This is a genomic window from Lelliottia sp. 489 (genome assembly GCF_050435885.1).
Taxonomy (GTDB): Bacteria; Pseudomonadota; Gammaproteobacteria; order Enterobacterales; family Enterobacteriaceae; genus Enterobacter; species Enterobacter nimipressuralis.
This window is the reverse complement of the sequence record NZ_JBNDLC010000010.1, coordinates 57672-108820: the sequence shown is the minus strand read 5'-3', so window position 1 is coordinate 108820 and position 51149 is coordinate 57672. Positions and strand designations below refer to the sequence as shown.

The 51149-nt window shown below is 55.5% G+C and carries 46 protein-coding genes (1 of these 46 only partly in view); 21 read left to right on the top strand and 25 right to left on the bottom strand.

Annotated elements, in window-relative coordinates; translation table 11 throughout:
- Window positions 1-144 precede the first annotated feature (144 nt).
- Both mobB and mobA read right to left on the bottom strand, forming a co-directional pair.
- Window positions 145-651, bottom strand: coding sequence for a molybdopterin-guanine dinucleotide biosynthesis protein MobB (gene mobB, locus ABIE11_RS20975; protein WP_429185332.1), 507 nt, complete (start codon window positions 649-651; stop codon window positions 145-147).
- Window positions 648-1232, bottom strand: coding sequence for a molybdenum cofactor guanylyltransferase MobA (mobA, locus tag ABIE11_RS20970; protein ID WP_429185331.1), 585 nt, complete (start codon window positions 1230-1232; stop codon window positions 648-650). Before mobA ends, mobB begins: the two co-directional genes overlap by 4 nt.
- Window positions 1233-1300: 68 nt before the next feature.
- Between mobA and ABIE11_RS20965 the strand changes: the two genes are divergently transcribed.
- The 3 genes from ABIE11_RS20965 to dsbA all read left to right on the top strand — a co-directional run bounded on the left by ABIE11_RS20965 (window position 1301) and on the right by dsbA (window position 3282).
- On the top strand, window positions 1301-1570 hold the full coding sequence (locus tag ABIE11_RS20965) for a YihD family protein (RefSeq protein ID WP_102105708.1): 270 nt from the start codon (window positions 1301-1303) through the stop codon (window positions 1568-1570).
- A gap of 75 nt (window positions 1571-1645) precedes the next feature.
- Window positions 1646-2632, top strand: coding sequence for a serine/threonine protein kinase (locus tag ABIE11_RS20960; protein WP_129035600.1), 987 nt, complete (start codon window positions 1646-1648; stop codon window positions 2630-2632).
- 26 nt (window positions 2633-2658) lie between these two features.
- Window positions 2659-3282, top strand: coding sequence for a thiol:disulfide interchange protein DsbA (gene dsbA / locus ABIE11_RS20955; RefSeq protein ID WP_102105706.1), 624 nt, complete (start codon window positions 2659-2661; stop codon window positions 3280-3282).
- A 15-nt stretch (window positions 3283-3297) separates the two neighbouring features.
- Here the strand turns inward: dsbA and ABIE11_RS20950 are convergent, their stop codons facing one another.
- Entirely contained in the window at window positions 3298-4206 is a 909-nt protein-coding gene (locus ABIE11_RS20950) for an acyltransferase (protein ID WP_181827056.1), read from the bottom strand.
- A gap of 437 nt (window positions 4207-4643) precedes the next feature.
- Between ABIE11_RS20950 and polA the strand changes: the two genes are divergently transcribed.
- Window positions 4644-7436 carry a DNA polymerase I gene (gene polA, locus ABIE11_RS20945; protein WP_429185330.1) on the top strand — a complete coding sequence of 931 codons (2793 nt, stop codon included), beginning with the start codon at window positions 4644-4646 and terminating at the stop codon, window positions 7434-7436.
- A gap of 313 nt (window positions 7437-7749) precedes the next feature.
- Here polA and yihA read toward each other — a convergent pair whose 3' ends face one another.
- Window positions 7750-8376 (bottom strand): ribosome biogenesis GTP-binding protein YihA/YsxC, encoded by a 627-nt coding sequence (gene yihA, locus ABIE11_RS20940; protein WP_102105704.1) that lies wholly within the window; start codon window positions 8374-8376, stop codon window positions 7750-7752.
- A 582-nt stretch (window positions 8377-8958) separates the two neighbouring features.
- On the opposite strand from yihA, the gene yihI reads away from it, so the two are divergent.
- A complete protein-coding gene (gene yihI / locus ABIE11_RS20935; RefSeq protein WP_100778324.1) occupies window positions 8959-9474 on the top strand; it encodes a Der GTPase-activating protein YihI in 516 nt (171 codons plus the stop codon).
- Window positions 9475-9662: 188 nt separating this feature from the next.
- Window positions 9663-11036: an oxygen-independent coproporphyrinogen III oxidase gene (gene hemN / locus ABIE11_RS20930; protein ID WP_429185328.1), complete on the top strand. Its 1374-nt coding sequence runs from the start codon at window positions 9663-9665 to the stop codon at window positions 11034-11036.
- 77 nt (window positions 11037-11113) lie between these two features.
- Here hemN and glnG read toward each other — a convergent pair whose 3' ends face one another.
- The 3 genes from glnG to glnA form a co-directional block, all read right to left on the bottom strand.
- Window positions 11114-12526 carry a nitrogen regulation protein NR(I) gene (glnG, locus tag ABIE11_RS20925; RefSeq protein ID WP_102105701.1) on the bottom strand — a complete coding sequence of 471 codons (1413 nt, stop codon included), beginning with the start codon at window positions 12524-12526 and terminating at the stop codon, window positions 11114-11116.
- 11 nt (window positions 12527-12537) lie between these two features.
- Complete coding sequence (gene glnL, locus ABIE11_RS20920; protein ID WP_100778328.1) at window positions 12538-13587, bottom strand: nitrogen regulation protein NR(II); 1050 nt, start codon at window positions 13585-13587, stop codon at window positions 12538-12540.
- A 196-nt stretch (window positions 13588-13783) separates the two neighbouring features.
- Window positions 13784-15193 carry a glutamate--ammonia ligase gene (gene glnA, locus ABIE11_RS20915; RefSeq protein WP_095284040.1) on the bottom strand — a complete coding sequence of 470 codons (1410 nt, stop codon included), beginning with the start codon at window positions 15191-15193 and terminating at the stop codon, window positions 13784-13786.
- A gap of 389 nt (window positions 15194-15582) precedes the next feature.
- On the opposite strand from glnA, the gene typA reads away from it, so the two are divergent.
- The 5 genes from typA (at window position 15583) to fabY (ending at window position 20458) form a co-directional block, all read left to right on the top strand.
- The gene (gene typA / locus ABIE11_RS20910) at window positions 15583-17406 is read left to right on the top strand and encodes a ribosome-dependent GTPase TypA (protein WP_100778329.1); all 1824 of its coding nucleotides are present in this window, start codon (window positions 15583-15585) and stop codon (window positions 17404-17406) included.
- 166 nt (window positions 17407-17572) lie between these two features.
- Entirely contained in the window at window positions 17573-18172 is a 600-nt protein-coding gene (yihX, locus tag ABIE11_RS20905; RefSeq protein WP_371973832.1) for a glucose-1-phosphatase, read from the top strand.
- Complete coding sequence (locus tag ABIE11_RS20900) at window positions 18166-19038, top strand: virulence factor BrkB family protein (RefSeq protein ID WP_100778331.1); 873 nt, start codon at window positions 18166-18168, stop codon at window positions 19036-19038. The genes yihX and ABIE11_RS20900 overlap by 7 nt, the downstream gene beginning before the upstream one ends.
- Window positions 19035-19472: a D-aminoacyl-tRNA deacylase gene (dtd, locus tag ABIE11_RS20895; RefSeq protein WP_100778332.1), complete on the top strand. Its 438-nt coding sequence runs from the start codon at window positions 19035-19037 to the stop codon at window positions 19470-19472. Before ABIE11_RS20900 ends, dtd begins: the two co-directional genes overlap by 4 nt.
- Window positions 19473-19516: 44 nt before the next feature.
- On the top strand, window positions 19517-20458 hold the full coding sequence (gene fabY, locus ABIE11_RS20890; RefSeq protein WP_429185326.1) for a fatty acid biosynthesis protein FabY: 942 nt from the start codon (window positions 19517-19519) through the stop codon (window positions 20456-20458).
- Between the two features lie 12 nt (window positions 20459-20470).
- Here fabY and ABIE11_RS20885 read toward each other — a convergent pair whose 3' ends face one another.
- The 5 genes from ABIE11_RS20885 to fdnG all read right to left on the bottom strand — a co-directional run bounded on the left by ABIE11_RS20885 (window position 20471) and on the right by fdnG (window position 27087).
- On the bottom strand, window positions 20471-21394 hold the full coding sequence (locus ABIE11_RS20885) for an alpha/beta hydrolase (RefSeq protein ID WP_429185325.1): 924 nt from the start codon (window positions 21392-21394) through the stop codon (window positions 20471-20473).
- A gap of 169 nt (window positions 21395-21563) precedes the next feature.
- Entirely contained in the window at window positions 21564-22493 is a 930-nt protein-coding gene (fdhE, locus tag ABIE11_RS20880; protein WP_100778335.1) for a formate dehydrogenase accessory protein FdhE, read from the bottom strand.
- A complete protein-coding gene (gene fdoI, locus ABIE11_RS20875; protein ID WP_100778336.1) occupies window positions 22490-23125 on the bottom strand; it encodes a formate dehydrogenase cytochrome b556 subunit in 636 nt (211 codons plus the stop codon). The genes fdhE and fdoI overlap by 4 nt, the downstream gene beginning before the upstream one ends.
- The gene (gene fdxH, locus ABIE11_RS20870; protein WP_100778337.1) at window positions 23122-24024 is read right to left on the bottom strand and encodes a formate dehydrogenase subunit beta; all 903 of its coding nucleotides are present in this window, start codon (window positions 24022-24024) and stop codon (window positions 23122-23124) included. The genes fdoI and fdxH overlap by 4 nt, the downstream gene beginning before the upstream one ends.
- Before the next feature lie 12 nt (window positions 24025-24036).
- Window positions 24037-27087, bottom strand: a complete 3051-nt coding sequence (gene fdnG, locus ABIE11_RS20865) for a formate dehydrogenase-N subunit alpha (protein WP_429185324.1) — start codon at window positions 27085-27087, stop codon at window positions 24037-24039.
- A 502-nt stretch (window positions 27088-27589) separates the two neighbouring features.
- Here fdnG and fdhD point away from each other — a divergent pair.
- Entirely contained in the window at window positions 27590-28426 is an 837-nt protein-coding gene (gene fdhD, locus ABIE11_RS20860) for a formate dehydrogenase accessory sulfurtransferase FdhD (protein ID WP_123429929.1), read from the top strand.
- A gap of 112 nt (window positions 28427-28538) precedes the next feature.
- A complete protein-coding gene (locus tag ABIE11_RS20855) occupies window positions 28539-28751 on the top strand; it encodes a YdgH/BhsA/McbA-like domain containing protein (RefSeq protein WP_100778340.1) in 213 nt (70 codons plus the stop codon).
- A 158-nt stretch (window positions 28752-28909) separates the two neighbouring features.
- Here ABIE11_RS20855 and ABIE11_RS20850 read toward each other — a convergent pair whose 3' ends face one another.
- Both ABIE11_RS20850 and ABIE11_RS20845 read right to left on the bottom strand, forming a co-directional pair.
- Window positions 28910-29233: an AzlD domain-containing protein gene (locus ABIE11_RS20850; protein WP_129035607.1), complete on the bottom strand. Its 324-nt coding sequence runs from the start codon at window positions 29231-29233 to the stop codon at window positions 28910-28912.
- The gene (locus ABIE11_RS20845; RefSeq protein ID WP_107702601.1) at window positions 29233-29892 is read right to left on the bottom strand and encodes an AzlC family ABC transporter permease; all 660 of its coding nucleotides are present in this window, start codon (window positions 29890-29892) and stop codon (window positions 29233-29235) included. The genes ABIE11_RS20850 and ABIE11_RS20845 overlap by 1 nt, the downstream gene beginning before the upstream one ends.
- Window positions 29893-29994: 102 nt before the next feature.
- On the opposite strand from ABIE11_RS20845, the gene ABIE11_RS20840 reads away from it, so the two are divergent.
- From ABIE11_RS20840 to ABIE11_RS20825, 4 genes are all read left to right on the top strand, one after another.
- The gene (locus ABIE11_RS20840) at window positions 29995-30543 is read left to right on the top strand and encodes a helix-turn-helix domain-containing protein (protein ID WP_100778343.1); all 549 of its coding nucleotides are present in this window, start codon (window positions 29995-29997) and stop codon (window positions 30541-30543) included.
- Window positions 30544-30563: 20 nt separating this feature from the next.
- Window positions 30564-31559 carry a LacI family DNA-binding transcriptional regulator gene (locus tag ABIE11_RS20835; protein ID WP_102105693.1) on the top strand — a complete coding sequence of 332 codons (996 nt, stop codon included), beginning with the start codon at window positions 30564-30566 and terminating at the stop codon, window positions 31557-31559.
- 104 nt (window positions 31560-31663) lie between these two features.
- Entirely contained in the window at window positions 31664-33787 is a 2124-nt protein-coding gene (locus tag ABIE11_RS20830) for an alpha-galactosidase (RefSeq protein ID WP_429185322.1), read from the top strand.
- A gap of 44 nt (window positions 33788-33831) precedes the next feature.
- On the top strand, window positions 33832-35097 hold the full coding sequence (locus ABIE11_RS20825) for an MFS transporter (protein ID WP_129035609.1): 1266 nt from the start codon (window positions 33832-33834) through the stop codon (window positions 35095-35097).
- Between the two features lie 48 nt (window positions 35098-35145).
- On the opposite strand, the gene rhaM is transcribed toward ABIE11_RS20825, so the two are convergent.
- The 9 genes from rhaM to rhaB all read right to left on the bottom strand — a co-directional run bounded on the left by rhaM (window position 35146) and on the right by rhaB (window position 45012).
- Complete coding sequence (gene rhaM / locus ABIE11_RS20820) at window positions 35146-35460, bottom strand: L-rhamnose mutarotase (RefSeq protein WP_100778347.1); 315 nt, start codon at window positions 35458-35460, stop codon at window positions 35146-35148.
- Window positions 35457-36605, bottom strand: coding sequence for a lactaldehyde reductase (gene fucO / locus ABIE11_RS20815; protein WP_107702607.1), 1149 nt, complete (start codon window positions 36603-36605; stop codon window positions 35457-35459). Before fucO ends, rhaM begins: the two co-directional genes overlap by 4 nt.
- Before the next feature lie 98 nt (window positions 36606-36703).
- On the bottom strand, window positions 36704-37708 hold the full coding sequence (locus tag ABIE11_RS20810; RefSeq protein ID WP_107702608.1) for an ABC transporter permease: 1005 nt from the start codon (window positions 37706-37708) through the stop codon (window positions 36704-36706).
- Complete coding sequence (locus ABIE11_RS20805; protein WP_102105689.1) at window positions 37705-38709, bottom strand: ABC transporter permease; 1005 nt, start codon at window positions 38707-38709, stop codon at window positions 37705-37707. The genes ABIE11_RS20810 and ABIE11_RS20805 overlap by 4 nt, the downstream gene beginning before the upstream one ends.
- Complete coding sequence (locus ABIE11_RS20800) at window positions 38709-40220, bottom strand: sugar ABC transporter ATP-binding protein (protein ID WP_100778351.1); 1512 nt, start codon at window positions 40218-40220, stop codon at window positions 38709-38711. The genes ABIE11_RS20805 and ABIE11_RS20800 overlap by 1 nt, the downstream gene beginning before the upstream one ends.
- Before the next feature lie 68 nt (window positions 40221-40288).
- Window positions 40289-41275: a rhamnose ABC transporter substrate-binding protein gene (rhaS, locus tag ABIE11_RS20795; protein ID WP_100778352.1), complete on the bottom strand. Its 987-nt coding sequence runs from the start codon at window positions 41273-41275 to the stop codon at window positions 40289-40291.
- Window positions 41276-41358: 83 nt separating this feature from the next.
- Window positions 41359-42189: a rhamnulose-1-phosphate aldolase gene (gene rhaD, locus ABIE11_RS20790; protein ID WP_100778353.1), complete on the bottom strand. Its 831-nt coding sequence runs from the start codon at window positions 42187-42189 to the stop codon at window positions 41359-41361.
- A gap of 97 nt (window positions 42190-42286) precedes the next feature.
- Window positions 42287-43546, bottom strand: coding sequence for an L-rhamnose isomerase (gene rhaA, locus ABIE11_RS20785; protein WP_100778354.1), 1260 nt, complete (start codon window positions 43544-43546; stop codon window positions 42287-42289).
- Window positions 43543-45012, bottom strand: coding sequence for a rhamnulokinase (rhaB, locus tag ABIE11_RS20780; protein WP_429185320.1), 1470 nt, complete (start codon window positions 45010-45012; stop codon window positions 43543-43545). Before rhaB ends, rhaA begins: the two co-directional genes overlap by 4 nt.
- A 301-nt stretch (window positions 45013-45313) precedes the next feature.
- Between rhaB and rhaS (ABIE11_RS20775) the strand changes: the two genes are divergently transcribed.
- Together rhaS (ABIE11_RS20775) and rhaR are read left to right on the top strand one after the other, a co-directional pair.
- Window positions 45314-46150, top strand: coding sequence for an HTH-type transcriptional activator RhaS (gene rhaS / locus ABIE11_RS20775; protein ID WP_429185319.1), 837 nt, complete (start codon window positions 45314-45316; stop codon window positions 46148-46150).
- 72 nt (window positions 46151-46222) lie between these two features.
- On the top strand, window positions 46223-47071 hold the full coding sequence (rhaR, locus tag ABIE11_RS20770) for an HTH-type transcriptional activator RhaR (protein WP_100778357.1): 849 nt from the start codon (window positions 46223-46225) through the stop codon (window positions 47069-47071).
- Here the strand turns inward: rhaR and rhaT are convergent, their stop codons facing one another.
- The gene (gene rhaT / locus ABIE11_RS20765) at window positions 47072-48106 is read right to left on the bottom strand and encodes an L-rhamnose/proton symporter RhaT (RefSeq protein ID WP_102105684.1); all 1035 of its coding nucleotides are present in this window, start codon (window positions 48104-48106) and stop codon (window positions 47072-47074) included.
- 289 nt (window positions 48107-48395) lie between these two features.
- Between rhaT and sodA the strand changes: the two genes are divergently transcribed.
- A complete protein-coding gene (sodA, locus tag ABIE11_RS20760) occupies window positions 48396-49016 on the top strand; it encodes a superoxide dismutase [Mn] (protein WP_010436906.1) in 621 nt (206 codons plus the stop codon).
- Window positions 49017-49090: 74 nt separating this feature from the next.
- Entirely contained in the window at window positions 49091-49765 is a 675-nt protein-coding gene (gene yiiM / locus ABIE11_RS20755; protein ID WP_429185318.1) for a 6-hydroxyaminopurine reductase, read from the top strand.
- An 86-nt stretch (window positions 49766-49851) separates the two neighbouring features.
- Here the strand turns inward: yiiM and cpxA are convergent, their stop codons facing one another.
- On the bottom strand, window positions 49852-51149 hold the 3' portion of the coding sequence (cpxA, locus tag ABIE11_RS20750) for an envelope stress sensor histidine kinase CpxA (protein WP_100778360.1). The gene runs 76 nt beyond the window's last position; 1298 of the gene's 1374 nt are visible here — the last part of the coding sequence; its start codon lies beyond the right edge, outside the window — the gene reads right to left on this strand; the stop codon is at window positions 49852-49854.

Below are 51149 nucleotides of genomic sequence, written 5' to 3'. Positions count from 1 at the left end.
AGCGCCGATGGTAGTGTGGGGTCTCCCCATGTGAGAGTAGGGAACTGCCAGGCATCAAACAAGTGAAGAGGCCATCCGCAAGGATGGCCTTTTTGTGTTTTTGTCTGTATACAAAAATAGTCCCAGACCGGCACAACAGCCCGGTTATTGCTCTGCCATCCAGTCCTGAATAAACGCAACAACACCAGCAACATCATTTAAATCCAGAATCGGCACGGGAAGTGAAAGCGGAATATCACTGGCGACAGCAATCACATGCTGATCTACGGTCAATTCAGCGATTTCATGCCCTGCATCGCTTCTGAAAAGCAAAATCTTCGCTACTGACTCCTGCTTAAATCCCTCAACCAGCACCAGATCCAACGTCGAATGATCCATTCGGCTCACCAAATAATCTAAATCCAGCGCCTCTTCTCCCGGTGTCTCCGTCATCAATGCCCATCGTTGCGCGCTGGCTACCATGGTTTGAGCCGCACCCGCTTTTCGCAGCTCGTAGCTGTCTTTGCCGGGCTTATCAATATCCATATTGTGGTGAGTATGCTTAATCAATCCTGGACGAATACCCTGCGCGCACAGGGCCGGGATCAGCTTTTTCAGAAGTGATGTTTTTCCCGTCCCACTCCAGGCGGCAATCGCTAAAACAGGTTTCATACTTTCCCCTGCAGTGTTTGCAAATCTTCCGTGGTATTCACGTTAGCAAAAGCCTCTTTCAGATCGCTGAAATCAACGGAATGACCGCCTGACTGGCGCATAAATACCATAACGCGTCTCTCCCCTGAGGCCAGGTAAGCGCGTAAATCCGGACAAAGTTTTCTGCTAACCAACGTAATCGCAGGGTGATCGCGCTCTCCGTCATGTACCCAGACGACGGGTGCGTCTTTCCGGTGTTCTATCATGCGCTCAGCAAGCACAGAGGGGATAAACGGCGTATCACATGGGCAGAAAAGAAACCATTCATCATCTGCCTGCTGCATCACGCTCAGCATGCCAGCCAGAGGCCCTGGATAGTTAGCTAACACATCCTGATAGACGGGATATCCGCGTTGCTGATAGATATTAATGTGACGATTAGCGCTAACGGCGATTGCTCCCACCTGGACTCTCAGCGCATCGGCGACGTGCAGCCATAATGGCTTTCCATTAAGCTCCTGTAAGCCCTTATCTTTTCCGCCCATCCGCGTCGCTCTTCCCCCTGCAAGCACGACGCCGAGCACTCCCCGGCACTGATTCACGAATGTCGCCTCTTTTATTGTGGGATTGACCCTGCTAACGTGTTCCTATCAATGAAAGGAGCACTACGATGAAATGTAAACGTCTGAACGAAGTTATCGAACTTCTCCAGCCTGCCTGGCAAAAAGAGCCAGAGCTTAACCTGATGCAATTTTTACAGAAACTGGCGAAAGAGTCAGGTTATGACGGCGAACTGGCCGACCTTTCTGATGACATCCTGATCTACCATCTTAAAATGCGTGATTCTGATAAAGATGCCGCGATTCCAGGTATTAAGAAAGATTACGAGGAAGATTTTAAAACCGCGCTGCTGCGCGCCCGTGGCGTAATTAAAGAGTAAAACCTTGTAAGCGGCGCCACCGAAATCGCTGTGAAATGATATCCTGAATCATTCGTATAATTTCCGGATGATCGGATGAACGACAAGGCTTTTACTTTCCAGACATTAAACCCGGATACCATTATGGATGCTCTGTTTGAACAGGGCATTCGAGTGGATTCCGGGCTAACCCCTTTAAACAGCTATGAAAACCGCGTCTATCAATTCCAGGACGAGGATCGCCAGCGCTTTGTCGTTAAATTCTACCGTCCCCAACGCTGGTCGGCGGAGCAAATTCAGGAAGAGCACCAGTTCGCTCTCGATCTGGTTAATGACGACGTTCCGGTCGCTGCACCCATTCAGTTTAATCACCAGTCGCTGCTCACGCATCAGGGATATTTCTTTGCTGTTTTCCCGAGCCTGGGTGGCCGCCAGTTTGAGTCTGATAATATCGATCAAATGGAGTGGGTCGCTCGTTACCTGGGGCGCATGCATCAGACGGGGCGCAAAAAAGCATTCAGCGCACGACCTGTTATTGGGCTTGAGGAATATTTAACGGAGCCGCGCCAGGTGTTCGAAACGTCTACGCTGATTCCGAAAGCGTTGAAAGCGAATTTCCTGAAAGCCACCGATGCTCTTATTGCTGCCGTAACTGAGCGCTGGGATGATCAAACCGATATCCTGCGTTTACATGGCGACTGCCACGCGGGGAATATTCTCTGGCGCGACGGCCCGCTATTTGTTGATCTCGATGATGCCCGCATGGGGCCAGCGATTCAGGATCTGTGGATGCTGCTGAATGGTGATAAAGCCGAACAGCGGATGCAGCTTGAAACCATCATCGAAGCCTACGAAGAATTTAGTCCCTTTAATTCAGACGAAATTGCCCTGATTGAGCCTTTACGCGCCATGCGTTTTGTATATTATCTCGCATGGTTAATCAGGCGTTGGGACGATCCCGCGTTTCCTAAAAACTTCCCGTGGCTTACCGGGGAAGATTACTGGCGCAGCCAGACAACCACCTTTATTCAGCAAGTTAAGGTTCTGCAGGAACCGCCACTTCAATTAACGCCAATGTATTAATCGGACACATCAGGAGAAAGTTGATCATGAAAAAAATATGGCTGGCGCTGGCAGGTATGATTCTGGCATTTAGCGCATCTGCTGCTCAATTCAGCGATGGCAAGCAGTTCACTACCCTTGAAAAGCCGGTTGCCGGTGAGCCGCAGGTGCTTGAGTTCTTCTCATTCTATTGCCCGCACTGCTACCAGTTTGAAGAAGTTCTGCACGTTTCTGATAACGTGAAGAAAAAGCTGCCTGAAGGCACCAAAATGACCAAGTATCATGTCGAATTCCTGGGTCCTTTGGGTAAAGATCTGACGCAAGCCTGGGCTGTTGCGCTGGCGCTGGGCGTGGAAGATCAAGTCACAGCACCTATGTTTGAAGCTGTACAGAAAACTCAAACTGTTCAGACCGTTGCTGATATCCGTAAAGTCTTTGTTGATGCGGGCGTGAAAGGCGAAGATTACGACGCAGCATGGAACAGCTTTGTGGTGAAATCTCTGGTCGCGCAGCAGGAAAAAGCGGCCGCAGACCTTCAGCTGCAGGGCGTTCCGGCGATGTTCGTCAATGGTAAATACCAGGTGAATCCGCAGGGTATGGATACCAGCAATATGGATATCTTCGTGCAGCAGTATGCTGACACCGTGAAATATCTGGTAGAGAAGAAATAAAAGTGAAAACGCCGGTCACAGACCGGCGTTTTTGTTTGCATACTTAAGATCGTTTATCAGCACATCTTTATCATTCCACAGCGTGTTCAGCCACAGCTGGAAACGACGTTTGAAATTCTTATCATTGATGTAATCGCCGTGCAGCTCTTCATTCACCGGCACCAGGTTTATCCTCACCACAATACGCGTCAGTTTACCGCTTAACATATCGTAAAAAGGTGTCTCGTCATTTTCTGGATAGCACAGCGTCACATTCAGCAATTTATCGAACTGCGATCCCAGTACATTAAGGGCCATTGCAATTCCCGCCGCTTTTGGCGGCAATAGATTCTTATAAGGTGAGCGAGTTTGCTGACGTTTCAGTTCCGTAAAACGTGAGCCTTCAACGAAGTTAACGATTGTCGTTGGGTGAGCCCGAAATTTCTCACAGGAGCGACGTGTCGTTTCAACATCACGCCCACGGCGTTCGGGATGACGAATAAGATAGCTGCGTGAATAGCGTTTCATAAACGGCATATCCAGCGCCCAGCAGGCCAGCCCGATAAACGGCACCCAAGCCAGTTGCTGCTTGAGAAAGTATTTGTTCATCGGAATATGTTTGCGAAACAGCACGCATAACACCACGATATCTGCCCAGCTGTGGTGATTACAGAGCAGTAAATACCAGTTTTTCTTGTTCAGGCCTTCCAGCCCTTCGATATCCCATTGCAGATGCGGGTTCAGGCGTAGCAGCCATGCCAGCCCTTCACACCAGCAGTACATCATAAAATTGCAGAAGACTGATACCGCGCGCCAGACAGCAGGGACAGGCAGTAATAGTTTAATGATTCCGGCGACGATGATCGGCACAGAACAGGCGATGGTAACCAGGATCGTTAAAAAGATGCTTAACAGTAATGTTACTGCAGCGAGTAATCTCGACATGATGAGCTTTTTCAGGTAGTTAGCTGTAATCTGGCAGCCAAACCGGTGCCGCAGGGCGCTGATTTTACCAGAAAACAAATAAAGCAGGGGCTTTCACTCCACGATACCGCAGGATCTGCACCTTAACAGATTATTTGTCTGTCATACCTTATTAGGCTCTTCTTATATCCACATAGAGCAAATAGTCATCAAATGGAAATATACCGATCGGATCTATTTATAACTAACTGATAATATTCTATAAAAAAATCATACGCGATCTGGAAATGACAATATTCTTCATATGAATTAAAAGTATGCACAAACTTATCCACAGTTTGATTTTGCGAGCGATCCCGACGATCGCAAAATCTTTTCCTGTATTCGGTGCTAAAAACTGATGTTTTCATCCTTCTGTGGCATCCTTTAGCCATAAATTGATTAAAGGCACGGACATTATGGTTCAGATTCCAGAAAACCCTCTTATTCTCGTCGACGGCTCTTCATACCTGTATCGGGCGTATCATGCGTTTCCTCCTCTGACCAATAGCGCAGGGGAGCCAACCGGCGCGATGTATGGCGTGCTGAATATGCTGCGCAGTCTGATCCTGCAATACCAGCCGTCACATGCGGCGGTGGTATTCGATGCGAAGGGTAAAACCTTCCGCGATGAGCTTTTTGAGGATTACAAATCCCATCGCCCGCCGATGCCAGACGATCTGCGCGCGCAAATCGAGCCGTTGCACACGATGGTAAAAGCGATGGGCCTGCCGCTGCTGGCAGTTTCTGGGGTAGAAGCGGACGACGTCATCGGTACGCTGGCTCGTGAAGCAGAGAAAATGGGCCGTCCGGTGCTGATCAGTACGGGTGATAAAGATATGGCGCAGCTGGTTACGCCTGGGATCACCCTCATCAATACCATGACCAATACCATTCTTGGGCCGGAAGAAGTCGTCACTAAATATGGCGTGCCGCCAGAGCTCATCATTGATTTTCTCGCCTTAATGGGCGACTCCTCGGATAACATTCCAGGTGTGCCTGGTGTCGGCGAAAAAACCGCGCAGGCCCTGCTGCAAGGCCTGGGTGGGCTGGATACGCTGTATGCTGAATCTGACAAAATCGCCGGTCTGACATTCCGTGGTGCAAAAACCATGGCGGCGAAGCTGGAGCAGAACAAAGAGGTGGCCTACCTCTCCTATAAGCTGGCCACCATCAAAACCGACGTCGAGCTGGAACTTACCTGTGAGCAGCTCGAAGTTCAGCAGCCGGTGGCGGAAGAGCTTCTCGGCCTGTTTAAGCATTATGAGTTCAAACGCTGGATAACAGACCTCGAAGCCGGGAAATGGATGCAGGCGAAGGGCGCAAAACCTGCCGCGAAGCCAAAAGAGACAATCGTTGTTGATGCCGATGAGGACGTCGAAGAGGCCGCCAGTACGCTCTCCTTCGAAAACTACGAAACGGTGCTGGAAGAAGCGCAGCTTATCGCCTGGATTGAGAAACTGAAAAAAGCGCCGGTTTTTGCCTTTGACACCGAAACCGACAGTCTGGATAACATCTCCGCCAATATGGTGGGCCTTTCCTTTGCCACAGAACCAGGCATCGCCGCCTATGTCCCGGTCGCGCATGATTATCTGGATGCTCCGGATCAAATCTCCCGTGACCGCGTGCTTGAGCTACTCAAACCGCTGCTGGAAGATGACAAAGCGCTTAAGGTCGGGCAAAACCTGAAGTATGACCGCGGTATTTTGCAGAACTACGGCATCGAGCTACGCGGTATTGCCTTCGACACCATGCTGGAATCTTACATCCTGAACAGCGTGGCGGGCCGTCATGATATGGATTCATTGTCCGATCGCTGGCTCAAGCATAAAACCGTCACCTTTGAAGAGATTGCCGGGAAGGGCAAAAACCAGTTGACCTTCAACCAGATCGCCCTGGAAGAGGCGGGCCGCTATGCGGCGGAAGATGCGGACGTAACTCTGCAACTGCACCTGAAGATGTACCCGAAACTGCAAAAGCAGGAAGGGCCGCTGAATATTTTCGAAAATGTCGAAATGCCGCTGGTGCCGGTGTTGTCTCGTATTGAGCGTAACGGCGTTAAAATTGATCCTGCGGTACTGCACAAACATTCGGAAGAGATCAGCCTGCGTCTGAATGAACTTGAACTGAAAGCGCATGACATTGCCGGCGAGCCTTTTAACCTCGCGTCCACCAAACAGCTGCAGACTATTCTTTTTGAAAAACAGGGCATTAAACCGCTGAAGAAAACACCTGGCGGCGCGCCGTCCACCTCGGAAGAGGTGCTGGAAGAGCTGGCGCTAGATTACCCGCTGCCGAAAGTGATTCTGGAATACCGCGGCCTCGCGAAGCTAAAATCGACTTACACCGATAAGCTCCCGCTGATGATCAATCCAAAAACCGGCCGCGTTCATACCTCCTACCACCAGGCGGTTGCGGCGACCGGGCGTTTATCATCGACCGATCCTAACCTGCAAAACATTCCAGTTCGTAACGAAGAAGGGCGACGCATTCGTCAGGCATTTATTGCCCCGGAAGATTATCTGATCGTCTCTGCCGACTACTCGCAAATCGAGCTGCGCATCATGGCGCACCTGTCGCGTGATAAAGGATTGCTGACGGCGTTTGCGGAAGGCAAAGATATCCACCGCGCCACGGCGGCAGAAGTGTTCGGTCTGCCACTGGACAGCGTGACCGGGGAGCAGCGCCGCAGCGCGAAGGCGATCAACTTCGGTCTGATCTACGGCATGAGCGCTTTTGGTCTCTCCCGCCAGCTCAATATTCCGCGCAAAGAGTCGCAGAAATACATGGATCTCTACTTTGAGCGCTATCCGGGCGTGCTGGAATACATGGAGCGAACTCGCGCTCAGGCGAAGGAAAAGGGCTATGTGGAAACTCTCGATGGCCGTCGTCTCTATCTGCCGGATATCACCTCCAGTAACGCTGCGCGCCGCGCCGGCGCTGAACGTGCAGCAATCAACGCACCGATGCAGGGGACCGCAGCAGACATCATCAAACGCGCGATGATTGCGGTTGATGCCTGGCTGGAAAAGGACAAACCCCGCGTGAAAATGATCATGCAGGTACACGATGAACTGGTGTTTGAAGTGCACAAGGATGATCTGGAAGCGGTCACGAAAAAGATCCACGAACTGATGGAAAGCAGCATGAAATTAGATGTGCCACTGCTGGTGGAAGTTGGGAGCGGAGACAACTGGGATCAAGCTCACTAAGGGTCCAATGACTAAGACGCTGTTTATGTAAGTAAGCAACATAACAGCGTGGTTTTTGTGACAATCATTAGATTTACCTATGTAAAGAGTGAAAAAAAACTACAAAAAGTGCTTTGTCCAGCGATAAAAAAAGAGTAGAGTTAACGACGTAGGGTACAGAGGTAAGATGTTCTATCTTTCAGACCTTTTACTTCACGTAATCGGATTTGGCTGAATATTTTAGCCGCCCCAGTCAGTAATGACTGGGGCGTTTTTTATTGCGGCAAAGAAAATATTTGGACTAAAAAAAACGCGGACATCGCCGCGCTTTTTATCACTCTTCCGCTTCTGTAGCGGGTTCCAGATCGTTAAACCAGCTATCAAGCTTATGACGTAAAACGTCCACACCTTGCTTTTTCAGCGATGAAAACGTCTCAATTTGCACGTCACCGCCAAATTCTACCGCGGCTTCGCGCACCAGTTTTAACTGCGCTTTACGCGCACCGCTCGCCAGTTTATCGGCTTTGGTCAGCAGCACCAGAACAGGGATTTCGCTGGCGACGCCCCAGTGGATCATCTGCTGATCGAGATCTTTAAGCGGATGGCGGATATCCATCAGCACAACCAACCCTTTCAGGCACTGGCGTTTTTCCAGGTATTCACCCAGCGCGCGCTGCCATTTGATTTTGATCTCTTCCGGCACTTCTGCGTAGCCGTAACCGGGTAAATCCACCAGGCGCTTACCATCAGCGACTTCAAACAGGTTAATCAGCTGGGTACGACCTGGGGTTTTAGAGGTACGCGCCAGGCTTTTCTGGTTCGTCAGTGTATTCAGGGCGCTGGATTTTCCCGCGTTGGAGCGGCCAGCAAATGCCACTTCGATACCTGTATCAGGCGGCAAGTGGCGAATATCAGGCGCACTGGTGACAAAATGCGTCTGTTGGTAGTTCCAGGTAGTCACGTGGTCGTCTCCAAAAATCTTAATCTGAAGGGGAGTATACCTGAATGCAGGCAAAAGGCTTTTCACTTCGCTTCCGGGATGTAGATTAAACCCATTAGGTTTGTGAGACATTGCCCATAATCTCTATGGGACATTTAAGAGAATCCTCATGCGGTAAAAATAACATATCATTTAAAATCATAATGTTGAGGATTTGGAATTATCTGAAAATACCATTTTGGCCAGTTTGATGGCTTGTCAGAAGTACTGAAAAAGGTAAAGTAGCACCCAAGGCGAGGATGCCAACAGGATAACGACTTAGGGATAAGGGTCAGGAGCGCCAGGAGGCGAAGACTCAGGAAGACGACCAGGATGGTTAGCGCCAGGAGGCGTTCAAAAAAGGAAATGGACCCTATTAAGGATGATATTCGCTAAGGGATAAACAGGGTTAGTTGTTAGCAAACAGGGATTGAATAACCCGTTAAGGGTTGAGAGTCAGGAAAAAAGGCGACAGATTGCTCTGTCGCCTTTTTTCTTTGCTTGCTTTCTGCTAGATTTCGCCGCAATTCTATACTGAAGAAAATGGCTTAAAGACAAGGCATCATGAAAAAACCGACATCCACAGCGGGCGCTAAACGCCCGGCAAAAGCGCACCGCAAAACCCGTGAAGAACTGAATCAGGAAGCTCGCGATCGCAAACGTGCGAAAAAGCATAGTGGTCATGCTTCGGGTAGCCGTGCGAACGGCAGCAGTGCTTCAGGTTCCGCTGCGCAACAATCCAAACAGAAAGATCCGCGCATCGGGAGCAAAACGCCCATTCCCCTGGGCGTGACGGACGCCCCGGTTATCAAGCAGCAAAAACCTAAAAAGAGCGAGAAACCTATGCTTTCACCGCAGGCTGAGCTGGATATGCTGGAGAACGATGAGCGCCTGGACGCGCTGCTGGAACGTCTTGAGGGCGGTGAAGCCCTGAACGCTGAAGAGCAGAAATGGGTCGATGCCAAACTGGATCGTATCGATGAACTGATGCAGCAGCTCGGTCTCTCTTACGACGATGAAGAAGACGAAGAAGAAGAAAAGCAGGACGACATGATGCGTCTGCTGAAAGGTGGAAACTAACATTTGCACCCAGCGGGCTCTATAGTCCTTCTTATAACCCTTCCGGTTATATGTTATCTGGTGTGGTTATTCGTTAAACTACGGCGGTTGTCGCGGCGACAGAGGTGGCTGCGCACCCGAATATTGACCCGCAATGGGGTCAAAACGGGCCGTCGTATACGAACGCGACACCAACGGAAGGAGTGAGCATGTCTGTACCAAACATCGACTGGGATCTGGCCCTGATCCAGAAATATAACTATTCCGGGCCGCGTTATACCTCATACCCGACCGCGCTGGAGTTTGCTGAAACCTTCGGCGAGGCCGATTTTTTGCAGGCAGTTGCGCGATATCCTGAACGCCCGCTGTCGCTCTATGTTCACATTCCTTTCTGCCACAAGCTCTGCTATTTCTGCGGGTGCAATAAAATCGTCACCCGCCAGCAGCACAAAGCCGATCAGTATCTGGACGCCCTCGAGCAGGAAATCCTGCACCGTGCGCCGCTGTTTGCCGGGCGAAACGTAAGCCAGCTCCACTGGGGCGGCGGTACGCCAACCTATCTCAATAAAGCGCAAATCAGCCGTCTGATGGATCTTCTGCGGGCTAACTTCCGTTTTGAGGCCGATGCTGAAATCTCTATTGAAGTCGATCCGCGTGAAATCGAGCTGGATGTACTCGATCACCTGCGAGCCGAGGGCTTTAATCGCCTGAGCATGGGCGTGCAGGACTTTAACAAAGAGGTTCAGCGCCTGGTCAATCGCGAGCAGGATGAGGAATTTATTTTTGCGCTGCTGAACCACGCGCGCGACATCGGTTTTACCTCGACCAACATCGACCTGATCTACGGCCTGCCGAAACAGACGCCGGAAAGCTTCGCCTTCACGCTGAAACGCGTGGCAGAGCTGAATCCCGATCGTCTGAGCGTCTTTAACTATGCGCATCTGCCGACGCTTTTTGCCGCCCAGCGCAAGATAAAAGATGCCGATTTGCCCTCTGCTCAGCAGAAGCTGGATATTCTGCAGGAAACCATTACGTCTCTGACGGAAACCGGCTATCAGTTTATCGGAATGGACCACTTCGCCCGTCCTGATGACGAGTTGGCCATTGCCCAGCGCGAAGGTGTGCTGCACCGCAATTTCCAGGGGTACACCACCCAGGGCGACACCGATTTACTGGGGATGGGAGTCTCGGCGATCAGCATGATTGGCGACTGCTATGCGCAGAATCAGAAAGAATTGAAACAGTATTATCAGCAGGTGGATGAAAGCGGAAACGCTCTGTGGCGCGGCATTGCGCTTACGCGCGATGACTGCATCCGTCGGGATGTGATTAAGGCGTTAATCTGCAACTTCCGCCTCCATTTTGCCGACATCGAATCCCAGTGGGAACTCGCCTTTGCCGACTACTTTGATGAAGATCTGAAACTGCTCGCGCCGCTGGCGAAGGATGGGCTGGTGGATGTGAGCGATAAAGCGATTCAGGTGACGCCAAAAGGGCGCTTGTTGATTCGTAATATCTGCATGTGCTTTGACGCCTACCTGCGCCAGAAAGCCCGCTTGCAGCAATTTTCACGCGTAATCTAAAAGTCCCTGTGGTGCAGCGCTGACCGGGACTACCAGGCGTAGTTCTGATCAGCGCTGCGCCAACAAGTGTATAAGTGCTATTCCATTCCCAGCTCTTTCAGCTTCCGCGTCAGGGTATTTCGCCCCCAACCCAGCAGCCGCGCCGCTTCCTGTTTATGCCCCTGAGTATGGCGAAGCGCAGTCGTCAGTAACGTGCGCTCCATTTCAGGCTGCGCTTCGGAAAGCAGGTTTTGATGACCGGAACGCAGCGCGCGATCCGCCCACTGCGCCAGCAGCGTCGCCCAGCTGTCAGGTAACGACTGTCCGGTGCTGCTTTCGGGCGCGGTAGATTCAAACAGTTCACCCGGTAAATCCTGAATCAGCACTTCCTGCCCGGCAGCCATAACGGTGAGCCAGCGACAGGTGTTTTCCAGCTGACGCACGTTGCCCGGCCACGCCAGTCGCGTCAACGCGGCATCGGTTTCCGGGTGCAGCAGTTTGGCTTCCACGCCCAGTTCGCGAGCCGCCACCTGCAGGAAATGGCGCGCCAGACGCGGAATATCTTCCCGGCGTTCGCGTAGCGGCGGGAGATGGACGCGAATTACGTTCAGACGGTGGAACAAGTCTTCACGGAATTTGCCTTCCTGAACGCGCTGTTCAAGGTTCTGGTGCGTGGCGGCGATAATGCGCACGTCGACTTTAACGGGGGCGTAGCCGCCGACGCGATAAAACTGCCCATCGGCCAGCACGCGCAGCAGACGTGTTTGCACGTCCAGCGGCATATCGCCGATTTCATCGAGGAAAAGCGTTCCGCCGTCCGCCTGTTCAAAGCGGCCCTGACGAATGGTATTTGCGCCGGTAAACGCGCCTTTCTCATGGCCAAACAGTTCCGACTCGATCAAATCCTTCGGAATGGCGGCCATATTCAGGGCGATAAACGGGGCTTTCGCGCGCGGGCTGTGGCGATGGAGGGCGTGCGCAACCAGCTCTTTACCGGTCCCGGATTCGCCGTTAATCAGCACACTGATGGATGAACGCGACAGGCGGCCAATGATGCGAAACACATCCTGCATCGCGGGCGCTTCGCCAATGATATCGGTCGTCGGGCCAAACACCGGCGCGTTTCGCGGCTGCTGTTGCTCCTGATAGTGGCTGATGGCGCGTTCCACCAGGGCGACGGCTTCATCGATATCAAAGGGTTTTGGCAGGTAATCAAATGCGCCCTGCTGGTAGGCGCTAACGGCGGCATCCAGATCGGAGTGAGCAGTCATTATGATGACCGGAAGCATCGGATGACGTTGCTTAATCTGCTTTAACAACGCAAGCCCGTCCATCCCCGGCATCCGGATATCCGAAAGCAGCACGTCCGGGGTTTTAGTGATGAGCGCATCAAGCACTTCGCTACCGCTTTCAAAGGTGGTGCAGTTTAATCCTGCTCCGGTAAGCGCGCGTTCAAGCACCCAGCGGATGGAGCTATCATCATCGACTACCCAGACTATCCCTCGTTGCATCGTCGTCACCTTTATTTTTTTATTGGCAGGTAAACCGAAAACTCGGTATGACCCGGCCAACTGGTAAATTCAATTTTGCCGGAGTGTTGGTCAATCAAATTACGGGCGATGGACAATCCCAGCCCGGTTCCGCCTTCGCGGCCGCTCACCATCGGGTAGAACAGCGTGTCCTGCAGATGCGACGGAATTCCTGGCCCGTTGTCTTCTACGTCGATTCGGGCGGCAAGGCGATAGCGCACACCATGCAGCGTCAACTGGAACGCGGTACGCGTACGCAGAATGATTTGCCCGCCATCCGCGCCTAAGGCTTGCAGCGCGTTACGCACCACATTCAGCAGAACCTGTTCAATCTGGTCGGGATCGTGCGGCAATTCCGGCAGACTCGGATCGTAATCGCGCACCAGCGTGACGTTAGCAGGCAACTCCATCGACACCAGCTTCACTACCCGCTCAGCCACTTTGTGGATGCTCTCGGTAACGTGCATGCCTGGCTGCTGCGGCCCAAGCAGACGGTCCACCAGATTGCGCAGGCGATCGGCCTGTTCAATGATGACGTTGGTGTATTCCGCCAGCGCCGGGTCCGGCAGTGCTTTGGTTAACAGCTGTGCAGCGCCTCGGAGGCCTCCCAGCGGGTTTTTAATCTCATGGGCAAGCCCCCGCACCAGATCGCGCGCGGCGATTTGCTGTGCGTGCTGGAGCTGCTCCTGGCTCAAACGGCGCAGATTATCCATCGGCGCCATTTCCAGCAGTATTAATCCTTCCGGCAGACGTTGCGCCGTGAGGGAGAGAATGTGCGAGCGCCCGTCGATCACCAGGGTCACTTCGTTATCGGTAAAACCCTGGCCTGCCGATAAACTTTCCTGCATCAACGCAATATTCAGCGAAAAATAGCTCAACAGTTCCGGGAGTGGGGTACCGAATAATTTACGCGAGCTTTGGGCGAGCAACTGCTGCGCCGCAGGATTGGCGTAATGAACCGCCAGCTCGTCGTCGACCAGTAAGATACTGTTGATTAAAGAATTGAGGATCTGCCCAGCATCGGGCAGCGTGCCAGTTGCCATTAAGCAGTCTCCTGGAGTTGGGTGCACTAATTTAGTGCAGTATAGCGTTTTAGTGGTAAAAAGCGCGTGAGATCAGGTTGTTGGTGGAGAAAAAAGCCCATCCGAAGATGGGCTAAAAGTTTCCACGGCAACAAAAAAATCTTCTGCGTCTTTCCTGCCACCGCAGCGACAAGAAAGACGGTGAATCAGATGAAAATTAAACGCTGTAGTACAGTTCGAACTCAACCGGGTGTGGCGTCATGCGAACGCGGTCGTTCTCTTCAATACGCAGTGCGATGTAAGCATCGATAGCGTCGTCAGTGAACACACCGCCAGCAGTCAGGAACTCACGGTCAGCGTCCAGCGCGTTCAGTGCTTCTTCCAGAGAACCGGCAACCTGTGGGATCTCTTTCGCTTCTTCTGGAGGCAGGTCGTACAGGTTTTTGTCCATCGCTTCGCCTGGGTGGATCTTGTTCTTGATACCATCAAGACCAGCCATCAGCAGCGCTGCGAAGCACAGGTATGGGTTAGCCGCTGGGTCCGGGAAGCGCACTTCGATACGACGCGCTTTTGGAGACGCAACCACTGGAATACGGATAGAAGCAGAACGGTTACGGGCAGAGTAAGCCAGCATTACTGGAGCTTCGTAGCCTGGGACCAGACGCTTGTAGGAGTTGGTGGTTGGGTTCGCCAGGGCGTTGATCGCTTTAGCGTGCTTGATGACACCACCGATGTAGAACAGCGCCTGCTCGGACAGACCCGCATATTTGTCACCAGAGAACAGGTTAGTCCCGTTCTTGGAGAGAGACATGTGGCAGTGCATACCGGAACCGTTATCGCCGAACATAGGTTTTGGCATAAAGGTCGCAGTTTTACCGAAGCGGTGTGCAACGTTGTGCACCACATATTTGTAGATCTGAATCTCATCCGCTTTTTTGGTCATGGTGTTAAAGCGGGTTGCGATTTCGTTCTGACCCGCAGTCGCCACTTCGTGGTGATGCGCTTCAACAACCAGGCCCATCTCTTCCATGATCAGACACATGGTAGAACGGATGTCCTGAGAAGAGTCGACCGGAGGAACCGGGAAGTAACCGCCTTTCACGCCTGGACGGTGACCTTTGTTACCACCTTCGTATTTGGTGGAGGAGTTCCATGCGCCTTCGATATCGTCGATAGCTACGTGAGAACCGGAGATAGACGCACCAAAGCGAATATCGTCAAACAGGAAGAATTCTGGTTCTGGCCCGAACAGCACGGTGTCCGCGATACCGGTAGAACGCAGGTACTCTTCCGCGCGTTTAGCGATGGAGCGTGGGTCGCGGTCGTAGCCCTGCAGCGTGCCTGGCTCGAGGATGTCGCAACGAATAATCAGGGTAGACTCTTCGTAGAACGGGTCAATGAGCGCAGTGGTTGCGTCTGGCATCAGAACCATGTCGGATTCGTTGATACCTTTCCAGCCGCCGATTGAGGAGCCGTCAAACATTTTGCCTTCTTCAAAGAATTCGGCATTTACCTGATGAGCAGGAATTGTGACGTGCTGTTCTTTACCTTTGGTATCAGTGAAGCGCAGATCAACAAACTTCACTTCGTGTTCGTTCAGCATCGTCAAAACGTGTTCAGCGGACATACGTAACTCTCCCGGATTGGTCATTGTCGTCGTGGTAACGAGGTCTTCAATTCTGTGTAAGGCTGGCGTGGTCGCCATGTTTTTGCCGTATTTTTATAAAGCGAAATCTGTGCCAACTTTTAAATCACCCCAAAAAGGCGTTATCATGCACGTCATAGTGCAAATGAGCTGCACCACGATAGTCATCTTGCACCAGTATAGTGCTTCAGTGTGAACATTGAGCACCATATTGGTGCAATTTCCGTTAAAGTGCACTTTTTACGCTGCGTGAAAGCGATCACAAAGCAACTCTGCGATACTTGTTTGCGGAGGATGTTTGTGATCCTGTTTAGTCCTGCGATTAATCCGTGTACAATAACGCGCTATTTCTAAATGCCTGAGGCAAAGTTGTGATCGAAAATCTGCGTAATATCGCCATCATCGCGCACGTTGACCATGGTAAAACTACCCTGGTTGACAAGCTGCTGCAGCAATCCGGTACCTTCAGTAATGAACGTGCTGAAGCCACCGAACGCGTGATGGACTCCAACGATTTGGAGAAAGAGCGTGGGATTACCATCCTCGCTAAAAACACCGCTATCAAATGGAATGACTACCGTATCAACATCGTTGATACCCCAGGCCACGCCGACTTCGGTGGTGAAGTTGAACGTGTAATGTCCATGGTAGACTCCGTTCTGCTGGTCGTTGACGCAATGGATGGCCCAATGCCGCAGACGCGCTTCGTAACCAAAAAGGCATTCGCCCATGGTTTGAAGCCAATCGTGGTTATCAACAAAGTTGACCGTCCTGGCGCGCGTCCTGACTGGGTTGTGGATCAGGTGTTTGACCTGTTCGTTAACCTCGACGCAAGCGACGAGCAACTCGATTTCCCAATCATCTATGCATCAGCACTGATGGGTATCGCGGGCAACGACCACACTGATATGGCGGAAGACATGACCCCGCTGTACCAGGCGATTGTTGACCACGTTAAAGCACCAAGCGTTGACCTCGATGGTCCGTTCCAGATGCAGATCTCCCAGCTGGATTACAACAACTACGTTGGCGTAATCGGTATCGGTCGCATCAAGCGCGGTAAAGTGAAGCCTAACCAGCAAGTCACTGTCATCGACAGCGAAGGTAAAACCCGCAACGGTAAAGTCGGCAAAGTTCTGACTCACCTCGGTCTGGAGCGTATTGAATCCACCGAAGCTGAAGCAGGCGACATCATCGCGATCACCGGTCTGGGCGAGCTGAACATCTCCGACACCCTTTGCGATCCGCAAAATGTTGAAGCACTGCCAGCGCTGTCTGTTGATGAACCGACTGTAACCATGTTCTTCAACGTCAACACCTCTCCGTTCTGTGGCAAAGAAGGTAAATACGTTACCTCTCGTCAGATCCTTGACCGCCTGAACAAAGAGCTGGTGCACAACGTTGCGCTGCGCGTTGAAGAAACCGAAGATGCGGACGCGTTCCGTGTATCCGGTCGTGGTGAGCTGCACCTGTCCGTTCTTATCGAAAACATGCGTCGTGAAGGCTTCGAACTGGCTGTGTCCCGTCCGAAAGTTATCAACCGTATGATCGATGGCCGTATGCAAGAGCCGTTCGAGAACGTGACGCTGGATATCGAAGAACAGCACCAGGGTTCTGTGATGCAGGCAATGGGCGAGCGTAAGGGCGATGTCAAAGACATGATCCCTGACGGCAAAGGCCGTATTCGTCTGGATTACCTGATCCCGGCACGTGGCCTGATCGGCTTCCGTACCGAGTTCATGACCATGACCTCCGGTACCGGTCTGCTGTACTCCACCTTCAGCCACTACGATGACGTTAAACCGGGTGAAATCGGCCAGCGCCAGAACGGCGTGCTGATCTCTAACGGCCAGGGTAAAGCAGTGGCGTTCGCACTGTTCAGCCTGCAGGACCGCGGTAAGCTGTTCCTGGGTCACGGTGCAGAAGTTTACGAAGGCCAGATCATCGGTATTCACAGTCGTTCTAACGACCTGACTGTAAACTGCCTGACCGGTAAGAAACTGACCAACATGCGTGCTTCCGGTACTGACGAAGCCACCACGCTGGTTCCAGCACAGAAAATGTCTCTTGAGCAGGCTCTGGAATTTATCGATGACGACGAACTGGTAGAAGTTACTCCTACCTCCGTACGTATCCGTAAACGTCACCTGACTGAGAACGACCGTAAACGTGCGGGCCGTGGCAGCAAAGACTAATACGACTCCTCTCTGAGGTGCGTCGTGCGAAAAGCCGCTGAATATCAGCGGCTTTTTTATTGGAGTGAATTCCCTCACGCTCTCATGCGCTAAGCTGAATCTGACGCATAGCCAAAGCCTATCTTTCCCGCTACAGTTATTTCTCCACGGCGCGAAGGAGATAAACATGCTTTATATCTTTGACTTAGGAAATGTCATCGTCGATATCGATTTTAATCGAGTGCTGGGTGCATGGAGCGATTTTAGCCGTGTGCCGCTGGCGACCCTGAAACAGAATTTCACCATGGGAGAGGCGTTTCACCAGCATGAGCGTGGGGAAATCAGCGATGAAGCCTTCGCTGAAGCCATGTGTCACGAGATGGATCTGCCCTTGAGCTACGAGCAGTTCGCTCACGGCTGGCAGGCGGTATTTGTGGCACTTCGCCCGGAGATCATCGACACCATGAACAAGCTTCGCGAACAGGGGCATCGCGTGGTCGTGCTGTCCAATACCAACCGTCTGCACACCACGTTCTGGCCTGGTGAGTATCCGCAAATCCAGCACGCTGCAGATAAAATTTACCTGTCTCAGGAGATGGGCATGCGCAAACCTGAGGCGCGAATTTATCAGGCCGTCTTGCAGGCAGAAGGATTCTCTGCCGCCGATACGGTCTTTTTTGACGATAACGCCGATAATATAGAGGGAGCTAACCAGTTGGGTATCACGTCGATCCTTGTCACCGGGAAAGAGACGATACCGAACTACTTTGCGAAGCAGTTATGTTAAAAACCGTTCATCAAAAAGCCACACACCATACGCGTCCGTTTCGGGCGTGGATCAAACTGCTCTGGCAGAGGATTGATGAGGACAACATGACCACGCTGGCGGGCAATCTCGCTTACGTGTCGTTGCTCTCATTGGTTCCGCTGGTGGCGGTGATTTTCGCGTTGTTCTCTGCGTTTCCGATGTTTGCCGATGTGAGTCTGCAGCTGCGCCACTTTGTGTTTGCTAACTTTATTCCCGCCACTGGGGACGTAATTCAGGGGTATATCGAGCAGTTCGTTGCCAACTCCAGCAAGATGACCGCCGTGGGCGCCTGCGGGCTGATCGTGACCGCACTGCTGCTGATGTATGCCATCGATAGCGCGCTGAATACCATCTGGCACAGCAAGCGTGTGCGGCCAAAAGTTTATTCGTTTGCCGTTTACTGGATGATTCTGACGCTGGGGCCGCTGCTGGCCGGGGCCAGTCTGGCGATCAGCTCTTATCTTCTGTCATTACGCTGGGCGAGCGATTTAAACAGCGTCATCGACAACGTATTACGCATCTTCCCGCTGATCCTCTCCTGGCTCTCATTCTGGCTGCTTTACAGCGTGGTGCCGACCACACAGGTACCTAACCGGGACGCCATTGTTGGGGCGCTGGTGGCGGCAATCCTGTTCGAGCTGGGCAAAAAAGGGTTTGCGCTCTACATCACCATGTTCCCGTCGTATCAGCTGATTTATGGCGTGCTGGCGGTGATCCCGATTTTGTTTGTCTGGGTATACTGGACCTGGTGTATCGTCTTGCTAGGTGCCGAAATAACTGTCACTCTCGGTGAATACCGCAAACTCAAACAAGCCGCAGAACAAGAAGAAGCAGACCAACCATGATTGCATTGATTCAGCGCGTAACCCGTGCCAGCGTCACCGTGGAGGATGAGGTGACGGGTGAAATTGGCCCAGGACTTTTGGTGTTGTTAGGTGTCGAAAAGGATGACGACGAACAAAAAGCGAATCGTCTGTGTGAGCGCGTGCTCGGGTATCGCATTTTCGGCGATGCCGACGGCAAGATGAACCTGAACGTTCAGCAGGCGGGGGGTAGCGTGCTGGTGGTGTCTCAGTTTACCCTGGCCGCCGACACGGAACGCGGTATGCGTCCGGGTTTCTCCAGAGGTGCCGCGCCCGACCGTGCTGAAGCACTTTACGAATACTTTGTTGAACGGTGTCGTCAACAGGAAATGAATACGCAAACCGGACGATTCGCTGCAGATATGCAGGTGTCGCTGGTGAACGATGGCCCCGTCACATTCTGGCTCCAGGTATGAGCCAGCTGGCGGCATGGCCGCGGGTAACAAGAGAGAGTACAGCTATGTATCACCTTCGAGTACCGCAAACAGAAGAAGAATTAGAGGTTTACTATCATTTTCGCTGGGAAATGCTGCGTAAGCCGTTACATCAGCCGAAAGGCTCCGAGCGCGACGCCTGGGATGCGATGGCGCATCATCAGATGGTGGTCGACGAAGAGGGCAACCTGGTTGCCGTCGGGCGTTTGTATATCAATGCCGACAATGAAGCCTCAATCCGTTTTATGGCTGTGCATCCGTCCGTACAGGACAAAGGACTTGGCACCCTGATGGCGATGACTCTTGAGTCCGTTGCCCGTCAGGAGGGCGTTAAACGCGTCACCTGTAGCGCCCGCGAAGACGCCGTGGAGTTTTTCTCCAAGCTGGGTTTCGTCAATGAAGGCGAAATCACCGCGCCACAAACCACCCCGATTCGTCATTTTTTGATGATCAAACCCATTGCCACCCTTGATGATATTCTTCACCGCGCCGACTGGTGCGGGCAGCTGCAGCAGGCCTGGTATCAGCATATTCCGCTGAGCGAAAAGATGGGCGTGCGCATCCAGCAATACACCGGGCAAAAATTCATCACCACTATGCCGGAAATCGGCAATCAGAACCCGCACCATACCCTGTTCGCTGGCAGCCTGTTCTCGCTGGCCACCTTGACCGGCTGGGGGCTGATCTGGCTGATGCTGCGCGAAAGGCACCTTGGCGGCACCATTATTCTCGCCGATGCGCATATCCGCTACAGCAGCCCTATCAGCGGTAAACCGAGCGCAGTCGCGGACTTAGGCTCCCTCAGCGGTGACCTGGACCGTCTGGCGCGTGGCCGTAAAGCTCGCGTGCAGATGCAGGTCGAGCTGTTTGGCGATGAATCGCCAGGCGCCATCTTCGAAGGCACTTATCTCGTGCTGCCTGCGAAGCCGTTTGGCCCTTACGAAGAGGGCGGGAACGAGGAGGAATAACCCTCACTCCTGCTATTTTTCCCGGCCTGGTGAGCTGACTCGCCAGGCCACATCCCGCATCACGTCTCGTGCAGACTGGCTGACTCCGCCTAACTGAAAGAAACCATGTATGACACCCGACCAGCGCTGACACGTACAGGTGACGCCCTGTTCCGTCATTCGCTGAAAGAGTGCTTCGCCTTCATCACAAAGCGGATCGAACTCGGCGGTGATGATATGCGTCTGGGGCAGCCCGTTAAGGTCGTCACGCCATAGCGGACTGGCTTCAGGATGAAGACGGTCGGTTCCTGAAAGATATAACTCGTAACCGCTGAGAAGCGTATCGCGGGTAATGACATAGTCCGCACCGTTGCGGATATAGCTTTCAAAATACGCCGTCGAGTCGAGCATGGGATAGATCAGAATTAACTGTGCCGGCTGCCATTCTTTTGCCGCCTTGAGTCGCAGCGCAGTCACCAGCGCCAGATGCCCTCCCGCGCTGTCACCGGCGAGGGTAATTTGATTTTTATCGATGCCAAACCGATCGGCATAGTGCCAGACCAGGCACGCGGCTTTTTCAGCGTCGTCATGGGCGGCGGGGAAGGTGTGTTCCGGTGCCAGACGATACTGCACGGCAACGATCCTACAGCGGCTGTAGTAAGCCAACTGACGTAACTGGCCATCATGAGTCTCAAAGCCGCCGCTGATAAAGCACCCGCCGTGATAATAGACAACCGTCGGTAAAATCTCAGGGGCATTGAGCGGCGAATAAACCCTAAACCGCATCCCTTCAAGTTCGACAGACTCGACGTGAACGCGCGTTTCCGTTTCGCCTGCCAGCACCGTGCTGGCGACATACCCTGCGCGCCGGTCATCAATATTCTGCTCTCGTGCAGAGGGGCGCCCGGCCGCGATAAACCCCTGAACCAGTTCAGCAATCCCTTTTTCCAGTGCCATAATTCTTCCCGGTTATCTGTATGGATATACAGCGTTATAGCCTGGTTTGTTGTAAAAGAAAACGGGGGATTTTGGTGGGGGTTGGAATCTCGAACGCGGCTCGCAAAATGGAGCATGAAGGCAGTTGCAGGCCGGGCAACTTTGCGTCGCCCGGCACTGTTAAAGAAAACTACTCCCCTTCACCCGGGAACAAGAACGGGTTGATTGAGCTGCGGGCGAAGCCCTCTTGCTCCATCCGCGCGTCGAGTACCAGCGTGGCGAGGTCGTCGGCGACAGCTTCCACTTTCGGGTCTTTTTCCTGATAGAGAATTTTCAGGTAGGTCCCGCAGTCACCGCAGCTTTCGGCTTTAACGGCCGCATTCTCGTTTTCCAGCGACCAGTAGTTCAGATCGCGGGTCTGTTCGCAGTTGCTGCATTTGATGCGCACCACGTGCCACTCAGTTTCACACAGGTTGCAGTGCAGATAACGCAAGCCTTGCGTGGTGCCGATTTGCACCATGCTGGTCACGGGCATCGAGCCACACACCGGGCAGAACTGACGGGCTTCACCGTATTCTGCACGCGCTTTACCCGGAATCAGGCTCGCCATTTGCGCCCAGTAGAGCGACAGGGCGGCCCAGATAAAGGGCGCTTTATCGCTACTGACGAGGGAAAAATCGGAGGCAAACAGCGCGCTCGCCATCTCTTCCAGCTCCAGATCGGAGGCTTTTTCCAGATTCTCGATCACCGCCAGCGCAGGGCCGCTCATCTCTGGTTTCAGCTCGGCAATCAGCGAGTGCAGCAGCTTTTGCCAGTGCTTGTCGCGCGGCAGTACGTGAATATCCAGCGGCGGTTTGCCCTGCTCGTTGGCTTCTTTGATGCGCGCGGTGAGGTCCATTTGCAGCGGGTGGTCGTACAGCACCACTTCCTGGGCGTGGGCGATCAGCGCGGCAAAGCGCAGAAATTCACCGAGCGGATTGTTCTCTGCCAGCTCGCGCAGACGCTCTGCGCGGCGGTTGTAGAGGTTCTTGAGTCTGGGGAATAACAACGGCGGAATGTACTCCGCCGTGCGTTTCTCGCTCGAACCCAGCTCATCTTGCGGGATTATGCGAATACTCATTCAGTTTTTTTTTCCGTTGTCTTGCGGACCTCACGGTACCAGCGCGGGTGATGTTTCTTCGCCCACGTACTGGTAACCCATCCTTCCACCATCGCGGTAATAGTGCCTTTCACCCATAGGGCGGCGTAGATATGCACCATGATAACCACAATTAACGCGACTGCGGCAAATGAATGCAGCATCAGCGCAAATCGGATTACCGGGATTGAGAAAGCGGGCGCAAAATACGGACGCCAGATAATCACGCCGCTCACCAGCAACAGGACCAGGAAGATAATCGCCGCCCAGAATACGCATTTCTGGCCGAAGTTATAACGCCCGGTATCACCCACTTCCTCGTTGACGACGATCTTACGAATATTCTTCGCCCAAAAGATATCATCCCGATTGATTAGGTTATGGTGCCAGTAGCGGAAAAACATGATGATAAACGAGGCAAACATAATCACGCCGACAAACGGGTGCAGAATACGCGCCAGCTGCGGTGTGCCCATGATTTGCATCAGCCAGTTGAAGGATGGGAAGAAAAATCCCAGCCCGCTTATCGCCGCCAGCATGAAGCAGAAGGCGGTGACCCAGTGGTTGATACGTTCCGGCGCTGTGTAGCGCACGATGGTGTCACGTCTTTTCATTTGCGCACCTCGTCTTTCTCTTCATGCAGATTGTCGTCTTCCTCTTCCGCGCGGTTCGGACCGACACCGACATAGTGGAAGATGCTGGCGGCAAAGGTTGCAGCGAAGCCAACGGCGGCCAGCGGTTTCCAGATGCCTTTCCAGAACTTAACGGTCGCGCTGATTTCCGGGTTCTCCGGCAGGCCGTGATACAGATTCGGCTTGTCGGCATGGTGCAGCACATACATGACGTGTGTACCGCCAACGCCCGCCGGATCGTACAGACCGGCGTTGTCGTAACCACGGGTTTTCAGCTCGGCGACGCGCTCGCCCGCCAGCGTTTTCATATCCTCTTTGGAGCCAAAGTGAATGGCCCCCGTCGGACAGGTTTTCACGCAGGCCGGCTCCTGGCCGACATTCACGCGGTCAACGCACAGCGTACATTTGTAGACGCGGTTGTCTTCCGGGTTCAGTCGCGGCACGTTGAACGGGCAGCCCGCAATGCAGTAGCCGCAGCCGATGCACTGTTCTGACTGGAAGTCGACGATACCATTGGCATACTGAATGATAGCCCCTTCGGACGGACACGCCTTCAGGCAGCCCGGATCGGCGCAGTGCATACAGCCATCCTTGCGGATTAGCCACTCCAGTTTGTCGTCCTGTTCCACTTCTGAGAAACGCATCACCGTCCAGGACTTGGCGGTCAAATCGGCGGGGTTGTCGTACACCCCGACGTTATGACCCACTTCGTCACGGATATCGTTCCACTCGGAACACGCCACCTGACAGGCTTTGCAGCCGATACAGGTGGTGACGTCAATGAGCTTCGCCACTTCCTGCTGGTGGTCCCGCGCCTGAGGCGCGGGCGTGAAGCCGTTAGTCGCGGAACGACGAATGATGTCTTGCGATTGATAAGCCATAAGTCGTCTCCGTTACACCTTTTCCACGTTTACCAGGAAGGCTTTGAACTCCGGCGTCTGCGTGTTCGCATCACCGACGAACGGTGTCAGGGTGTTGGCAATAAAGCCTTTCTTCGCCACGCCCTCGTAACCCCAGTGAATTGGGATGCCGATGGTGTCCACCTGTTGCCCATGAACATTCAGCGTGCGAATACGTTTGGTCACTACCGCCTTGGCTTTGATGTAGCCACGGTTAGAGGAGACTTTCACCGTATCGCCGTGCGCGATGCCGAGCTTATTCGCCAGCTTCTCACCGATCTCCACGAACTGTTCCGGCTGCGCGATGGCGTTAAGCAGCGCGTGTTTGGTCCAGTAGTGGAAGTGCTCGGTCAGACGGTACGTGGTGCCGACGTACGGGAACTTATCTTTTTTACCCAGCGCTTCAAAATCGCCTTTGAAGATACGGGCGGCCGGGTTTGAGATCACGTTCGGGTGCAGCGGGTTGGTTCCCAGCGGCGTTTCAAACGGCTCGTAGTGTTCCGGGAAGGGACCTTCAGCCATTTTATCGATGGCAAACAGGCGGCCCATGCCTTCTGGCTGCATGATAAACGGCCCGACATCGCTGCCTGGTGCGGCGGCGCTGTAGTCCGGAATATCCACGCCGCCCCATTTCGCGCCGTCCCACTTCAGGAGCTGGCGTTTTGGATCCCACGGTTTACCCTGCGGGTCTGCGGAAGCACGGTTATACAGAATGCGGCGGTTCAGCGGCCACGCCCACGCCCAGCCCAGCGTATTGCCGAGGCCCGACGGATCGGCGTTGTCGCGGTTCGCCATCTGGTTGCCCTTCGGCGTCCAGCTTCCGGCGAAAATCCAGCAGCCGCTGGCGGTTGAGCCGTCGTCGCGCAGATGCGCAAAGGTGCTCAGCTGATCGCCTTTTTTCGCCAGTACGGTGCCGGTGGCCGGATCAACCACATCCGCCAGCGCTTTACCGTTACTCTCCATCGCCACCTCTTCAGGGGCAGGATTTTCAGGCGTTGAATAGTTCCAGGTCATGTTCAGAACCTGCTCTGGAGTCGCGCCGCCTTCGGCTTCGTACATCTTGCGCATGCGCAGGAAGATACCGGCCAGAATCTCGCCGTCGTTCAGGGCGATACCCGGGGCGTCCGCACCTTTCCAGTGCCACTGCAGCCAGCGACCAGAGTTAACGATAGAACCGTTCTCTTCGGCGAAGCAGGTGGATGGCAGGCGGAACACTTCCGTCTGAATTTTCGCTGGATCGACGTTGTTCGATTCACCGTGGTTCTGCCAGAAGGTCGAGGTTTCGGTATTGAGCGGATCAATCGTCACCAGGAATTTCAGTTTCGACAGCGACTCTACCACCTTGTTCTTGTTCGGGAACGAGGCGACCGGGTTAAAGCCCTGGCACAGATAGCCGTTCACTTTGCCCTGGTGCATCATGTCGAAATACTGCAGAACGTCGTAACCCTTGTCCCACTTCGGCAGCCAGTCAAAGCCCCAGCTGTTTTCTGCTGTCGCTTTATCGCCGTAGAAGGCTTTCATCATCGAGACGAAGAATTTCGGGTAGTTGCCCCAGTAGTTCACCTGGCCTTCCAGCAGCGGTTTCGGCGTGTTGGCGGTCAGATAGGTCTGGAGGTCGGTCTGTTTTTCGCTTGGCAATGTCATGTAGCCCGGCAGGCTCTGCGACAGCAAGCCCAGGTCCGTCAGCCCCTGAATGTTGGAGTGACCGCGCAGGGCGTTCACGCCGCCGCCTGCCATCCCCATATTGCCGAGCAGCAGCTGAACCATCGCCATGGTGCGGATGTTCTGCGCCCCGATGGAGTGTTGTGTCCAGCCCAGCGCGTAAAGGAACGACGCGGTTTTATCGTGAGCACTGGTTTCGGCGATGTACTCGCAGACTTTCAGGAAGTCGGCTTTCGGCGTGCCGCAGATGTTTTCGACCACGTCAGGCGTATAGCGGGAAACGTGCGTTTTCAGCAGGTTCCACACGCAGCGCGGGTGGGTAAGGGTGGTATCGCGTTTCGCAAAGCCGTTTTCGTCCAGCTCGTAGTTCCAGCTGGTTTTGTCGTATTTGCGTTTTTCGGCGTCGTAACCGCTGAACAGACCGTCTTCAAAGCTATAGTCCTCACGCACGATCAGGCTGGCGTTGGTGTAAGCCTCGGTATATTCACGGTTATATTTTTCGTTGGTCATCAGGTACAGCAATACGCCTGACAGGAAAGTAATGTCAGTACCTGAGCGAATAGGGGTGTAGAAATCCGCCACTGACGCTGTACGCGTAAAGCGGGGATCGATCACAATCAGTTTCGCGCCATTGTGGATTTTGGCTTCCATCGCCCAGCGGAATCCCACCGGATGCGCTTCTGCCGCGTTCCCACCCATCACAATGATGAGGTTAGCGTTTTTGATGTCGACCCAGTGGTTGGTCATCGCACCGCGACCAAATGTTGGAGCAAGACTTGCTACCGTTGGTCCGTGTCAGACACGCGCCTGGTTGTCGACCGCGAGCATACCGAGTGCGCGCGTAAATTTCTGGGTTAAATACCCGGTTTCATTGCTGGATGCGGAGGCACAAAGCATGCCCGTGGAGAGCCAGCGGTTAACGGTGACGCCATCGGCATTCTGCGCGATAAAGTTCGCATCACGGTCTTCTTTCATCAGTTTGGCGATACGGTCAAATGCCGTTTCCCAGCTGATTTGCTGCCATTTATCGGAGCCTGGAGCGCGATATTCCGGGAATTTGAGGCGGCTTTCGGAGTGGATAAAGTCCACCAGACCGGCCCCTTTCGGGCACAGCGCACCACGGTTGACCGGATGATCCGGGTCACCTTCGATATGGAAGATGGATGCTTTAGCGTTTTTCGCGCCGTCGCCGAGGCTATACATTAACAGCCCACAACCGACAGAGCAGTACGTACAGGTATTACGGGTTTCACGGGTGCGCAGCAGTTTGTACTGCCGCGTTTCCGCCAGCGCTACACCAGGGGCAAAGCCCAGCGCCGCTGCCGTCGTGCCTGCCATACCGCCAGCGCAGATCTTAAAGAACTGCCTTCTGCTGACCTGCATGGGTCACTCCTTGTTTACGACATTGCTCCCTCTTCATATTTCGCGCTGCAGGTGCGTTGGCTGCGTTCTCTTACTCAGCCGCTTACGTGAGTAAGCGTCTGGGGATTCGCTCAATTGCCGCCTTCCAGCAACTCGAACTATTTAGGGAGGTTATTGTTTTTGCGCATGATTGCAAAACAACCATAACGCTTAAAATTTGATGTATTCCCTCAATTCCACGAGGGATATGATTTCAGAATACCACAATGTCGGTAAGCCTGTTCCGGTGCGGTTAATACAAAGTGAACGTATTATCACTCTGATGATTATAAAGTGTGACATTGATCACATTGTGACCCTGGCTTGTTAAAGGCGTGTATCAGCGCGTCTGTTGTGCCACTCCCAAATGAGTAGGTAAACTTGTGGGGTATGGCTGCCGAAAAGTTGATCCATACTATGCGCACGGCCTGCGGTTTATGATGCAATAGCAGGCTCACCTTTGTGGTTGCTCAGGAATACCGTTGTGTCAAAACAGAATCGTGATACCCATTCGTTTCCACTGCCTGCGGGCGTGGTGGAACAAGTGGTACACAGACCCCCTCACATTACCCACGGAATCCCCGATTTTCTGGCGGAAGAAGTGCCTGTTGCCCTGGTCTACAATGGTATCTCCCACGTCGTGATGATGGCCTCGCCCAAAGATCTTGAGCTGTTCGCGATCGGTTTTTCGCTTTCGGAAGGCATTATCGAACACCCGCAGGAGATCTTCGGCATGGATGTCGTTCAGGTCTGTAACGGCCTGGAAGTGCAAATCGAACTCTCCAGCCGTCGTTTTATGGGGCTGAAAGAGCGCCGACGCGCGCTGGCCGGGCGCACAGGCTGCGGCGTATGTGGCGTCGAGCAACTGAACGATATCGGTAAGCCGATTGTCCCGCTGCCGTTTACCCAGACCTTCAATCTTAAACATCTCGATCACGCCCTGGAGCATCTCAACGACGTCCAGCCGATAGGGCAACTGAGCGGTTGTACGCACGCGGCCGCATGGGTTCTTCCGTCGGGGAATATTGCAGGCGGTCATGAGGATGTTGGGCGTCACGTCGCGCTGGATAAACTGCTGGGACGTCGCGCCGGAGAAAGCGAAACCTGGCTGCAGGGTGCGGCGCTGGTATCGAGCCGGGCGAGCTATGAGATGGTGCAAAAGGCGGCCATGTGTGGCGTCGAAATTCTGTTTGCCGTCTCGGCGGCGACCACCCTGGCGGTGGAGGTGGCACAGCGCTGCAACCTGACGCTGGTGGGGTTCTGCAAACCGGGTCGCGTCACCATTTATACGCATCCGCAGCGCTTAATTATTGATCAGTAAATTTGAAAGACTTTAGCAAATCCTTCCGCTTTTAGTTGTTGATGATGAGGCCTATTATTATCACATCAAGGCACAACGCCTTATCTAAACAACTTACTGAAGGATTTACATCATGAAAAACATCAAAACTTTTGTTGCAGTTATCGCTCTTGCCGCTTCTTTCGGTTCTTTCGCAGCTCAGACCGTAACCGCAACCGCCTCGACCATTGACGGCGCAGAAGCGAAAATTGCCGCTCAGGCAGAACAGGCCGGTGCTGCTTCTTACACCATTACCCAGGCTTTCTCAGGTAACCGTGTTCACATGACCGCTGAACTGAACAAATAAGAGCATAGCCACTGTCCCCTGCTCATCCGGGCAGGGACAGGTTTTCCCCTCTCCGCAGTAACGCCATCCCCCCTCGTAGCCCATCTTTTCCGCTCAACAGAACGCTAAAAATGACGCGATCTTGTCGACTCGCGTGCCATGAGAGCGAATCTCTTTCATCAATGCAAACCGGCCACGCGCAACAGCGCCGTCACGACTGCAGCGGAGATAATCACGACGATCAGCGGCACTTTACGCCACGCCAGGAACACGGCGAAGGCCACGCCTAAGACTCGCGCCATGCCGGCAAAGTGTTCTCCTTCGTAGAAGGTGGTCGCCAGTGCCACGGAAAAGAGCAGCACCGTTGCCGCATCCGACAGCAGCGCTTGCGAGCGCTCGGACAGCGCCAGGCGGTTGCCAAGCTTTGCACCACCGAGGCGCATCAGATAGGTTCCCGCCGATAAAATCGCAATGCCGAGAATAAAGAAGGTCATGTTGTCCATTATTTTTTCCTCGCCGCCAGACCCAGTAACGACAGCAGCACCGGCAAACCGACCGGCGCGAATGGCACTGCGGCCAGCGACAGCGCTGCGCCGCTGCAGGCGCGGATCAGCGTGGTGCGGTTTTTAAAGGCCGGGACGACTAACGCCAGCAAAATCGCCGGGAATACGGCGTCGAGACCGATGGTTTCCGGCGCAGGCAGCAGCTTGCCGACCATCGCCCCCAGCAGTGTCCCCAGCGGCCAGATGATCGCTACGCCTAGCCCGCACAGCCAGTAGGCGGCTTTGCGCTGCTCGGGGGTTTTTTGTGACAGACCAAATACCACGCTTTCGTCGTTCATGATGTGGCAGCCGAGGAAGCTCAGGCCGCGCTTACCCACCAGTTCGCGTACCGTAACGCCGAACGGAACGTGGCGGGCATTCACCAGCAAACCCGCCGCCGCCGCCGCAAGCGGATTACCGCCGCTGGCAACGATGCCGATAAACATAAATTCCGACGCGCCCGCGAGCACGGTAATGGAGAGCACAAACGGCACCCACACCGGGAAGCCGTAAGCCATCGCCAGCGAGCCGTAGGACATGCCGACGACGCCCACGGCGAGACACACCAGAACGATCGCTTTGACCGTGTCGCCTTTCAGACAGGAGAGAGAGTTCTTCATACATTTTTAGCCATATCGAACGAGTATCCATTATAATGAACGCATCAATATCGTTTTTCAAGATGAACGATTCGTTCGATTTATAGAACAAGAGGCCGTTTTATGACGCAGCCAATCAGCGTGATCGCGAAAAGCCTGGTGCGGGAGCGCCTGCGAACCGGGCTGTCGCTGGCAGAAATCGCACGCCGCGCCGGGATTGCTAAATCCACCCTCTCGCAGCTGGAATCCGGGAATGGCAATCCCAGCCTGGAAACGCTCTGGTCGCTGTGCGTGGCGCTGGGGATCCCGTTTGCGCGCCTGTTAGAGCCGCAGCAGCCCACCACTCAGGTGATCCGCCGGGGTGAAGGGACCAAAGTGATTGCCGAGCAGGCGAACTATCAGGCGATTTTACTGGCCGCCTGTCCGCCGGGCGCACGCCGCGATGTCTATCTGCTGATGACCCAGCCGGGTGCAGACCGTATTTCGCAGCCGCATCCGCCGGGTTCCGTAGAGCACATTATCGTCACCCAGGGACGGGCGCTGATCGGCCTGACTGACGCTCCGGAAGAGCTGGGCGAGGGCGATTACATTTGCTATCCCGCCGATCAACCGCATATCTTCAAGGCGCTGGAACCGGATACCCACGCGCTTTTAGTGGCGGAACAAAACTAACCTCTCGGACACGGAAAATCATGTCGCTCAAAGCCATTGCCAAAGAACTGGGGCTGTCTGTTACGACGGTCAGCCGCGCCCTCAACGGATATGACGACGTTTCTCGCGAAACCCGGGCGCGGGTGGAAGCCGAAGCGCAGCGCCGTGGCTATCGGCCAAACACCTTTGCCCGCCGCCTGAAGATGGGCAAAATCGACGCCGTCGGGCTGGTGTTTCCCGTGCATCCGGTTCCGCTCAATAACAGCGTTTTTATGGACATGGTCGGCGAAATTAGCCACGAACTGGCGCGACATGAGATTGATTTACTGCTGATCGCCGACGATGATCTCGCCGATAAACACAGCTACATGCGCATGGTGCAAAGCCGCCGTGTGGATGCGCTGATTGTCGCGCATACCCTCGATCAGGACCCGCGTCTTGCGCAGCTTCAGGACGCCGGTTTTCCGTTCCTCGCCCTGGGCCGCAGCCAGTTGCCAAAACCCTACGCATGGTTTGATTTTGATAACTATGCCGGGACCTATCGCGCCACGCGCTGGCTGATCGACAAGGGCCATCAGCGCATCGCCCTGCTGGGCGAAAGTAATAATCAGGCGTTTATCACCCAGCGCCGTCTCGGGTATCTCGACGCTCTGCGCGAAGCGGGGTTATCCAGCGAATGGCTGCGCGCGATGCCGCCGTCACGACGCGCGGGCTATACCACGACGCTTGAACTGCTTGCACTGCCAAACCCGCCGACGGCGATTGTGACTGACTGCAACACCCACGGCGACGGCGCGGCAATGGCGCTGGCGCAGCAGGGGCGGTTGACCGGCAGCGACCCGGTTTCGCTGGTGGTGTATGACGGCCTGCCGCAGGACAGCATTGTCGACGCCGACGTAGCGGCGGTGATCCAGTCCACCCGCGAGGGCGTGGGCAAGCAGATCGCTGACATGGTACGCCAGCTCATCAATGGCGATGATCTCTCCCGCCTTCAGGTGCTCTGGCAGCCTGAATTTTCACCGGGCCAGACGGCCTAAATCACCGCAAAACTCTAAAGTCGATCACAGATCCGAAACGTTTGGGTTGGTATCCGAAACGTTTCGGATCAACACTCAGGACATCCGATGACAGGAGATGTCCGATGCAAGATTCCATTTTACGACTCGAAAGCACGACGGTAGACGTGGTGATCAAAACGCACCCGTTCGCCGAAATTGTCTACTGGGGGCCACACCTTCACCACTTTTCGCCGCAGGATGCGCAAAGTCTGGTTCGCCCGGTGGCTAACGGCAGGCTGGATGTGGATACCCCGGTGACGCTGATGGCCGAGGTGGGCCACGGTCTGTTTGGTGCGCCGGGCATTGAAGGCCACCGCCAGGGGCTGGATGGGTCTCCGGTGTTCAGGACCGTTGCCGTCGAACAGCAGCGTCAAAGCCTGACGATTACCGCAGAAGATGCGCACGCCGGGCTGCGGCTGACCAGCGAACTCGTCCTCGATGAGAGCGGCGTGCTGGTGGTACGGCACGGTCTGACCAATCTGCGGGCGCAGCCGTGGCAGGTGGATCGGCTGGCCGTGACGCTGCCGGTCTCGGAACGCGCGAAAGAGGTAATGGCTTTCCATGGTCGTTGGATACGCGAATTCCAGCCGCATCGCCTGACCCTTGAGCACGACAGTTTTGTGATTGAAAACCGGCGCGGGCGCACCTCCCACGAACACTTCCCGGCACTGATGACCGGCACACCTGCATTCAGTGAAATGCAGGGCGACGTGTGGGGCGTGCATCTCGGCTGGAGCGGCAACCACCGCCTGCGCGCTGAAGTGAAAACCGATGGCCGCCGCTACGTGCAGGCCGAAGCGCTCTATCTGCCGGGCGAAATGGCGATTGCCGAGGGCGAAACCCTCTGGACGCCGAAATTGTACGCCAGCTACTCCGCGCAGGGGCTGAACGGGATGAGTCAGCAGTTCCACCGCTATCTGCGCAAGAACATCATTCGCTTCCCGCAAAACAAGCCGCGCCCGGTGCACCTCAATACCTGGGAAGGGATCTATTTCAACCACGATCCGGACTACATCATGCGGATGGCCGACGAAGCGGCGGCGCTGGGCGTGGAGCGCTTCATCATCGACGACGGCTGGTTTAAGGGGCGCAACGACGACCACGCCGCCCTGGGTGACTGGACTCTCGACGAGAAAAAATACCCTAACGGCCTGATGCCGGTGATCAATCACGTCAAAAATCTCGGCATGGAATTTGGCATTTGGGTAGAGCCGGAAATGATTAACCCGGATTCCGATCTCTACCGCGCGCATTCCGACTGGGTGCTGGCGCTGCCGGGCTACCCGCAGGCGACGGGGCGACACCAGCTGGTGCTGAATCTGAACATTCCTGAAGCCTTTGAGTATTTGCTGGAACGCATGAGCTGGCTGCTGGGCGAACATCCGGTGGACTACGTGAAGTGGGACATGAACCGCGAGCTGGTGCAGCCGGGCCATCTCGGTAAAGCCGCTGCTGACGCGCAAACGCGCCAGTATTATCGCCTGCTTGAGACACTCGGCCAGCGCTTCCCGCACGTGGAATTTGAATCCTGCTCGTCCGGCGGCGGACGCATTGATTACGAAGTCCTGACCCGTTGCCACCGCTTCTGGGCATCCGATAACAACGATGCGCTGGAGCGCAACACCATCCAGCGTGGAATGAGCTACTTCTTCCCGCCGGAGGTGATGGGCGCACATATCGGTCATCATAAATGCCACGCCACGTTCCGCCAGCACAGCATCGAGTTTCGCGGGCTGACCGCGCTGTTTGGGCACATGGGGCTTGAGCTGGACCCGCTCACCGTCGATGAGCACGAGCGTGAAGGCTACCGCCGTTACGCCGCGCTGCATAAGCAATGGCGCGACGTAATTCACCACGGCACCCTGTGGCGCGTGGATATGCCGGACGCCACGACTCAGGTGCAGGGTATAGTGAGCGAAGACCAACGGCAGGGGCTGTTTATTGTCAGCCAACTGGCGATGCCAGATTACACCCTGATGATGCCGCTGCGCATGCCGGGGCTTGCAGCGAACGCGCAGTACCGCATCACCCTGCTCGATCATCCGAATATCCGCCTCACCGGCGAGGGGGGCCACACCATGCGCAAACTCCCGGCATGGATGGAAGCGCCACAAACGGTGAGCGGAGAATGGCTGATGCAGGCGGGGCTGGTACTGCCGATTCTGGACCCGGAAACCGCCATTCTGATTGGCGTTGAACGCGTGTAAGGGTGATGGGCCGGGCGACCGGCCCTGAGTTGAGGATAAAAATAATGAACACGACTGCCTGTACCCACAAAGACAACCCCAATTTCTGGATTTTCGGGGCGTTCTTCTTTCTCTACTTCTTCATTATGGCCACCTGCTTTCCGTTCCTGCCGATCTGGTTGTCGGATATCATCGGCCTGAATAAAACCCATACGGGGATTGTTTTCTCCTGCATTTCGCTCTCGGCGATTGCGTTCCAGCCGGTGCTGGGGGTGATCTCTGACAAGCTGGGGCTGAAAAAGCACCTGTTATGGATCATCGCCATTTTGCTGTTCTTGTTCGCCCCCTTCTTCCTCTACGTTTTCGCGCCGCTGCTGAAAATAAATATCTGGCTCGGGGCGCTGAGCGGCGGGCTGTATATCGGCTTTGTCTTCTCGGCGGGCTCCGGGGCGATTGAAGCCTATATCGAGCGAGTGAGTCGCAATAGCTTCTTCGAATACGGTAAAGCGCGAATGTTCGGCTGCCTGGGCTGGGGACTGTGCGCCTCCACGGGCGGCGTGCTGTTCAGTATCGATCCGTCGTTTGTTTTCTGGATGGGCTCAGGCGCGGCGCTATTGCTGATGCTCCTGCTGGTGGTCGCCAAACCAAAGCCAAACCAGACTGCCGAAGTGATGAACGCGCTGGGCGCCAATCAGCCGCAAATCACCGCCAAAACCGTCTTCACCCTGTTCCGCCAGCGCAAAATGTGGATGTTTATTTTGTATGTGGTTGGCGTGGCCTGCGTGTATGACGTGTTTGATCAGCAGTTTGCCACCTTCTTCAAATCGTTCTTTGCGACGCCGGAACAGGGGACGCGCGCCTTTGGTTTTGCGACCACGGCCGGAGAAATTTGTAACGCGATCATTATGTTCTGCTCGCCGTGGATCATTAACCGCATCGGCGCGAAAAACACTCTGCTGATTGCCGGGCTGATTATGGCCACGCGCATTATCGGCTCGTCCTTCGCGACTACCGTGACGGAAGTCATCGCCCTGAAAATGCTTCACGCGCTGGAAGTGCCCTTCCTGCTGGTGGGGGCGTTTAAATACATCACTGGCGTGTTTGATACCCGCCTGTCAGCGACCATCTATCTGATTGGCTTTAACTTTGCCAAACAGTCGGCGGCCATTTTCCTGTCGGCGTTTGCGGGGAATATGTATGACCGGATCGGCTTCCAGGATACCTATCTGATGCTCGGATGCATTGTGCTGGCGGTGACGGTGATCTCGGCGTTTACGCTGAGCAGCAGGCAGCAAATCGCAGCCGGGCGCGGCACGCTGGAGGCAAGCTAAATAGCTAAATAAAGAAAAACGCTGCCGCGAGTGCGGCAGCGTGAACGGTTACTCGAGGAAAAACACCTCTTTCAGCTCCGCACTCACCGGGCTGTTGTCCGGGTTTGCGGGCATCACATCGCGCATGTGTTTCCACCAGCGCTGGCACACGTCGGTATTCGCCACCGCGTTCCAGCGCTCTTCCGATTCAATCTCAACGCTGGCAAACAGCAGGTTGCGCTCCTTGTCGAGATAAATGGCGTAATGGTGCGCACCGTGGTCTTTCAGCACCGATTCCAGCTCCGGCCAGATCGGGGTGTGGCGGCGCTGATACTCCTCGTGAGCGTCAGGGTTCACCTGCATCACAAAGGCTTTGCGGATCATAGGGCCTCCAGATACAGCTCGCGCACATCGTCGCGGCTGGCAGTGCGTGGGTTACAAGGCGCACACGGATCGGCGAGCGCTTTATCCAGCCAGCCTTCGATATCCGCTTTGGTCACGCCAAGCTGGCTGAAGCCAGAAGGAATACCGACGCGCGTACTCAGGGCGCGAATGGCGTTGATCGCCTCCATGCTGGCCGCTTCATCGCTCATCCCGCGCGTCTCCACGCCCATCGCCTGCGCCACGCGGGCGAAACGCGCCACCGCGTTCGGGCGGTTAAAGTTTTCGATGATCGGCAGCAGGATGGCGTTGCAGACACCGTGCGGCAGATTGTGCGTCGCCCCCGGCTGATGCGCCAGCGCGTGAACCAGCCCTAATCCGGCGCTGTTAAACGCCATGCCTGCCAGATACTGGCCGAATGCCATCTGTTCGCGAGCTTCGAGGTTGTGTCCGTCGTCGACGGCTTTCGGCAGCCAGAGGCTGATCAGGCGAATCGCTTCGAGGGCGTTGGCATCGGTGAGCGGGTGAGCGCCGACGGAAACATAGGCTTCGATGGCGTGCGTCAGGGCGTCCATCCCCGTTGCGGCGGTGACAGAGGCGGGGATATCGAGCATCACGCTGGCATCATCCACGGCGATATCCGGGATAATATTGGGGTCGATAATCACCTCTTTCACCTGACGCTCGCTGTCGATGATCACCGCATTGCTGGTCATCTCCGCCGCGGTGCCTGCTGTGGTATTAATGGCCACCAGCGGTACACCGGCGTTTTTGACTTTGCCGACGCCGGAATAGGCGGTCGACGGGCCAGGGTTGGCGGTGAGGATTTTAATCGCTTTCGCCGTATCAATCGGGCTGCCGCCGCCGAAGGCGATAACGTAATCGCAGCTGGCGCTCTGATAGGCCGCAAACCCTTTCTGGACCAGCGCTTCAGTCGGATTCGGGAACACTTCATCAAAGAGGTGATACGACATCTGATGGGCGTCCAGGGCGGTAAACAGGCTGTCGAGCAGCCCCATTTTCACCAGCTGTCCGTCAGTGACGATAAGTGCCTTGCCCCACTGTTTGCTCGCCACCAGATTAACCATGTCACCGATCGCGCCCGCGCCGTGCAGACTGATTTTGGGAAGTGCCAACATAAAACTCATGATAATTCTCCTTAATTACTGTGATTTTTATGCCCGGCGGCGCGACGCTTGCGGGGCCTGCGGTCAGGCAGGCCAGATAAGCGAAGCGCCACCCGGCATTAGATCCGTCTTCGCTGCATAATCCGGCGGGTGATAATTGGCAGTGAAATCACCACTATCAGCATCGCGCCGATAATCACCGACATCACAATGCCGGGCACGTTGAGCAGGCTCAGGCCAAAAGTCACCAGGCCCATCAGGAAGGCGGCGATAATCACGCCCACCATGCTGCCGGAGCCGCCGAGAATATTGACGCCGCCGAGCACTGCCATCGTCACCACCGCCAGTTCCCAGCCCATCGCAATCGTCGGGCGCGTACTGCCGAGGCGCGAGGTGAGCAGCACCGAGGCCAGCCCCGCCATCAGCCCGACCAGCGCGAACAGCAGCAGGTTGTGGCGCTTCACGTTGATGCCTGAAAACCACGCCCCGGTCGGGTTATTGCCGATGGCGTACGTCCGGCGGCCAAAATTGGTGCGATGCAGCACGAAGGCAAACACCGCTGCCAGCAGGATAAAAAGCGCGAATTCAAACGACAGCGCGCCCCACACATAGCCCTGCCCGAACCAGGCGAAGCTCTCGGGCCAGGTGTTTAGCGCCTGATCGCCGAGCAAAATGTAGGTAATGCCGCGATACAAACTCATGGTGCCGATGGTGATCACGATGGACGACAGGTTAAAGCGCGTGACCAGAAAGCCGTTGAACAGCCCGCACAGCAACCCGACGCCTAATCCCACGCAGACCAGCAGCGGCGTATCTACACCCGCCGCCGCGCAAAAGCCCATCGCTGTCGAGCTGAGCGCGATGGTCGATGCCACCGACAGGTCGATTTCACGGGCGATGATTAGCATCGCCATCGGCAGCACAATGATCGCTTTTTCGGTGAAGTTGAACGTAGCGTCAGAAAGATTCCAGATATCGAGAAAATAGGGCGAGGCGAGGGCGTTGACGATAAACACCGCCAGCGTTACCGCCAGCAGGAAGCCCTCCCAGCACAGCAGACGCTGGAAAATCCCCGTCGCGGCCGGACGATTTTTAATCTCTTCCGTAGTCATCATTTTGCTCATGAGTTCACCGCCTGTTTCTGACGGGCCAGCGCCGCATCGCGCAGGATCAGCCGTCCTTTGCGTTTGTTGCCGCGTTCATTGAGCAGCACCGCAATCACGATCACCGTCCCGGAAATCGCCATCTGCCAGAACGGAGAGACGCCAATCACCGGCAGCGCGTTATTGATCACGCCAAGGAACAGCGCGCCAAACAGACAGCCCAACACCCGGCCCGTGCCGCCCATGGTGCTGATACCGCCGATGACGCACGCGGCGACCACCTGCAGCTCAAAGCCGTTGGCGACATCAACGTAGGCGACGGCGAAACGTGAAATCCACAGATAGCCGCAGAATCCGGCCAGCGCGCCTGACAGGCAGAAACTGACGAACTGCATTTTGCCTGCGTTGATCCCCGTGTAATACGCCGCCGTGGCGTTGCCGCCTGCGGTGTAAAGGGCGCGACCGGTGCGGCTGTAGCGCAGGAAATAGCCGACCAGCAGCAGGGCCGCAATCGCGCACCAGCTCAAAACGGGCAGACCGAGCAGTGACGCGCGCGGCAGGGCGAGGAAATCCGCGCCCATCTGGTTGGAGTTCACCCAGCCACCGCCGGTGAGCAGGAAGATAATCCCGCGATAGATGCTCATGGTGCCGAGCGTTACCACAATCGCCGGAATACCCAGTTTCCACACCAGCAGGCCGTTGATGACGCCCATCAGCAGACCGAGCGCCGTTGCCAGAATCAGCAGTGCCCAGACGGGCACGGCGGGATAATGGAAGTTGATCAGGGCGACAATCATCCCCGTCAGCGCCAGATTCGCCGCCATCGACAGGTCGATGCCTTTGGTCAGCAGGACCATCATCTGGCCGAGGGCGAGAATGATGAGAATCGAGGTGTCGTTAAACATCTCCACCAGGTTTCCCGGTGCGATAAACGACGGCACGCGGCTGCCGATGGCAATGATCATCAGTACAATCACCGCTCCCAACAGGGCTTCGCGGTGTTTCAGGAGTTGCTTCACCATTACGCGGCCTCCTGTTTTGCACCGCTGGCTGCGCTGACGATGGTTTCCGCCGTCGCCCCGCCCGCCGGGTATTCCGCCACCATCAGCCCTTCGTGCATCACAATGATACGGTCGGCCATGCCCATCACTTCCGGCAGTTCCGACGACACCATAATCACCGCCAGCCCCTGTCCAACCAGCTCGGACATAAACTGATGAACGGCCGCTTTCGAGCCAATATCGATGCCTTTTGTCGGCTCATCGAGGATGATCACCTCAGGATGCGTCGCAAGCCATTTGCCGATCACCACTTTTTGCTGATTGCCGCCGGAGAGGGTTTCGACCGGCTGTTTCCAGCTAAACGCCTTCACCTGCAGCCGTCTGGCGTATTCATCAGCCAGCGCCCATTCGCGGTCCTGATTTAACACCCCGCCGGGATTGAGCCTGCTGAGCTGCGGCAGGCTGATGTTCTGCGCAATCGACAGTTCGATAATCGCTCCCTGCTTCTGCCGCTCTTCCGGCACGCAGACAATCCCCGCGCGGATGGCATCGGCCGGTTGGCGGAAATTCTGCGCCTGACCATTCAGCACAATCTCGCCGGAGGAGGGACGGGTGACGCCGGAGAGCGCCTGCATCAGCTCGGTACGCCCGGCCCCGACCAGCCCGTAAAAGCCAAGGATTTCGCCTTTGCGCAGGGAGAATGAGATGTGCGCGAATTCGGTCGGATGGCAGAGGTCTTTGACCTCCAGCACCGTCGCCCCTTTTTCGCACGCCACTTTCGGGAAGGTCTGGGTGATAGCCCGGCCTACCATCATCGCCACCATCCGCTCTTCGGTGATGTCATTGATCGCCCCTGCGCCGACGAACACGCCGTCGCGCAAAATGGTGTAGTGATCCGCCAGCTCAAAAATTTCGTCGAACTTGTGCGAGATAAACAGGATCGCTTTGCCTTCCTGTTTCAGGCGCTCAACGATCTGGTAAAACTCGAGGATTTCGTGCTGTGACAGGGCGGCGGTGGGTTCGTCGAGGATCACCACCTGCGCCTCAAACGACAGGGCGCGGGCAATGGCCACCATATGTCGCTGGGCGATACTCAGCGTTTTAAGCGTCGCGCGCGGGTCGATTTGCACCTCCAGTCGGGTGAGGATCTCCTGTGCCCGGCGGTGCATCTCCGGCCAGTCGAGCTTTCTGAAAAAGCCTTTATGCAGATACTGGCCGACAAAAATATTTTCGGTCACCGACAGCTCATCAAAAAGCACGGTTTCCTGATGAATAGCGGTAATCCCGACTTTGTGTGCCGATTCTGGCGTCGGGAGATGAATGGGGATGGCTTTATAGAGGATTTCGCCCTCTTCGGGCTGATAAATCCCGGTCATCACTTTGACCAGCGTCGATTTGCCCGCGCCGTTTTCACCGATAAGGGCGGTGACTTTGCCGGGCCAAAGCTCAAGCTGTACGTTCTCAAGGGCGCGCACACCAGGGAAAACCTTGGTGATACCCTTAAGCTCCAGCAGCGGTGTGGATGCGTTCATGAGAGTTCTCCATCAAAGGGGATCTTGTGGGCCGGATGGCGCGACGCTTCTCCGGCCTACAAAACGCATCAGAAGATTTTTGAGAACTTATCGATATTGCTCGCATCGTAGACGAACGGCTCAGCCATCGCGCCGCTACCGTCGGCATCGAGCTTCACTTTGCCCAGTTTGCCCATGCTGGCTTCATCTTTGGTGGCGGTGCCTTTCACCAGGTCGTCGGCTAAATAGGTGGCGGCGTAACCCAGATCGATCGGGTTCCAGATCGCGAAGCTTTTGCTCGCCCCGGATTTCACCGCGCCGGCCATTTCAGACGGCAGGCCTAACCCCGTCACATACACTTTGCCGATTTTGCCCTGGTCTTTCACCGCCTGTGCGGCAGCCACGATACCGACCGACGACGGGGAGACGATCACTTTCAGATCGGGATAGGTTTTCAGCAGGCCAACCGCTTCGCGGTAGCTCTTATCCGACAGATCGTCGCCATAGGCTACGGTCACCAGATTGACGGACGGATACTGCGGCAGCACCTTTTTCATCTCGGCAATCCAGGTGTTCTGGTTTGTGGAGGTCGGGGTGGCGCTTAACACCGCCACGTCGCCTTTTTCGACGTTCAGGGCTTTCAGAGCATCGGCGGCCAGCTTAACGTTGGTTTCACCGATCAACGCGTTATTAGACGGATTCAGGTGGATCTGACGCCCGGCTTTTGCCACGCCGGAATCCCATGAGACCACTTTGATGCCTCGCTGCATCGCCTTTTTCAGCACCGGTACCAGCGCATCGGGATCGTTCGCGGAGATGGCGATCGCATCCACCCCCTGCGCGATCAAGCCGTTCAGCACTTCGATCTGCGCTTCGGCGGTGGTGGTGGTCGGGCCGGTATAAATGACTTTCACATCACCCAATTCTTTGGCGGCCTCCTGCGCGCCCACGTTCGCTGCCTCGAAGAATCCATTTCCGAGAGATTTCGCCACCAGGGCGATTTTTACTTCTGCTAAAGCGGAACCGGACAACGCCAGAGCGGCAACGGTGAGGATTAAGCTTGTCTTTATTTTCATTGCTTTTACTCCACTGAATTGAGTGTTGTGTAGGGTTTGCAGGTGTTTTTTCGCCCCGTCTCAGTGAGCGGGGCGCGATGTTTTTATTTGTACAGCTCTAATGCCGATTTCAGTGGGGTGACGCCAAAGCGTTTACCCAGCGCAATCAGCTCTTCCTGAGTGATGGTCTGTTTCATTCCGCCCATGGAATAGACCTTAACCAGCACTTCAGCCGACTTCTCAGCGGTGTCGATCAGGCCAAACGCTTCATCAAGCGTCGGACCACTGCCGAAGACACCGTGGAATGGCCACAGTACCAGGGAATGTTTTTGCATCTCTTGCGCGGTGGCTTCGCCGATTTCATCGGTGCCTGGCACCATCCACGGCAGAATGCCCACGCCGTCCGGGAAGACCACCAGACATTCGGTGCTCCCTTCCCACAGTTTGCGGGTGATGAAATCCGTGGTGTTTTCCAGCACGTAGGTCAGGGCGATCAGGTTGGTCGCGTGGCAGTGCATGATCACGCGGTCTTTGCCGTCCGTCGCTTTGATGCGCTCGCAGTGGGAGAGGAAGTGCGCCGGGAGTTCAGAGGTCGGCACCGCTTCGTTCGTCAGCCCCCAAAGAATGTGGTAGCCCGCGCCGTCGCTGTCCACTTTTACCACGCCTAAATTCGCTGCCGGATCGAGCTGCACATTGCGGAAGAACTTGCCGGAACCGGTGACGATAAACGGCGTATTGGCGAGCAGCGGCATCGGCTGGCTCAGGGCGATATAGCGCGGTTTCGGGTGGAAATCCGCTTCGAACGGCGCAATGTCGGCGTCGTCCAGGCGCAAGGTCAGGTTGCCGCCGTTGCGCTCGTCCCAGCCTTTCAGCCAGGCGTCGGTGGTGGCTTTGATCATGCCCTGGACGAACCAGGCGTTGGTGATGGTGTGCATAGTCTTGTGATTCCTTTGAAAATGTCGGGCGACGCGTAGCGATCCCCGCTGACAAGTGTTCGTAAGCCCGGCAGGCGAAGCGCCGCCGGGTGCTGTTTTAGCTGCGAGTCGCTAGCACCTCTTTCTCATACGCCCGCACGTTGTCCAGCCACTGGCTGCCCGCTGGCGCATCGTTGCGCTGACAGTACATTTCCCACACGGCCTGCCACGGCAGGGATTTCTGCTCTTCCAGCAGCGCCAGGCGCGCCGTGTAGTCGCCTTGCTCTTCCAGCGCGCGCAGGGCCGCCGTCGGCTCCAGCAGCGCGCGCAGCAGGGCTTTCTTCATGTTGCGGGTACCGATCACCCACGCCGCAATGCGGTTGATCGAGGCGTCGAAGAAGTCGAGACCGATATGCACGCGATCGAACAGATCGTGACGAATAATTTCGCTGGCGATGGCCTGAGTCTCGTCATCCAGCAGGACCACGTGGTCGCTGTCCCAGCGTACCGGGCGGCTCACGTGCAGCAGCAGGCGCGGGATGTACAGAATGGCGGCGGAGATTTTGTCGGAGATCACCTCAGTCGGATGGAAGTGGCCTGCATCCAGGCACAGCGCCGTCTGGCGGCTGGTGGCGTAGCCCATGTAGAACTCGTTGGAGCCAACGGTGTAGCTCTCGGCGCCGATGCCGAACAGCTTGCTCTCCACCGCATCAATGTGATGCGCCGGGTTCAGTTTTTCGCTGATCACCTCGTCGAGAGCGTCCAGCAGGCGCTGGCGCGGAGCCAGGCGGTCAACGGTGATATCTTTCATGCCGTCCGGGATCCAGATGTTCATCACCGATGGCGTGCCGAGCTGTTCACCGAAATACGCTGAAACGCGGCGGCTGGCTTTGACGTGGTCGATCCAGAACTGGCGAATCTCGTCATCGGAATGGGAGAGGGTAAAACCGTCGGCGCTCAGCGGGTGCGAGAAGCAGGACGGGTTAAAATCCAGACCCAGTTTGTTGGCTTTTGCCCACTCCACCCAGTTCTTAAAGTGTTCCGGTTTGATTTCGTTACGCGCGACCGGCTCGCTGGATTCGAGATAAATCGCGTGCAGGTTCAGGCGTTTTGGTCCCGGAATTAAACTGAGCGCCAGCTCCAGATCGGCACGCAGTTCGGTGGCATTGCGCGCTTTGCCCGGATAGTTGCCCGTCGCCTGGATGCCGCCCGTCAGTGCGCCGCCGGTATTTTCAAAACCCGCGACGTCGTCGCCTTGCCAGCAGTGCATGGAGACCGGCAGACGGTCGAGCTGACGCAGCGCCTCTTCGACATCCACGCCCACGGCGGCGAAACGCTGTTTAGCCAGTTCCCAGGCTTGTTCAAGTTGAGTGGTCATGCGCAAAGCTCCTTTGTCAGTCGTTTTTGCTGAAACTGCGCCTGATAGCGGGCAATTTCATGGCAGGGATTAGGGGTAAACGTGGTGAGCGGGTAGTTGTTCGTCACCAGCGTTCGGAAATCGTCAACGTTGGAAAGCTCGTCCAGGGTCATCAGCTGAATGCCGATATTGCCGAGCGTCGAGGCCTCAACAGGGCCGGCGACCACGGTGATGCCGCAGGCGTCGGCGCAAAGCTGGTTCAGCAGCTGGTTCTGGCAACCGCCGCCGACAATGTGCAGCTGGCTGAACGGTTTGCCGCGCAGAGCCGCCAGTTCGTTCAGCACGTCGGCGTAGAGCAGGGCGAGGCTGTCAAAAATGCAGCGCGCCAGTTCCGCCGGGCTGTGCGGCACGGGCTGTGCGCTATCACGGCAGGCGGCCTGGATTTCATCGCTCATGTTGTGCGGATTGATAAAGCGGTCGTCGTTCGGATTGATCACGAAGCGGCAGGCCGGCAATTTTTCTGTCTCGGCGATAAGGCGCGCCAGGTCAGTGACGTTCTGCTCTTTCAGCACGCGCTGGAGCAGCCACAGCCCCATGATATTTTTTAGCACCCGGTAGCGGCCTTCCGCGCCGCCTTCGTTGGTGATGTTTGCCGCCAGCGACTTTTCGCAGGTGTACGGCGTTTTGCTCTCAAAGCCCATCAGCGACCAGGTGCCTGACGAAAGATAGGCCGCGTCGTGGTCTGCCAGCGGAGAGGCAATCACCGCGCTGGCGGTATCGTGACTGGCGACGGCGACGACCGGGATTTCATTCTTCTGCGGGCAAATCCAGTGACCGATCACATTGCCGGGGTGAGTCGGTGTGCCAAACCAGCTGGCGGAAGCGCCCGTCCAGTTGAGCAGGTTTTCATCCCAGTTATCGGAGTTGATATTCACCAGCTGGGTGGTGGTGGCGTTGGTGTATTCCCAGTTCATCTTGCCCGTCAGGCGATAGCTGAAGTAATCCGGGATCAGCAGCGCGTGGGCGACGTTTGCCACCAGTTCGGGCTGTTGTTCCACCAGAGCGCGCAGCTGGTAGAGGGTGTTAAAGGGTAAAAACTGGATGCCGCTGCGCCCGTATATATCGGCTTTACCGAGCTGATCAATGGCGCGGGCCATCACGCCATCGGTCCGGCTGTCGCGATAGGAGACGGGCAGGCCGATGCGCTCGCCGTGGCGGTCGAGCAACACAAAATCGACGCCCCAGGTATCAATCCCGATGCTGTCGATCAGAATGCCGTCGTCGCAGACTTTGTTCAGGCCAGTGCGGATTTCCGCCTCCAGGCTGTCAATGTCCCAGGTCTCGACGCCGTCCTGCTTTTGCAGGCTATTACCGAAGCGATGGATTTCACGAAGCGAAAGTGCGCGCTGTGCAGGCGTATAGCTGGCAAGCATCACGCGCCCGCTGGATGCACCTAAATCGACAGCCACACAATGGCGAGAGGTCATAATTCGGTCCTTCTTGGAGTCATTGCGAAACAGTCTAAGAAAGGGAAGAAAAACGCACCTTCTTGCCACTGACAGGCAAAATCGCGCGCTGGCAAGAAAGCAAAGATGAACGTGAGGAAGTTCACAGTTTCCTGTTATGACGGGGATTTCAGCCCATGTGACCGTTGCCGCATTTCCGGATCTTTCCCGCTGTTTCTTGAAAAACTGACAGGCTTTGCACGCTTTGGTGTCGAAAATTGAAGGTGAGAAACCCGGCCCTTAATTACTATTTTGAGAACATTTCTCATTGGTGGTGGCCGATATGACCGTACTGCACAGCGTGGATTTTTTCCCTCACGGAAGTTCGCCAGTGGCGATCGAACCACGGCTTCCTCAGGCGGCTTTTCCTGAACATCATCATGATTTTCATGAGATTGTGATTGTTGAGCACGGTACGGGCATTCACGTGTTTAACGGCCAGCCCTACACCATCAGCGGTGGAACCGTGTGCTTTGTGCGCGACCACGATCGGCACTTGTATGAACATACGGATAACCTGTGCCTGACCAACGTGCTCTACCGTTCACCGGATGCGTTCCAGTTTCTCTCCGGGCTGAACCAACTTCTGCCGCAGGAGCAGGATGGGCACTATCCGTCGCACTGGCGAGTGAATCAGTCCACCCTGCAGCAGGTGCGCCGGCTGGTGGGGCAGATGGAAACGGTAGAGGAAAATGCGGAAACGCATACGCGCGCCAGCCGTGAACTGTTGTTCATGCAACTGCTGGTTCTGCTGCGTCGCAGCAGCCTGGTGGAAGGGGCCGAAAACAACGACGCGCGCCTTAATCTGATGATGGCCTGGCTGGAAGAACACTTCGCGGAGGAGGTGTGTTGGGAAACAGTGGCTGATAATTTTTCCCTTTCCCTGCGTACGCTGCATCGCCAGCTCAAGCAGCACACGGGCCTGACGCCGCAGCGCTATCTCAACCGGCTGCGCCTGATCAAAGCGCGGCACCTGCTGCGTCATACGGACGATAGCGTGACGGATATCGCTTATCGCTGCGGATTTGGCGACAGTAACCACTTTTCGACGCTGTTCCGTCGTGAATTCAGCTGGTCGCCGCGCGAAATTCGTCAGGGCCGGGATGCGTCACTTCAGTAACGCGAGGAGAATCACCGTTTTTTTGCCGTAAAACAGCTAATAATGTCAGGTTATTAGCCGTTGAGGTGAGTTGTGGGCGCTCCGTTAATCCTTCGCAAATCCGATTTTTTTGCCAGTGCCGGGCAGGCTGTCGCGGTGGCCGATCGCTATCCGCAAAACGTCTTTGCTGAGCACACGCACGAGTTTTGCGAGCTGGTGCTGGTGTGGCGCGGCAACGGTTTGCACGTCCTCAATGACCGCCCCTACCGCATCACCCGCGGCGATCTGTTTTATATCCGCGCGGAAGATAAACACTCCTACGCCTCGGTCAACGACCTGGTTTTGCAGAACGTGATTTACTGCCCGGACAGGCTAAAGCTCAACGTCGACTGGGCGGGGCATATTCCCGGGTTTAACGAGGCGCACACCGCGCCGCACTGGCGATTGAGCAGCAACGGCATGACTCAGGTACGCCACGTCATCACCCAGCTTGAACAGGAGAGCCTGAAGGCCGAGCCGGGGGCGAACGAGATGGCCGAGCTGCTGTTTGCCCAGCTGGTGATGACCCTCAAACGCTATCGCTACGCAACGGATAACCCTTCTGCCACGGCGCAGGAAGCGCTGCTTGATAAGCTGATTACCACGCTTGCGGGCAGCCTGAATCGCAGTTTTGTGCTTGAGAAATTTTGCGAGCAGGAGCAGTGCAGTGAGCGTACCTTGCGCCAGCAGTTCCGTACCCAGACGGGGATGACGGTGAACCACTATCTGCGCCAGCTGCGTATCTGCCACGCACAGTATCTGCTGCAACATACGGAACTGATGGTGAGTGAAGTCTCGACGCGCTGTGGCTTTGAGGACAGTAACTACTTTTCCGTGGTGTTTAACCGCGAGGTGGGGATGACGCCGGTTCAGTGGCGTCATCACAGTCGAAAAGCGGCGTGATCAGTTCGCCATGCCGAGGCCAACAATGTTGGCGGCAATAATAATCACCACGCAGCCCAGGCTCAGCACACTCACCGGACGCCGTCCGGCGTTGTTCCACTCTTTCAGCACCAGCCCCACAATCCCGCCGCACAGTACGTAGAAGCTCATGTGCAGCATCCAGCTCATGTAGTCATACTGTGGTGGAATGCTGGCGTGGCCCCAGGCGTAGAAGAAGAACTGCAGATACCACATCAGGCCGCCCAGTGCCGACAGCAGCACGTTGGTGATGATAAGGTGTTTTGCCAGTGAGAAGTCGGCTTTTACCGACAGGTTCTTCACTTTTGCCAGACGAATAAAGCAGAAGCCGAGGTTCACCAGCGCACCGCCGCCCATAATCACCACGTAGCTCGGCAGGGCGACATAGAGCGGGTCCACGCCCAGCGCTGCTGCGGCTTCGTGCATCGGCTTGGCGGCGTTCATGGCAAAAGACATCCCGGCGGAGAAAATGCCGCACATCACCGCCAGAATCAGCCCTTTCTTCAGGTTGAACTCTTCGGCGCGGATGCCCATTTTGCGCTCTTTCAGCTGGCCTGCGCGGGTGACTATCCCCACGCCGATCACCGCTACCAGCACGCCCAGCAGCGTCATCTGGCCACCTTTGGTGTTGATCAGCACGTCGAAATTACCGTTCAGGATTGGCGTCATCAGAGTGCCGACAATCAGGGTGATACCAATGGCGATCCCGATGCCCATCGACATCCCGAGATAGCGCATAGTCAGGCCGTAGTTGATATTGCCGATGCCCCACATCGCGCCGAACAGAAAGACCGGCAGGAGCGTGGAGGCGCTAAAGGAGGAGAAGTACCCCCAGAAATCGGGCAACAGCATGGCGCTGATGGTCCATGGCAGGATCAGCCAGGAAACCGTACCGCCTACGGACCACATGGTTTCCCATGACCAATGTTTGACCTTTTTAAACGGGGCATAGAAACAGGCTGCACTGGCTGCGCCTATCAAATGCCAGAAAATACCCATCGTAATCGCATGATTCATTTTTACGTCCTCATCGTTTTTATAGGCCGGTGGCTTCCCTCCGACCCGATGAGTGTAAAAATTAAGCGGCGAGCGAACCTTCAGAAGGTTGCCGCACTTTTCTTGTCCATGGCAATCAGCGCGTTAACCACGTGAGCAGACTCACAAATTCGGCATTGGCACAAAAATGGATAACCTTAGAAAAAGTACGGCATTGATAATCATTTTCAATATCATTTAATTAACTATAATGAACCAACTGCTTACGCGGCATTAACAGCTGTGCCGCCCGACAATAATGGAGAGGATTATGAGTTATACACTGCCATCCCTGCCGTATGCCTATGACGCACTGGAACCGCATTTTGACAAGCAGACGATGGAAATCCATCACACTAAACACCACCAGACTTACGTGAACAACGCGAATGCGGCGCTGGAAAGCCTGCCAGAATTCGCCAACCTGTCTGCTGAAGAGCTGATCACCAAACTGGATCAACTGCCAGCAGACAAGAAAACCGTTCTGCGTAACAACGCTGGCGGTCACGCAAACCACAGCCTGTTCTGGAAAGGCCTGAAAACCGGCACCACCCTGCAGGGCGATCTGAAAGCCGCTATCGAGCGCGATTTCGGTTCCGTGGACAACTTCAAAGCTGAGTTTGAAAAAGCAGCAGCGACCCGTTTCGGTTCTGGCTGGGCATGGCTGGTACTGAAAGGTGACAAACTGGCTGTGGTTTCTACCGCGAACCAGGATTCCCCGCTGATGGGTGAAGCGATTTCTGGCGCGTCTGGTTTCCCAATCGTGGGTCTGGATGTGTGGGAACACGCTTACTACCTGAAATTCCAGAACCGTCGCCCGGACTACATCAAAGCGTTCTGGGACGTGGTGAACTGGGACGAAGCAGCGGCACGTTTCGCAGCTAAAAAATAAGGTTGCACGATAGCCTGTGAGAAGCGAGTCTGATGACTCGCTTTTTTTGTATCTGCAGAAAGGAGCCATGATACATGCAACATCCGGTAAATGTGTTTACAGGCAAGATCAGGGAGTACGACGACAGCCGTCCGAGCGCGATTGCCAAAGTGCAGGTCGACGGTGAACTGACGCTGACCGAACTCGGGCTGGCGGGGGATGAGCAGGCCGAGAAAAAAATTCACGGCGGGCCGGAGCGCGCGCTGTGCCACTATCCGCGCGAACACTATCTGCACTGGGCGCGGGAGTTTCCTGAACAGGCGGATCTGTTCGTTGCCCCTGCATTTGGCGAGAATCTGTCGACGGACGGGCTGACCGAACAGAACGTCTTTATTGGCGATATTTTCCGTTGGGGCGAAGCGCTGATTCAGGTCACACAGCCGCGCTCGCCGTGTTTTAAGCTCAACTATCATTTTGGTATCAGCGATATGTCCGCGCAGCTGCAAACGGCAGGCAAAACCGGCTGGCTGTATCGGGTGATTCAGGGCGGGCAGGTATCGGCGGATGCGCCGCTGGAACTGGCGTCACGCCTCAGCGAGGTGTCGGTTTATGACGCCTGTGCGATCGCCTGGCATATGCCCTTTGATGACGAGCAGTATCGGCGTTTGTTGTCAGCAGCAGGGTTATCGACAAGTTGGACAAGAACGATGCAGAAGCGACGCATCAGCGGGCAGATCGAAGATAATTCGCGGAGATTGTGGGGCAAATAATCCCCACGTCGATCCTCTTCCCACAGGGCGAGGGGAGGAAACCCGTAGGCCGGGTGAGGCGTCGCCGCCGCCCGGCACCACAGTCACTAGGAACGCTTATACAGCGGCAACCATAGCGTCAAACGTAATCCACCCAGCGGGCTATCGTCGGCTTTCACCCAGCCGCGATGCTGTTGAATGGCGGTCTCAACAATCGCCAGCCCAAGCCCTGTCCCACCGGATTCGCGATCGCGCGCTTCATCGGTGCGATAGAACGGACGGAAAATCTGCTCGCGGTCTTCCGGGCTGACGCCTGGACCGTCATCATCCACGTTGATGGTGATGCCGTCTTTATCGACCGAGAACGCCACCTCAATCTTCGTATGCGAATAGCGCAGGGCGTTGCGCACGATATTCTCCAGCGCGCTCTCAAGCGTGTTGGGGTTACCGTACAGCGGCCACGGGCCTGGCGGGAAGTTGACGGTGAACGATTTGCCCATCTGCTCGGCTTCGAACGCTGCGTTATCCAGCACCTCGTGCCACAGGTGGTTGGCTTTCACCGTTTCGCTGACCAGCGCGTTTTTCTGCTGATTGCGCGACATCACCAGCAGATCGTTGATCATGCTGTCCAGACGATGCGCTTCCATCTCAATACGCTCCAGCTCCTTGCTCTCACCGCTGCGACGACGCAGCAGGGCGGTGCCCAGCTGTAAGCGCGTCAGCGGCGTGCGCAGCTCGTGGGAGATGTCCGACAGCAGGCGTTGCTGGCTGGTCATCATCCGTTCAAGTGCTGTCACCATCTGGTTAAAACTGGCCCCTGCGGCGAGGAATTCTTGCGGCCCGGCTTCCAGTTCCGGGTGCTGTCGCAGGTTGCCCTGCGCCACTTCATCAGCGGCATTTTTCAGCTTACGCGCGGGTTTTGCCAGGCTCCACGCCAGCCATAACAGCAGCGGTGAACTCAGCAGCATGGTTACAATCAGCAGCAGCAGCGGTCGGTCAAACAGCAGGTTGATAAAGTCGGTCTGGGAGCTGCTCGCCGGTCGAATCAGATAGAGTTGGTAATTATCTTCCCCATCCTTGATGGAAAATGGCCCTACCATTTCTACCCGACCGTATTTCTTTTTCTGCGGGTGATCGGCGTTATCCGCCTGGCCAATGAAGTTGCGGATGATCTGCATTTCATTGCGTTCCGCGCCAATCACGCGGCCTTCGCTGGTAACCAGCAGCAGGCGTTGTCCGGGCGGCGCCCATTTGTCGATAGCGCGAAACAGCCTGCGCCACCACATCAAATCGTTAGGCGGGTCGTTTGCCAGCTCGGCTTCTACGTGTTGCTCGATCATCACGCCCTGACGTTGCTCGCTGTCGAGAAGCTCCGTCATCTGGCGTGAGTCGAGTTTTGGCAACA

Coding starts and splice junctions, on each gene's coding strand:
- mobB (WP_429185332.1), bottom strand. CDS start 651: ATGAAACCTGTTTTAGCGATTGCCGCCTGGAGTGGGACGGGAAAAACA.
- ABIE11_RS20965 (WP_102105708.1), top strand. CDS start 1,301: ATGAAATGTAAACGTCTGAACGAAGTTATCGAACTTCTCCAGCCTGCC.
- ABIE11_RS20960 (WP_129035600.1), top strand. CDS start 1,646: ATGAACGACAAGGCTTTTACTTTCCAGACATTAAACCCGGATACCATT.
- dsbA (WP_102105706.1), top strand. CDS start 2,659: ATGAAAAAAATATGGCTGGCGCTGGCAGGTATGATTCTGGCATTTAGC.
- ABIE11_RS20950 (WP_181827056.1), bottom strand. CDS start 4,206: ATGTCGAGATTACTCGCTGCAGTAACATTACTGTTAAGCATCTTTTTA.
- polA (WP_429185330.1), top strand. CDS start 4,644: ATGGTTCAGATTCCAGAAAACCCTCTTATTCTCGTCGACGGCTCTTCA.
- yihI (WP_100778324.1), top strand. CDS start 8,959: ATGAAAAAACCGACATCCACAGCGGGCGCTAAACGCCCGGCAAAAGCG.
- hemN (WP_429185328.1), top strand. CDS start 9,663: ATGTCTGTACCAAACATCGACTGGGATCTGGCCCTGATCCAGAAATAT.
- glnG (WP_102105701.1), bottom strand. CDS start 12,526: ATGCAACGAGGGATAGTCTGGGTAGTCGATGATGATAGCTCCATCCGC.
- glnL (WP_100778328.1), bottom strand. CDS start 13,587: ATGGCAACTGGCACGCTGCCCGATGCTGGGCAGATCCTCAATTCTTTA.
- glnA (WP_095284040.1), bottom strand. CDS start 15,193: ATGTCCGCTGAACACGTTTTGACGATGCTGAACGAACACGAAGTGAAG.
- yihX (WP_371973832.1), top strand. CDS start 17,573: ATGCTTTATATCTTTGACTTAGGAAATGTCATCGTCGATATCGATTTT.
- ABIE11_RS20900 (WP_100778331.1), top strand. CDS start 18,166: ATGTTAAAAACCGTTCATCAAAAAGCCACACACCATACGCGTCCGTTT.
- dtd (WP_100778332.1), top strand. CDS start 19,035: ATGATTGCATTGATTCAGCGCGTAACCCGTGCCAGCGTCACCGTGGAG.
- fabY (WP_429185326.1), top strand. CDS start 19,517: ATGTATCACCTTCGAGTACCGCAAACAGAAGAAGAATTAGAGGTTTAC.
- ABIE11_RS20885 (WP_429185325.1), bottom strand. CDS start 21,394: ATGGCACTGGAAAAAGGGATTGCTGAACTGGTTCAGGGGTTTATCGCG.
- fdhE (WP_100778335.1), bottom strand. CDS start 22,493: ATGAGTATTCGCATAATCCCGCAAGATGAGCTGGGTTCGAGCGAGAAA.
- fdoI (WP_100778336.1), bottom strand. CDS start 23,125: ATGAAAAGACGTGACACCATCGTGCGCTACACAGCGCCGGAACGTATC.
- fdxH (WP_100778337.1), bottom strand. CDS start 24,024: ATGGCTTATCAATCGCAAGACATCATTCGTCGTTCCGCGACTAACGGC.
- ABIE11_RS20855 (WP_100778340.1), top strand. CDS start 28,539: ATGAAAAACATCAAAACTTTTGTTGCAGTTATCGCTCTTGCCGCTTCT.
- ABIE11_RS20850 (WP_129035607.1), bottom strand. CDS start 29,233: ATGGACAACATGACCTTCTTTATTCTCGGCATTGCGATTTTATCGGCG.
- ABIE11_RS20845 (WP_107702601.1), bottom strand. CDS start 29,892: ATGAAGAACTCTCTCTCCTGTCTGAAAGGCGACACGGTCAAAGCGATC.
- ABIE11_RS20840 (WP_100778343.1), top strand. CDS start 29,995: ATGACGCAGCCAATCAGCGTGATCGCGAAAAGCCTGGTGCGGGAGCGC.
- ABIE11_RS20835 (WP_102105693.1), top strand. CDS start 30,564: ATGTCGCTCAAAGCCATTGCCAAAGAACTGGGGCTGTCTGTTACGACG.
- ABIE11_RS20830 (WP_429185322.1), top strand. CDS start 31,664: ATGCAAGATTCCATTTTACGACTCGAAAGCACGACGGTAGACGTGGTG.
- ABIE11_RS20825 (WP_129035609.1), top strand. CDS start 33,832: ATGAACACGACTGCCTGTACCCACAAAGACAACCCCAATTTCTGGATT.
- rhaM (WP_100778347.1), bottom strand. CDS start 35,460: ATGATCCGCAAAGCCTTTGTGATGCAGGTGAACCCTGACGCTCACGAG.
- fucO (WP_107702607.1), bottom strand. CDS start 36,605: ATGAGTTTTATGTTGGCACTTCCCAAAATCAGTCTGCACGGCGCGGGC.
- ABIE11_RS20810 (WP_107702608.1), bottom strand. CDS start 37,708: ATGAGCAAAATGATGACTACGGAAGAGATTAAAAATCGTCCGGCCGCG.
- ABIE11_RS20805 (WP_102105689.1), bottom strand. CDS start 38,709: ATGGTGAAGCAACTCCTGAAACACCGCGAAGCCCTGTTGGGAGCGGTG.
- ABIE11_RS20800 (WP_100778351.1), bottom strand. CDS start 40,220: ATGAACGCATCCACACCGCTGCTGGAGCTTAAGGGTATCACCAAGGTT.
- rhaS (WP_100778352.1), bottom strand. CDS start 41,275: ATGAAAATAAAGACAAGCTTAATCCTCACCGTTGCCGCTCTGGCGTTG.
- rhaD (WP_100778353.1), bottom strand. CDS start 42,189: ATGCACACCATCACCAACGCCTGGTTCGTCCAGGGCATGATCAAAGCC.
- rhaA (WP_100778354.1), bottom strand. CDS start 43,546: ATGACCACTCAACTTGAACAAGCCTGGGAACTGGCTAAACAGCGTTTC.
- rhaB (WP_429185320.1), bottom strand. CDS start 45,012: ATGACCTCTCGCCATTGTGTGGCTGTCGATTTAGGTGCATCCAGCGGG.
- rhaS (WP_429185319.1), top strand. CDS start 45,314: ATGACCGTACTGCACAGCGTGGATTTTTTCCCTCACGGAAGTTCGCCA.
- rhaT (WP_102105684.1), bottom strand. CDS start 48,106: ATGAATCATGCGATTACGATGGGTATTTTCTGGCATTTGATAGGCGCA.
- sodA (WP_010436906.1), top strand. CDS start 48,396: ATGAGTTATACACTGCCATCCCTGCCGTATGCCTATGACGCACTGGAA.
- yiiM (WP_429185318.1), top strand. CDS start 49,091: ATGCAACATCCGGTAAATGTGTTTACAGGCAAGATCAGGGAGTACGAC.